Source organism: Kitasatospora sp. NPDC004272 (genome assembly GCF_053603035.1).
On the sequence record NZ_JBSGET010000021.1, the window covers coordinates 1 to 56,335 of the forward strand.

51 protein-coding genes, 1 tRNA gene and 1 pseudogene (1 of these 53 cut by a window edge) are annotated in these 56,335 nt (G+C 74.0%); 28 read left to right on the forward strand and 25 right to left on the reverse strand.

Annotated features, from left to right (window positions below; all coding sequences use genetic code 11):
- Positions 1-55: 55 nt before the first annotated feature.
- Positions 56-2,806, reverse strand: coding sequence for a pyruvate dehydrogenase (acetyl-transferring), homodimeric type (aceE, locus tag ACWEO5_RS09440; protein WP_452161692.1), 2,751 nt, complete (start codon positions 2,804-2,806; stop codon positions 56-58).
- Between the two features lie 469 nt (positions 2,807-3,275).
- Here aceE and ACWEO5_RS09445 point away from each other — a divergent pair, with 469 nt between their 5' ends.
- The 3 genes from ACWEO5_RS09445 to ACWEO5_RS09455 all read left to right on the forward strand — a co-directional run bounded on the left by ACWEO5_RS09445 (position 3,276) and on the right by ACWEO5_RS09455 (position 5,096).
- Positions 3,276-3,713: a DUF3052 domain-containing protein gene (locus ACWEO5_RS09445; protein ID WP_452161694.1), complete on the forward strand. Its 438-nt coding sequence runs from the start codon at positions 3,276-3,278 to the stop codon at positions 3,711-3,713.
- A 208-nt stretch (positions 3,714-3,921) separates the two neighbouring features.
- The gene (locus tag ACWEO5_RS09450) at positions 3,922-4,380 is read left to right on the forward strand and encodes a peroxiredoxin (protein ID WP_344556961.1); all 459 of its coding nucleotides are present in this window, start codon (positions 3,922-3,924) and stop codon (positions 4,378-4,380) included.
- A gap of 140 nt (positions 4,381-4,520) precedes the next feature.
- A complete protein-coding gene (locus tag ACWEO5_RS09455) occupies positions 4,521-5,096 on the forward strand; it encodes a TerD family protein (protein ID WP_344557046.1) in 576 nt (191 codons plus the stop codon).
- A gap of 57 nt (positions 5,097-5,153) precedes the next feature.
- Here the strand turns inward: ACWEO5_RS09455 and ACWEO5_RS09460 are convergent, their stop codons facing one another.
- Positions 5,154-7,553: a protein kinase domain-containing protein gene (locus tag ACWEO5_RS09460; RefSeq protein WP_452161696.1), complete on the reverse strand. Its 2,400-nt coding sequence runs from the start codon at positions 7,551-7,553 to the stop codon at positions 5,154-5,156.
- Between the two features lie 393 nt (positions 7,554-7,946).
- On the opposite strand from ACWEO5_RS09460, the gene ACWEO5_RS09465 reads away from it, so the two are divergent.
- Both ACWEO5_RS09465 and ACWEO5_RS09470 read left to right on the forward strand, forming a co-directional pair.
- Positions 7,947-8,522, forward strand: coding sequence for a TerD family protein (locus ACWEO5_RS09465; RefSeq protein WP_344555639.1), 576 nt, complete (start codon positions 7,947-7,949; stop codon positions 8,520-8,522).
- 60 nt (positions 8,523-8,582) lie between these two features.
- A complete protein-coding gene (locus ACWEO5_RS09470) occupies positions 8,583-9,668 on the forward strand; it encodes a DUF475 domain-containing protein (RefSeq protein ID WP_344555641.1) in 1,086 nt (361 codons plus the stop codon).
- Between the two features lie 106 nt (positions 9,669-9,774).
- Here ACWEO5_RS09470 and ACWEO5_RS09475 read toward each other — a convergent pair whose 3' ends face one another.
- Complete coding sequence (locus ACWEO5_RS09475; protein WP_452161699.1) at positions 9,775-10,908, reverse strand: DUF2637 domain-containing protein; 1,134 nt, start codon at positions 10,906-10,908, stop codon at positions 9,775-9,777.
- Between the two features lie 217 nt (positions 10,909-11,125).
- On the opposite strand from ACWEO5_RS09475, the gene ACWEO5_RS09480 reads away from it, so the two are divergent.
- Positions 11,126-11,869, forward strand: coding sequence for a TerD family protein (locus ACWEO5_RS09480; RefSeq protein WP_344555833.1), 744 nt, complete (start codon positions 11,126-11,128; stop codon positions 11,867-11,869).
- Positions 11,870-11,918: 49 nt separating this feature from the next.
- On the opposite strand, the gene ACWEO5_RS09485 is transcribed toward ACWEO5_RS09480, so the two are convergent.
- A complete protein-coding gene (locus ACWEO5_RS09485; protein ID WP_452161701.1) occupies positions 11,919-13,025 on the reverse strand; it encodes a TerD family protein in 1,107 nt (368 codons plus the stop codon).
- A gap of 318 nt (positions 13,026-13,343) precedes the next feature.
- On the opposite strand from ACWEO5_RS09485, the gene ACWEO5_RS09490 reads away from it, so the two are divergent.
- From ACWEO5_RS09490 to ACWEO5_RS09500, 3 genes and pseudogenes are all read left to right on the forward strand, one after another.
- Positions 13,344-14,516, forward strand: coding sequence for an HpcH/HpaI aldolase/citrate lyase family protein (locus ACWEO5_RS09490; protein ID WP_452161703.1), 1,173 nt, complete (start codon positions 13,344-13,346; stop codon positions 14,514-14,516).
- Positions 14,517-14,821: 305 nt separating this feature from the next.
- Positions 14,822-17,334 (forward strand): annotated as a pseudogene (locus ACWEO5_RS09495) (phosphoribosyltransferase).
- 31 nt (positions 17,335-17,365) lie between these two features.
- Positions 17,366-18,184, forward strand: coding sequence for an HAD family hydrolase (locus ACWEO5_RS09500; RefSeq protein WP_452161705.1), 819 nt, complete (start codon positions 17,366-17,368; stop codon positions 18,182-18,184).
- Between the two features lie 220 nt (positions 18,185-18,404).
- Here the strand turns inward: ACWEO5_RS09500 and ACWEO5_RS09505 are convergent, their stop codons facing one another.
- Together ACWEO5_RS09505 and ACWEO5_RS09510 are read right to left on the reverse strand one after the other, a co-directional pair.
- Positions 18,405-18,620 (reverse strand): FmdB family zinc ribbon protein, encoded by a 216-nt coding sequence (locus ACWEO5_RS09505; RefSeq protein WP_452161707.1) that lies wholly within the window; start codon positions 18,618-18,620, stop codon positions 18,405-18,407.
- 25 nt (positions 18,621-18,645) lie between these two features.
- A complete protein-coding gene (locus ACWEO5_RS09510) occupies positions 18,646-19,953 on the reverse strand; it encodes a hypothetical protein (RefSeq protein WP_452161709.1) in 1,308 nt (435 codons plus the stop codon).
- Positions 19,954-20,072: 119 nt separating this feature from the next.
- Between ACWEO5_RS09510 and ACWEO5_RS09515 the strand changes: the two genes are divergently transcribed.
- Positions 20,073-20,144: transfer RNA gene (locus ACWEO5_RS09515), tRNA-Val, on the forward strand.
- A 100-nt stretch (positions 20,145-20,244) separates the two neighbouring features.
- Here the strand turns inward: ACWEO5_RS09515 and ACWEO5_RS09520 are convergent.
- Positions 20,245-21,351 (reverse strand): NAD(P)/FAD-dependent oxidoreductase, encoded by a 1,107-nt coding sequence (locus ACWEO5_RS09520; RefSeq protein ID WP_452161711.1) that lies wholly within the window; start codon positions 21,349-21,351, stop codon positions 20,245-20,247.
- 75 nt (positions 21,352-21,426) lie between these two features.
- Between ACWEO5_RS09520 and ACWEO5_RS09525 the strand changes: the two genes are divergently transcribed.
- Positions 21,427-22,125 (forward strand): TetR/AcrR family transcriptional regulator, encoded by a 699-nt coding sequence (locus ACWEO5_RS09525; RefSeq protein ID WP_452161713.1) that lies wholly within the window; start codon positions 21,427-21,429, stop codon positions 22,123-22,125.
- A 90-nt stretch (positions 22,126-22,215) separates the two neighbouring features.
- On the opposite strand, the gene ACWEO5_RS09530 is transcribed toward ACWEO5_RS09525, so the two are convergent.
- A complete protein-coding gene (locus tag ACWEO5_RS09530; protein ID WP_452161715.1) occupies positions 22,216-23,562 on the reverse strand; it encodes an acyltransferase in 1,347 nt (448 codons plus the stop codon).
- Between the two features lie 324 nt (positions 23,563-23,886).
- On the opposite strand from ACWEO5_RS09530, the gene ACWEO5_RS09535 reads away from it, so the two are divergent.
- Positions 23,887-25,446: an APC family permease gene (locus tag ACWEO5_RS09535; RefSeq protein WP_452161717.1), complete on the forward strand. Its 1,560-nt coding sequence runs from the start codon at positions 23,887-23,889 to the stop codon at positions 25,444-25,446.
- Positions 25,447-25,533: 87 nt separating this feature from the next.
- Here the strand turns inward: ACWEO5_RS09535 and ACWEO5_RS09540 are convergent, their stop codons facing one another.
- Positions 25,534-26,184: an NAD(P)-dependent oxidoreductase gene (locus ACWEO5_RS09540; protein WP_452161719.1), complete on the reverse strand. Its 651-nt coding sequence runs from the start codon at positions 26,182-26,184 to the stop codon at positions 25,534-25,536.
- A gap of 278 nt (positions 26,185-26,462) precedes the next feature.
- Between ACWEO5_RS09540 and gcl the strand changes: the two genes are divergently transcribed.
- Positions 26,463-28,244, forward strand: coding sequence for a glyoxylate carboligase (gene gcl / locus ACWEO5_RS09545; RefSeq protein WP_452161721.1), 1,782 nt, complete (start codon positions 26,463-26,465; stop codon positions 28,242-28,244).
- A 151-nt stretch (positions 28,245-28,395) separates the two neighbouring features.
- Positions 28,396-29,214: a S1 family peptidase gene (locus ACWEO5_RS09550; protein WP_452161723.1), complete on the forward strand. Its 819-nt coding sequence runs from the start codon at positions 28,396-28,398 to the stop codon at positions 29,212-29,214.
- Positions 29,215-29,220: 6 nt separating this feature from the next.
- Here ACWEO5_RS09550 and ACWEO5_RS09555 read toward each other — a convergent pair whose 3' ends face one another.
- From ACWEO5_RS09555 to ACWEO5_RS09575, 5 genes are all read right to left on the reverse strand, one after another.
- A complete protein-coding gene (locus ACWEO5_RS09555; protein ID WP_452161725.1) occupies positions 29,221-30,459 on the reverse strand; it encodes an ATP-binding protein in 1,239 nt (412 codons plus the stop codon).
- The gene (cseB, locus tag ACWEO5_RS09560) at positions 30,456-31,187 is read right to left on the reverse strand and encodes a two-component system response regulator CseB (RefSeq protein WP_344555806.1); all 732 of its coding nucleotides are present in this window, start codon (positions 31,185-31,187) and stop codon (positions 30,456-30,458) included. The genes ACWEO5_RS09555 and cseB overlap by 4 nt, the downstream gene beginning before the upstream one ends.
- Entirely contained in the window at positions 31,184-31,993 is an 810-nt protein-coding gene (locus tag ACWEO5_RS09565) for a hypothetical protein (protein ID WP_452161727.1), read from the reverse strand. The genes cseB and ACWEO5_RS09565 overlap by 4 nt, the downstream gene beginning before the upstream one ends.
- 126 nt (positions 31,994-32,119) lie before the next feature.
- Positions 32,120-32,707 (reverse strand): sortase domain-containing protein, encoded by a 588-nt coding sequence (locus ACWEO5_RS09570; RefSeq protein WP_452161729.1) that lies wholly within the window; start codon positions 32,705-32,707, stop codon positions 32,120-32,122.
- Positions 32,708-32,750: 43 nt separating this feature from the next.
- Entirely contained in the window at positions 32,751-33,128 is a 378-nt protein-coding gene (locus tag ACWEO5_RS09575) for a hypothetical protein (protein WP_452161731.1), read from the reverse strand.
- Positions 33,129-33,583: 455 nt separating this feature from the next.
- Here ACWEO5_RS09575 and ACWEO5_RS09580 point away from each other — a divergent pair, with 455 nt between their 5' ends.
- Positions 33,584-34,069: a hypothetical protein gene (locus tag ACWEO5_RS09580; protein ID WP_344555812.1), complete on the forward strand. Its 486-nt coding sequence runs from the start codon at positions 33,584-33,586 to the stop codon at positions 34,067-34,069.
- Here ACWEO5_RS09580 and ACWEO5_RS09585 read toward each other — a convergent pair.
- Together ACWEO5_RS09585 and ACWEO5_RS09590 are read right to left on the reverse strand one after the other, a co-directional pair.
- Positions 34,038-34,274: a DUF2277 domain-containing protein gene (locus ACWEO5_RS09585; protein ID WP_452161733.1), complete on the reverse strand. Its 237-nt coding sequence runs from the start codon at positions 34,272-34,274 to the stop codon at positions 34,038-34,040. The genes ACWEO5_RS09580 and ACWEO5_RS09585 overlap by 32 nt on opposite strands.
- A 35-nt stretch (positions 34,275-34,309) precedes the next feature.
- A complete protein-coding gene (locus tag ACWEO5_RS09590) occupies positions 34,310-34,654 on the reverse strand; it encodes an Lrp/AsnC ligand binding domain-containing protein (RefSeq protein ID WP_452161807.1) in 345 nt (114 codons plus the stop codon).
- Between ACWEO5_RS09590 and ACWEO5_RS09595 the strand changes: the two genes are divergently transcribed.
- Positions 34,583-35,377: a DUF1963 domain-containing protein gene (locus ACWEO5_RS09595; protein WP_452161735.1), complete on the forward strand. Its 795-nt coding sequence runs from the start codon at positions 34,583-34,585 to the stop codon at positions 35,375-35,377. The two genes, ACWEO5_RS09590 and ACWEO5_RS09595, sit on opposite strands and share 72 nt — an antisense overlap.
- Before the next feature lie 7 nt (positions 35,378-35,384).
- Here the strand turns inward: ACWEO5_RS09595 and ACWEO5_RS09600 are convergent, their stop codons facing one another.
- Positions 35,385-36,044, reverse strand: a complete 660-nt coding sequence (locus ACWEO5_RS09600; protein ID WP_452161737.1) for a 4'-phosphopantetheinyl transferase family protein — start codon at positions 36,042-36,044, stop codon at positions 35,385-35,387.
- 174 nt (positions 36,045-36,218) lie between these two features.
- Here ACWEO5_RS09600 and ACWEO5_RS09605 point away from each other — a divergent pair, with 174 nt between their 5' ends.
- Positions 36,219-37,622 carry a choice-of-anchor A family protein gene (locus ACWEO5_RS09605; RefSeq protein WP_452161739.1) on the forward strand — a complete coding sequence of 468 codons (1,404 nt, stop codon included), beginning with the start codon at positions 36,219-36,221 and terminating at the stop codon, positions 37,620-37,622.
- Positions 37,623-37,689: 67 nt separating this feature from the next.
- On the opposite strand, the gene kynU is transcribed toward ACWEO5_RS09605, so the two are convergent.
- On the reverse strand, positions 37,690-38,919 hold the full coding sequence (gene kynU, locus ACWEO5_RS09610; protein ID WP_452161741.1) for a kynureninase: 1,230 nt from the start codon (positions 38,917-38,919) through the stop codon (positions 37,690-37,692).
- A 116-nt stretch (positions 38,920-39,035) separates the two neighbouring features.
- Positions 39,036-39,863 (reverse strand): tryptophan 2,3-dioxygenase, encoded by an 828-nt coding sequence (locus ACWEO5_RS09615; protein WP_344555828.1) that lies wholly within the window; start codon positions 39,861-39,863, stop codon positions 39,036-39,038.
- A 165-nt stretch (positions 39,864-40,028) separates the two neighbouring features.
- Here ACWEO5_RS09615 and ACWEO5_RS09620 point away from each other — a divergent pair, with 165 nt between their 5' ends.
- On the forward strand, positions 40,029-40,460 hold the full coding sequence (locus ACWEO5_RS09620) for an Lrp/AsnC family transcriptional regulator (protein ID WP_452161743.1): 432 nt from the start codon (positions 40,029-40,031) through the stop codon (positions 40,458-40,460).
- A 406-nt stretch (positions 40,461-40,866) separates the two neighbouring features.
- On the opposite strand, the gene ACWEO5_RS09625 is transcribed toward ACWEO5_RS09620, so the two are convergent.
- Together ACWEO5_RS09625 and ACWEO5_RS09630 are read right to left on the reverse strand one after the other, a co-directional pair.
- The gene (locus ACWEO5_RS09625; protein WP_452161745.1) at positions 40,867-41,505 is read right to left on the reverse strand and encodes a MarC family protein; all 639 of its coding nucleotides are present in this window, start codon (positions 41,503-41,505) and stop codon (positions 40,867-40,869) included.
- A gap of 17 nt (positions 41,506-41,522) precedes the next feature.
- Entirely contained in the window at positions 41,523-41,840 is a 318-nt protein-coding gene (locus ACWEO5_RS09630) for a barstar family protein (protein ID WP_452161747.1), read from the reverse strand.
- A 114-nt stretch (positions 41,841-41,954) separates the two neighbouring features.
- Between ACWEO5_RS09630 and ACWEO5_RS09635 the strand changes: the two genes are divergently transcribed.
- From ACWEO5_RS09635 to ACWEO5_RS09645, 3 genes are all read left to right on the forward strand, one after another.
- Positions 41,955-42,518 carry a DoxX family protein gene (locus ACWEO5_RS09635; protein WP_344556414.1) on the forward strand — a complete coding sequence of 188 codons (564 nt, stop codon included), beginning with the start codon at positions 41,955-41,957 and terminating at the stop codon, positions 42,516-42,518.
- 94 nt (positions 42,519-42,612) lie between these two features.
- Positions 42,613-43,134, forward strand: coding sequence for a hypothetical protein (locus tag ACWEO5_RS09640; protein WP_452161749.1), 522 nt, complete (start codon positions 42,613-42,615; stop codon positions 43,132-43,134).
- A gap of 266 nt (positions 43,135-43,400) precedes the next feature.
- Positions 43,401-45,218: a glycosyl hydrolase family 18 protein gene (locus ACWEO5_RS09645; protein WP_452161751.1), complete on the forward strand. Its 1,818-nt coding sequence runs from the start codon at positions 43,401-43,403 to the stop codon at positions 45,216-45,218.
- 133 nt (positions 45,219-45,351) lie between these two features.
- Here the strand turns inward: ACWEO5_RS09645 and ACWEO5_RS09650 are convergent, their stop codons facing one another.
- Positions 45,352-45,915 (reverse strand): MarR family winged helix-turn-helix transcriptional regulator, encoded by a 564-nt coding sequence (locus tag ACWEO5_RS09650; protein ID WP_452161753.1) that lies wholly within the window; start codon positions 45,913-45,915, stop codon positions 45,352-45,354.
- A gap of 141 nt (positions 45,916-46,056) precedes the next feature.
- On the opposite strand from ACWEO5_RS09650, the gene ACWEO5_RS09655 reads away from it, so the two are divergent.
- The gene (locus ACWEO5_RS09655; RefSeq protein ID WP_452161755.1) at positions 46,057-47,358 is read left to right on the forward strand and encodes an MFS transporter; all 1,302 of its coding nucleotides are present in this window, start codon (positions 46,057-46,059) and stop codon (positions 47,356-47,358) included.
- Positions 47,359-47,630: 272 nt separating this feature from the next.
- Here the strand turns inward: ACWEO5_RS09655 and ACWEO5_RS09660 are convergent, their stop codons facing one another.
- Positions 47,631-48,638, reverse strand: a complete 1,008-nt coding sequence (locus ACWEO5_RS09660) for a DNA polymerase III subunit beta family protein (protein ID WP_452161757.1) — start codon at positions 48,636-48,638, stop codon at positions 47,631-47,633.
- A gap of 169 nt (positions 48,639-48,807) precedes the next feature.
- Between ACWEO5_RS09660 and ACWEO5_RS09665 the strand changes: the two genes are divergently transcribed.
- The 3 genes from ACWEO5_RS09665 (at position 48,808) to ACWEO5_RS09675 (ending at position 52,010) form a co-directional block, all read left to right on the forward strand.
- Positions 48,808-50,358, forward strand: a complete 1,551-nt coding sequence (locus ACWEO5_RS09665) for a dolichyl-phosphate-mannose--protein mannosyltransferase (RefSeq protein ID WP_452161759.1) — start codon at positions 48,808-48,810, stop codon at positions 50,356-50,358.
- A gap of 4 nt (positions 50,359-50,362) precedes the next feature.
- Positions 50,363-51,202, forward strand: coding sequence for an ABC transporter permease (locus tag ACWEO5_RS09670; RefSeq protein WP_452161761.1), 840 nt, complete (start codon positions 50,363-50,365; stop codon positions 51,200-51,202).
- A 220-nt stretch (positions 51,203-51,422) separates the two neighbouring features.
- Positions 51,423-52,010: a TMEM165/GDT1 family protein gene (locus ACWEO5_RS09675; protein ID WP_452161763.1), complete on the forward strand. Its 588-nt coding sequence runs from the start codon at positions 51,423-51,425 to the stop codon at positions 52,008-52,010.
- A gap of 45 nt (positions 52,011-52,055) precedes the next feature.
- Here ACWEO5_RS09675 and ACWEO5_RS09680 read toward each other — a convergent pair whose 3' ends face one another.
- Complete coding sequence (locus tag ACWEO5_RS09680; protein WP_452161765.1) at positions 52,056-53,516, reverse strand: hypothetical protein; 1,461 nt, start codon at positions 53,514-53,516, stop codon at positions 52,056-52,058.
- 183 nt (positions 53,517-53,699) lie between these two features.
- The gene (locus ACWEO5_RS09685; protein WP_452161767.1) at positions 53,700-54,701 is read right to left on the reverse strand and encodes an AraC family transcriptional regulator; all 1,002 of its coding nucleotides are present in this window, start codon (positions 54,699-54,701) and stop codon (positions 53,700-53,702) included.
- A 99-nt stretch (positions 54,702-54,800) separates the two neighbouring features.
- Here ACWEO5_RS09685 and ACWEO5_RS09690 point away from each other — a divergent pair, with 99 nt between their 5' ends.
- From ACWEO5_RS09690 to ACWEO5_RS09700, 3 genes are all read left to right on the forward strand, one after another.
- A complete protein-coding gene (locus tag ACWEO5_RS09690; protein WP_452161769.1) occupies positions 54,801-55,316 on the forward strand; it encodes an anthrone oxygenase family protein in 516 nt (171 codons plus the stop codon).
- A gap of 174 nt (positions 55,317-55,490) precedes the next feature.
- The gene (locus tag ACWEO5_RS09695) at positions 55,491-55,832 is read left to right on the forward strand and encodes a hypothetical protein (RefSeq protein ID WP_452161809.1); all 342 of its coding nucleotides are present in this window, start codon (positions 55,491-55,493) and stop codon (positions 55,830-55,832) included.
- A 234-nt stretch (positions 55,833-56,066) separates the two neighbouring features.
- Positions 56,067-56,335, forward strand: the 5' portion of a protein-coding gene (locus ACWEO5_RS09700; protein ID WP_452161771.1) for a transposase family protein. The gene runs 178 nt beyond the window's last position; only the first 269 of its 447 coding nucleotides appear in the window; its start codon is at positions 56,067-56,069; its stop codon lies off the right edge, out of view.

Genomic DNA, 56,335 nt, shown 5'->3' on the forward strand with positions numbered 1-56,335 from the left:
CGCCCGGGGAGGGAAACCCCCTCCCCGGGCGGACCTTTCGGCCAGCGGCTAGCGCTTAGGCGTCGCCGCCCGCGGCACCGGGGTCGGCCGCCGCCACGTCGAGCAGCTGGTAGCGGTCGATCGCGTCCTTCAGCGCCGAGCGGTCGATCTTGCCCTGCTTGGCCAGCTCGGTGAGCGTGCCCAGGACGATCGACTGCGCGTCGATGTGGAAGAAGCGACGGGCCGCGCCGCGGGTGTCGGCGAAGCCGAAGCCGTCGGCGCCCAGGGACTGGTACTGGCCGGGGACCCAGCGGGAGATCTGGTCCGGGACGGCGCGCATCCAGTCGGAGACGGCCACGAACGGACCCTCGGCCCCGGAGAGCTTGGTGGTCACGTACGGGACGCGCTGCGGCTCCTCGGGGTGCAGCAGGTTGAACTCCTCCGCCTCGACGGCGTCGCGGCGCAGCTCGTTCCAGGAGGTCGCCGACCAGACGTCCGCCTTGACGTTCCACTCCTCGGCGAGGATGCGCTGGGCCTCCAGGGCCCACGGCACGGCCACGCCGGAGGCGAGGATCTGCGCCGGGACCTGGCCGGCCTCGGCGCCCTTGAGCCGGTAGAGGCCCTTGAGGATGCCCTCGACGTCGACGCCCTCCGGCTCGGCCGGCATCTTGATCGGCTCGTTGTAGACCGTCATGTAGTAGAAGACGTCCTCGCCGTGCGGGTGCTCGGCGGAGGAGCCGTACATGCGGCGCAGGCCGTCCTGGACGATGTGCGCGATCTCGTACCCGTAGGCCGGGTCGTAGGCGACCACGCCGGGGTTGGTGGAGGCCAGCAGGTGCGAGTGGCCGTCGGCGTGCTGCAGGCCCTCACCGGTCAGGGTGGTGCGGCCGGCGGTGGCGCCGATGACGAAGCCGCGGGCCAGCTGGTCGGCCATCTGCCAGAACTGGTCGCCGGTGCGCTGGAACCCGAACATCGAGTAGAAGACGTACACCGGGATCAGCGGCTCGCCGTGCGTCGCGTACGAGGAGCCGGCGGCGATCAGCGAGGCGGTGCAGCCGGCCTCGGAGATGCCGTCGTGCAGCATCTGGCCGGACGGGGACTCCTTGTACGCCAGCAGCAGCTCGCGGTCGACCGACTCGTAGGTCTGGCCGAGCGGGTTGTAGATCTTGGCGGACGGGAAGAGCGAGTCCATGCCGAAGGTGCGGTACTCGTCGGGCGCGATCGGCACGAAGCGGTTGCCGATGCCCTTGTCGCGCATCAGGTCCTTGAGCACCCGGACGAACGCCATGGTGGTGGCGATGGTCTGGTTGCCGGAGCCCTTCTTGACCGCCTTGTACGCGTCGTCGCCCGGCAGTTCGAGCTTGCGCGGGCGCACCTTGCGGGTGGGCACGTAGCCGCCGAGCTCCTGCCGGCGGTCGTGCATGTACTGGATCTCCTCCGAGTTGCGACCCGGGTGGTAGTAGGGCGGGTAGCCCTCGTCCAGCTGCTTGTCGGTGATCGGCAGGTGCAGCCGGTCGCGGAAGCGCTTCAGGTCCTCGACCGTCAGCTTCTTCATCTGGTGGGTGGCGTTGCGGCCCTCGAAGTTGGGGCCCAGCGTCCAGCCCTTGACGGTCTGCGCCAGGATGACGGTCGGCTGGCCCTTGTGCTCGCGGGCGGCCTTGAACGCGGCGTAGACCTTGCGGTGGTCGTGGCCGCCGCGGCCCAGGTGCTGGATCTGGTGGTCGCTCATGTTCTCGACCATCGCGCGCAGGCGCAGGTCGCCGCCGAAGAAGTGCTCGCGGATGTACGAGCCGGTCTCGGTGGCGTAGGTCTGGAACTGGCCGTCCGGGGTGGTGTTCAGCTTGTTGACCAGGACGCCGTCGCGGTCCTGCGCCAGCAGCGGGTCCCAGCTGCGGTCCCAGACCAGCTTGATGACGTTCCAGCCGGCGCCGCGGAACTGCGACTCCAGCTCCTGGATGATCTTGCCGTTGCCGCGGACCGGGCCGTCGAGGCGCTGCAGGTTGCAGTTCACCACGAAGGTCAGGTTGTCCAGGCCCTCGCGGGCCGCCAGCGAGAGCTGGCCGAGCGACTCGGGCTCGTCCATCTCGCCGTCGCCGAGGAAGGCGTACACCTGCGAGTCGGAGGTGTCCTTGATGCCGCGGTGCTCCAGGTAGCGGTTCATCCGGGCCTGGTAGATCGCGCCGAGCGGGCCGAGGCCCATCGAGACGGTCGGGAACTCCCAGAAGTCCGGCATCAACCGCGGGTGCGGGTAGCTGGAGAGGCCGTACGGCGCCTTGGACTTCTCCTGGCGGAACGCGTCGAGCTGCTGCTCGGTCAGTCGGTCCAGCAGGAAGGCGCGGGCGTAGATGCCCGGCGAGGCGTGGCCCTGGAAGAAGACCTGGTCGCCGGACTCGCCATCGGCGTCCTTGCCGCGGAAGAAGTAGTTGAAGCCCACGTCGTACAGGGACGCGGAGGAGGCGAAGGTGGCGATGTGGCCGCCGACGCCGATGCCGGGCCGCTGGGCGCGGGAGACCATGACGGCCGCGTTCCAGCGCGTCGCGTTGAGGATCTTGCGCTCGATCTCCTCGTTGCCGGGGAAGAACGGCTCGTCCTTGGTGGCGATGGTGTTGACGTAGTCCGTGCTGCGCATCTCGGGCACGGCTACGCGCTTCTCGCGGGCGCGCTCGATCAGCCGCAGCATCAGGTAGCGGGCGCGCTCGCGCCCCCGCTCGTCGATGGCAGCGTCAAGCGACTCCAGCCACTCCGCGGTCTCCTCGGGATCGAAGTCCGGGACCTGGCTCGGGAGGCCGCCAATGATGATCGGGTTGCGATCGGATCCGGAAGCCACGCTGTTCCTTCACTGTCGGTCGAAACTGAGTTGTCGCGCCGCCTCCATCGTGCTACCGCGTTCGGAGATCCGTCATCTCTACCGATCGGTAACCGTTCCGCCTGGTGGACGGTACGGTTCAGGAGGTGGTCCGACCTGGGACCCCGGCCGGACGATGGCGGCCGGTCGGGATGAGGGCCAACAGGAGACTTTACGCCCGCACCCTGCCCGGACCCGAATGCCGTTCGTATCTCGGGCAGGCGTGCGGGGGGTGAACCGGTCGGAAGCGGGTACGAGACGAAGCATCCTTGTCGGTACGGACACGGACATATGGGTGTGTTCACCACCACAGTGGGCGGCGTGTCGCCCGGCGACACGTCAACCTTTGGGTGGGATCGGGGGTCGGGTACTTGCGCGAACCGCCGCTCCCGTGTGGACTACGGCCACAGCCCCGGCATGGATGCCGGGCCGAATACTGGAGGTTATTCCCGTGAGCGCGACCGCGGACCCCGCGGACAAGTCCAACCCGGCTCTCCGCCTCGGCTTCGAACAGGGCCAGATCATCCAGGAGCTCGGGTACGACGAAGACAGTGACCAGGACCTCCGCGAGGGGATCGAGGAGATCACTGGCACCGAACTCGTCGACGAGGACTACGACGACGTCGCCGACGGCGTCCTGCTGTGGCACCGCGACGAGGACGGGGATCTCACCGACGCCCTGGTCGACGCCCTGGAGTACCTGGCGGAGGGCGGCCTGATCTGGCTGCTCACCCCGAAGACCGGCCGTGACGGGCACGTCGAGGCGCACGAGATCGCCGACGCGGCCAAGACCGCCGGCCTCTCGCAGACCAGCTCGGTGGCGATCGCCAAGGACTGGGCGGGCACCCGCCTGGCCACCCCGAAGGCGTCGAAGGCCGGCAAGCGCTGACCTTCGGAGCGGCCCCCGCGGCGGGCCCCGCCGGCGAGCACCCGGGATCCGGGACGCGCCGGCGGGGCCCGTCGGCGTTCCGGCGTGTTCACCCAGGGCGAACGGGGGGCCCGGACGGCCGGTCCGGCTCACCCGAACGGTCGAACGGGGGCGGACGAGTGGGAGGATCTTCCCGACCGCACCATCGCATCGGCAGGAAGGTCCCCCCATGACCGTCGAGATCGGCACCCAGGCCCCGGACTTCGAGCTGAAGAACCAGCACGGCGAGTCGGTGAAGCTGTCCGACTTCCGCGGCGAGAAGAACGTCGTCCTGGTCTTCTACCCGTTCGCCTTCACCGGCGTCTGCACCGGCGAGGTCTGCGAGATCCAGAAGGAGCTGCCGCGCCTGCAGAACGACGAGGTGCAGGTGCTCGCGGTCTCCAACGACTCGCCGTTCTCGCTGCGGGTGTTCGGCGACCAGCAGGGCCTGGAGTACCCGCTGCTGTCGGACTTCTGGCCGCACGGCGAGGTCTCCCGCGCCTACGGCGTCTTCAACGAGGAGAAGGGCTGCGCGGTGCGCGGCACCTTCGTCATCGACAAGGAGGGCACCGTCCGCTGGAGCATCGTCAACGGCCTCCCGGACGCCCGCGACACCCAGGAGTACCTGGCCGCCCTCGGCGCGCTCTGACCCTCCCGCCGGCGGCCCTCCCGGCCCGGTGCGGCGGAACTTTCCGCCGGGCGCCGGGCCGAGTCGCGGGGGCGGCCCGGGAACCCCGCACTACGATCGGGCCGTTGACGGAACGGGAACCCGACTTCTTGGAGGACCACGTGGGTGTCAGCCTCAGCAAGGGCGGCAACGTCTCGCTCACCAAGGAGGCGCCCGGCCTGACCGCCGTGGTCGTCGGCCTCGGGTGGGACGTGCGCAGCACCACCGGCACGGACTTCGACCTGGACGCCAGCGCGCTGCTCTGCACCGAGCAGGGCCGGGTCCGCTCCGACGCCGACTTCATCTTCTTCAACAACCTGAAGAGCGCCGACGGCTCGGTCGAGCACACCGGCGACAACCTCACCGGCGAGGGCGAGGGCGACGACGAGCAGATCAAGGTGAACCTGGCCGGCGTCCCGGCCGACGTCGCCAAGATCGCCTTTCCGGTGTCGATCTACGACGCGGAGAACCGGCAGCAGAGCTTCGGCCAGGTCCGCAACGCGTTCATCCGGGTGGTCAACCAGGCCGGCGGCGCCGAGATCGCCCGGTACGACCTCTCCGAGGACGCCTCGACCGAGACCGCGATGGTCTTCGGCGAGCTGTACCGCAACGGCGACGAGTGGAAGTTCCGCGCGATCGGCCAGGGCTACGCCTCCGGCCTGCGCGGCATCGCCCAGGACTTCGGCGTGAACGTCTGACCGGAGACCGACCGCGCTGCGGGCCGGGGCCGTCCACGGCCCCGGCCCGGCGCGTTCCTAGACGGTCGGCAGCGCCATCACCTGGTTGCCCTGGACGGCGATCAGCAGGTCCTCGCCGCCGGCCAGGTGCCAGGGCAGCTCGGCCCCGGCGTTGGTCTGGAACACCCAGCGGATCTTGTGGTTCACCACGTCGACGGCGTAGATCCCGTGCTCGGGGCTGGGCACGAACAGGGTCTCCTTGACCAGCACCGGGCTGGCGTCCATCGACACCTCCACCGGCAGCTCCAGGTGCCACAGCTCGGTGCCGTCGGCGGCGTTGAAGGCCACCACCCGGGTCGCCGCGGCCGGGGTGTAGGTGGTGCCCTGGTAGGTCAGCGTCATGCCGCCGAGCACCGAGTACACGACGTGGTCGCCCGCCGCGGGCGGCGAGTACCACATGTGGGTCGCGCGGTCCGAGGTCTTCGTCCAGACCTGCTTGCCGTCGGAGACCCGCACGCCCTGGATGCCGTTCGGGTCGACCGAGCAGAACACCAGGCCGTCCTGGAGCACCGGCTGGTACTCCGAGCGGGAGTTGGTGGCGGCGAACCAGGTCTGGGTGCCGTCGGCCAGCGACCGGGCGACCAGGTTCTCCTTGCTGTCGGTGTAGAGCAGGGCGTCCGCGGTCAGGTCGGAGCTGACCGTGTAGTCGGCGGTCTGCTGGCGGTGCTGGTTCCACAGCATCGAGCCGTCCTTGCGGGACAGCGCCATGATGCCCTTGCCGGTCTTGGCGCCCAGGTCGGGCATGCCCTTGTCGTCCATCTGCAGGTACGAGCACATCGCGTACACGGCGCGGTCGTCGGCGTTCAGCACCATGTCCGAGGCGATCTGGGTGCCGTTCGGCTTCCCGCGCTCGGCCTGGTACTTCCACAGCACGGTGCCGGTGGCGGCGTCCACCGTGATCAGGTCGGAGACGGTGCCGTAGCTGATCGTGCCGCCCGCGCAGGCCATGTTGTAGGCCATCGCGTCCTTGGTGATCCACTTCTCCTTGCCGTCGGCCAGGCTCACCGCGACCAGGTCGGCGCTGCCCAGGTGCAGCAGCCCGGGGGAGAAGGCCATGCCGAGGCTGCCGGCGTTGTTCCCCGCGGTCCGGTACGTCCACAGCGGGGCCGGGGGCATGCCGGGGGCGCGGCTGGGCGCGGCGCTCGACGCGGCGGCGGTCGGGCTGCCGGTGGGGCCGCCGGTCGACGGGGCCGGCGGCGGGGCCGGGTCCTTCTTCGTGCCGCCGCCCAGCGCCCAGGCGGTCAGCCCGCCCGCGCCGGCCAGCACCACCGCGCCGCCGCCGAACAGCAGCGCCCGGCGGGACGGCCGGGGGCCCGCGGCGGCCGGGGCGGCGCCGATCGGCGCGGTGGGGTGCCCGGCCAGCGCCACGGCCTCGGTCGCCGGGTGGGCGGGCGCCGGGGCGGCGCCGTCGGCGCGCAGCCGGACGGTGCCGGGGTCGACGGCGGACACCTCGGTGGGCGTCGGGGCGGCCGGGGCGGCGGCCAGCCGCGGGTCGGCGGGGCGGACCGGGGCCTCCAGGTCCATCACCTCGGCGGCGTGGGTGGCGATGTCCGAGGCCAGCGAGACCGGCAGCCAGCCGGAGCGGGCCGGGGCGACCGCCTCGCCCAGCAGCGCGCCGAGCTCGGCGGGCGCCGGGCGGGCGGCCGGGTCCTTGGCCAGGCAGGCGGTGACCGCGGGCCGCAGCTGCTCGGGCAGCCCGGAGAGGTCGGGCTCGTCGTGCACCACCCGGTACAGCAGCGAGGCCGCGGACGGGGCGCCGCCGTCCTCGACGTGGTCGAACGGGCCGTGGCCGGTGGCGGCGAAGACCAGCACCGAGCCGAGCGAGAACACGTCGCCGGCCGGGCCGAGGCGGCGCCCGGCGGCCTGCTCGGGGCTCATGAAGCCGGGCGAACCGACCACCACGCCGGTGGAGGTCATCTTGTCGCCGTCCAGCGCCCGGGCGATGCCGAAGTCGATCACCCGCGGCCCGTCGGCGGCCAGCAGCACGTTGGACGGCTTGAGGTCGCGGTGCACCAGGCCCGCGGCGTGGATCGCCGCCAGGGCCTGGGCCAGGCCGGTGCCGAGGGTGCGCACCGTCTCCACCGGCAGCGGCCCGTGGCCGCGCACCGCGTCGTCCAGCGCCGGGCCCAGCACGTACGCGGTGGCCAGCCAGGGCGACTCGCCGTCCCGGTCGGCGTCCACCACCGGTGCGGTGAAGGTGCCGCCGACGGACTGCGCGGCGGACACCTCGCGGCGGAACCGTTCGCGGAAGTCGGCGTCCCCGGCCAGGTCGGCGCGGACCACCTTGACCGCGACCGTGCGGCCGCCGGCGGACCGGGCCAGGTACACCCGGCCCATGCCGCCGACGCCGAGTCTGGCCAGCAGGTGGTAGGGGCCGACCGCTTCGGGGTCGGTCCGGTCGAGCGGTTCGAACGGCATCGCTACCGTGCTCCCTCTGTTCGTCCGTGTACGTGGTGCCGTGCGATGGTTCGTCCGGCGGTCCCGGCAGCGTACCGGCCGGGTTCCGGCCACCCCCCGGCCGGTCCGCGCCGGGCCGGCCGGGGGCTGCTGCTTGATAGATTCGGCCACGATCCGCACCCCGGCCGGGGTGCGCGCGGGGCGGTCCGAGGCCGCCGGGCGGGGGCACCGGCCGGATCCGGAGGCGGAGTTCAGGAAGTTCAGTCGGGTGTGCAGCACTGCACGGCCGCTCGGGGGCGTAGATCTCTTGGGGTGCGTCCGCCGGGCGCGTCCCGCCGGCCCTCCCGGGCGGCCGGCGGCAGTCCACCGAAGCACACCCCGGGAGCCCCGGAGACGGGAGCTGGGAGGAAGTCGATGTCCGTCACCCTCGCCAAGGGCGGGAACGTCTCGCTGACCAAGGCCGCGCCGAACCTGACGCAGGTCCAGATCGGCCTGGGCTGGGACGCCCGATCGACCACCGGCGCGCCCTTCGACCTGGACGCCAGCGCACTGCTGTGCACCGGCGGCCGGGTCACCGGCGACGAGTACTTCGTGTTCTACAACAACCTGCGCAGCCCCGAGGGTTCGGTCGAGCACCAGGGCGACAACCTCACCGGTGACGGCGACGGCGACGACGAGGTGGTGCAGGTGCACCTCGACCTGGTGCCGGTGCAGATCGACAAGGTCGTCTTCGCCGTCTCCATCTACGACGCCGACGCCCGCCTGCAGAGCTTCGGCCAGGTCTCCAACGCCTACATCCGGGTGGTCAACCTCGCCGACGGCAGCGAGATCGCCCGGTACGACCTCTCCGAGGACGCGTCCAGCGAGACCGCCATGATCTTCGGCGAGCTGTACCGCTACCAGGGCGAGTGGAAGTTCCGGGCCGTCGGCCAGGGCTACGCCTCCGGCCTGCGCGGCATCGCGCTCGACTTCGGCGTCAACGTCCAGTAACCGCACCACACCCAAGTCCGGAACGGGTCGATTCCGGCAGCCAGAAAGGTAGCTGACCCCGTGTTCCTCCGTACGTTCGGATGGTCCTTCGCCATCACGATCGCCGGCCTGATCGCCGCCGGCCTGATCTGGGGGGCCGAAGGATTCGGCGTCGTCCTGATCCTCTCGATCCTTGAGATCTCCCTGTCCTTCGACAACGCCGTCGTCAACGCCACCGTCCTCAAGCGGATGAACGCCTTCTGGCAGAAGCTGTTCCTGACGGTCGGTGTGCTGATCGCGGTCTTCGGCATGCGGCTGGTCTTCCCGCTGCTGGTCGTCGGCCTCACCGCGCACCTCAACCCGGGCACCGTCATCGAGCTGGCGCTCGACTCCGGCAAGACGCACGACGGCCACACCTACGCCGAGTACCTGGAGCTGGCCAACCCGGCCATCGCGGCCTTCGGCGGCGTCTTCCTGCTGATGATCTTCCTCGACTTCATCTTCGAGGAGAAGGACTTCAACTGGCTGCGCTGGCTGGAGAAGCCGCTGGAGAAGATCGGCAAGCTGGACGCGCTCTCCTCGGTCGTCGCCCTGGTGGTGCTCGCCCTGTCCTCCCGCTTCTTCGCCGGTGACCGCGCCGAGACGGTGCTGCTGGCCGGCGTCTGCGGCCTCGCCACCTACCTCGCGGTCAACGGCCTGTCCGCGGTCTTCGAGTCCGGACTGGAGGCCCAGGAGGAGGCCGAGGAGGAGGCCGAGCGCACCGGCAAGTCGATCGTCCAGGTCGGCGGCAAGGCCGCGTTCTTCCTCTTCATCTACCTGGAGGTCCTCGACGCGTCGTTCTCCTTCGACGGCGTGGTCGGCGCCTTCGCCATCTCCCAGGACATCTTCCAGATCACCCTGGGCCTCGGCATCGGCGCCATGTACATCCGGTCGCTGACCGTCTTCCTGGTCCGCAAGGGCACCCTGGACGACTACGTGTACCTGGAGCACGGCGCGCACTACGCGATCGGCGCGCTGGCGCTGATCCTGCTCGCCTCGATCAAGTACCACATCCCGGAGATCGTCACCGGCCTGATCGGCGTCGCCTTCATCGGCGCCGCCCTGGCCTCCTCGATGGTCCGCAACAAGCGCCAGCAGGCGCTGGAGGGCGCGGGCGCGGAGGGCTAGCGCAGCGCCCGCGACACGCCGAGAGCCGCGTCCGACGAGGGAAGTTCCTCGCCGGACGCGGCTCTCGGCGTACGGGGGGTGCCGCGGGTGCTACGGGTGCTGCGGGTCAGCCGAGCTGCTGCTCGATCGCCCGGAGCTTGCGCTCCAGCGAGTCCAGCTTCGGCATCGACAGGGTGTCCTCGTCCATCGTCAGGTCGACGCTGGAGGAGTACGGGGAGCTGTACGAGGAGGAGCTGCTCGACGAGTAGCTGCTGCCGGTGCTGCTGCTGGTGGACTCGACGGCGGCGCGGGGGCGGCGACCGGCGTTCAGGGCGGCGGGCTCCAGGGCGGAGGCGCTCACCCGGTCGAGGGTGGTTTCCTCGGGGGCTAGGGCAGGCTCCGCTGCGGACGGGCCGTCGCTGCCGGCCGCGGCCAGCGCGGGCACCTCGCGGGCGTGCCGGGCCCGGCCCAGCACGCCGCCCTGGCGGGCGATCGCCTTCAGCTCGGCCCGCTCGCGGCGGTCGGCGCTGCGGGCGCGCAGCTTCGCGTCCATCTTCGCCTGCCGCTCCTCGCGGACCTCCTCGACGGCCTCGTCCAGGCTGCGCACGTTCTCCAGCAGCATCAGCGACCAGGCCGCGTAGGTCTCGCGCGGGGCGCGCAGCCAGCGGACCACCCGGATCTGCGGCAGCGGGCGGGGCACCAGGCCCTGCTCGCGCAGCGCCGCCCGGCGGGTCTGCTTGAGCGCCCGGTCGAACAGCACGGCCGCCGAGATCGACATGCCGGCGAAGAACTGCGGGGCGCCGTCGTGCGCGCCGCCGCGCGGCGCGTGCACCCAGTTGAACCAGGCCGAGGCGACCGCGAACAGCCACACCAGCATGCGGGAGCCGAGCGCGGCGTCACCGTGGCTGGCCTCGCGGACGGCGAGCACCGAGCAGAACATGGCCGCGCCGTCCAGGCCGAACGGGACCAGGTACTCCCAGCCGCCGGACAGGTTCAGGTTCTGCTGGCCGAAACCGACCAGGCCGTGGAACGACAGCGCGGCGGCCACACCGGCGCAGCAGAACAGCAGCACGTACGAGGCGCCGCCGTAGATGGCCTCCTTGCGACGGCGGCGCTCCTCGCTGCGCTCCCACGAGTCGCCGGACGCCGAGTCCGTCGGCTTGTTGTTCTTGAAGCGCAGGAAGGCCACCAGGATGGCGGTGAACAGCAGGGCTGCACCGCCTACCACGGCCCAGACCAGCTGTATGGAGGAGAGGTTCATCGCGGGGAGGGCCTCGGCTTTCCGCAGGGCAGGGGGAAGAGAGGTGACGCACGGTACACCTGTGCGGAGAGACGATATCGCGTCCGGGGAGCGGGCATCGTACGGGAGTGACGAACCCTCTGCCAGCGCAGCGCGCGGGAGGGTTGACGTTGACTCAGGGCCCTCCGGGTGGGTATTGGAGAGGCGAGGACGTTAGCCGGTGCTGGGGGAGGACACGATGGTCTCGGTGTGGGAGTTCCTGAAGGGGGACCGCGGCGACAGCTTCGACACCGGAGGGCAGTTCAAGGTCACACTGACCAAGTCCCAGCCGCAGCACGCCATCACCGGCTCCGCGGCCACCACCGGCTACCTGTACATCAACCTGCACTGGTCGACCCTCACCGTCGACCGCCCCAGCGTGGGCGGCGCGCTGCGCCGCTTCTTCGACCCGCGGATCCTGCGCCCGCTGGCCACGGCCGACACCGGGTCCGCGCCGGTCGGCGTCGACCTCGACCTGGCCTGCATGTACGAACTCGCCGACGGCACCCGGGGCGTGGTGCAGCCGCTCGGCCGGCTCTTCGGCGACCTCAACAAGCCGCCGTACATCAAGCTCTCCGGCGACGACGTGTCCGGCGCGCCCTCCGGCGAGACCATGCACATCAACCTGGAGAAGAAGGACCAGTTCAAGCGGCTGCTGATCTTCGTCTACATCTACGACGACACCCCCGCCTTCGACCGCACCCACGCGGTGCTCACCATCGTCCCGCAGAGCGGCCCGCGGATCGAGATCAAGCTCGACGAGCGCGCCCCGGCGGCCCGTTCGTGCGCGGTGGTGCTGATCGAGAACGACGGCGAGGGCAAGCTGACGATCCGCCGCGAGGTGCGGTACGTGCACGGGTTCCAGTCCGACCTGGACCGGCTGTACGGCTTCGGCATGCAGTGGGAGCGCGGCTACAAGACCCCCTCCGGGTCCGGCAACTGACGTCCGGGGGAGGGGGCTCGCGGGGGCGGGGGCGGGGGTCCGCGGTCCGCTAGCGGGGCTGGAACTGCGGGCCCTGCGGCGGCAGCGCGAACGGCGGGCCGGACTGCTGCTGCGGCGGCTGTTGCGGCTGCGGGTAGCCGTACCCCTGGGGCTGGGGCTGGGGCTGGACCGGAGGCTGCTGCGGGTAGCCGTACCCCTGGGCGGCGGCGGGCTGCGGGTAGCCGTAGCCGCCGGGCTGGGGCTGCGGCTGGGCCGGGGGCTGCTGGGGGTAGCCGTAGCCCGGCTGCGGTTGCGGCTGGGGGTAGCCGTAGCCGCCCTGGTGCACGGTCGGCGGCAGCGCGGGCGGGGGCGGCGGGGCGGTGACCGGCGCGGCCGACGGCTGGGCGGGCTGGGCCGGGTGGGCGGGCCGGGGTTCGGGGGCGGGCTGCTCGGCGGCCGGGGCGGACGACAGCGGCGCGGCCGGGGCGATCGTCCAGTCGTCCTCGTCGACCGGGGACGGCGCGGGCGGCGACTGCTGCGGCTCGGGCCGCGGTTGCGGCTGCGGGGCCTGGGCGGGGACGCGCGGGTCCCCGCTGTGGTCGGTCAGGTCGACCGCGGAACCGTCCGCGTCTCCGTCGTCCTCGACCGCGATGCCGAAGTCGGTGGCCAGCGCGACCAGCCCGTCCAGGTAGCCCTGGCCGACCGCGCGGAACTTCCAGCCGCCGGACCGGCGGTAGAGCTCGGCGGCGACCAGCGCGGTCACCTGCTCGCCCTCGTCGACCGCGAACTCGGCCAGCGCGGGCGTCCCGGCGGGCGCGGTCGCGTCGAACAGCAGCACCCGCAGGTCGGGCACCGCGGGGAAGGCGCCGCCCTCGGCGGAACCGGCCAGCACCACCCGGTCCACCTCGGACGGCAGTTGCTCCAGGTCGATCTCCAGCCCGTCCAGCACCGTCCCGTCCGCGACCTGCTTGGGCAGGTGGCGGACCAGGCCGGACGGGTGCCGGGGCTGGTTGTAGAACACGAAGTCCGAGTCGTCGCGGACCTTGCCCCCGGCGGTCAGCAGCAGGGCCGAGGCGTCCACGTCCGGGATGCCCGGGGTGTCCGTCCACCGCAGGACGGCACGGACGGCGGCGGCCGTCAGCGGGATGTTGGCGCCCTTCGCCATCACGTGCGTCATGGCGCACCATCCTGCCGCCTGCCGGGGGCCCGGGACAACGCGGGGCGCGGCATCGGCGCGCCCCGTCGGCGGATCGCCGCGCGGGCGTTCGCGGCGCGGTCGGTGACGGGGCTGACAATCTTGCGAGAATTCGATGTTTCGAACTCTTTCGCCGAGGTCATACGGCCGTACGATAAGCGGCCAACGGCCCCGGTGCTCCCACCCGCGACGGCGTCGGTGCTCCCCGCGAACTTTCCGGCCGCGCCGTCCGTCCCAAGGAGGGAGACGTCAGCCGTTCCCGCCGACGGCGGGCCCACCAGACCACAGCGGGAGAGCACCTTGCGCCACTTCGGGCATCTCGCGGACGACGTCCGCAGCCGGCTCTTTCACGAGCAGCCCGCCCCCTTCGACCGCGACAGCGAGGCGTCCGTCCTCGCCACCGCGCTCGGCGCCACGCTCTACAGCCCCGCCACCCGGCCCGCCCTGGCCTGCGATGTCCGCAAGCAGGCCGCCCGCGGCGTGGTCTCCATGGTGCTCTGCCTGGAGGACGCGATCGCCGACCACGAGGTGGACGACGCCGAGCACAACCTCGTCGAGCAGCTCACCGCGCTCGCCGCGGAGGGCGCCGACGCCGAACTGCCCCTGCTGTTCGTCCGGGTCCGGGCCGCCGAGCAGATCACCGACCTGACCGAGCGCCTCGGCCCCGCGCTGCGCCTGCTCAGCGGCTTCGTGGTGCCCAAGTTCACCGAGGACAGCGGCCTGCCCTACCTGGAGGCGCTGACCGGCGCCGAGGAGCGCAGCGGGCAGCGGCTGTTCGTCATGCCGGTGCTCGAATCGCCCGAACTCGCCCACCTGGAGAGCCGCCGCGAGCAGCTGCACGGCATCGCCCGGCTGCTCGACAAGCACCGCGAACGCGTCCTCGCCGTCCGGCTCGGCGTCACCGACCTGTGCTCCGCGTACGGGCTGCGCCGCTCGCCCGACCTGACCGCCTACGACGTCGCCCTGGTGGCCGGCGTGATCGGCGACGTGGTCAACGTGCTCGGCCGGGCCGACGGCACCGGGCACACCGTCACCGGGCCGGTCTGGGAGTACTTCCCGCTCCAGGAACGGATGTTCAAGCCCCAGCTGCGCCGCACCCCGTTCGCCGAGGTCATCCCGCCCGCCGACCGGGTCCGCCAGCGGCTGATCGAGCACGACCTGGACGGGCTGATCCGGGAGATCGAACTCGACCGGGCCAACGGGCTGCTCGGCAAGACCTGCATCCACCCCAGCCACGTCGCCGCCGTGCACGCGCTGTCCGTGGTCACCCACGAGGAACTCTGCGACGCGCAGGACATCCTGCAGCAGCACCGCGGCGGCGGCGGGGTCAGCCGCTCCGCGTACACCAACAAGATGAACGAGGCCAAGCCGCACCGGGCCTGGGCCGAGCGGGTGCTGCTGCGCGCCGAGGTGTTCGGCGTCGCCCGGCCCGAGGTCACCTTCGCGGAGCTGCTGTCGGCCTGCATCGGCTGAACGGCCGCTGCAGGCCGGGCCGCTGACGGAGGGTCAACCGATCGGCTGACGGGAGGGTCGGCCGGTCGGCGTCGATCCCCTGGCCGGTCGGCGCCCACGTCCTGGCCGGTCGGCCGATCCACGCTCCCCGGCGGGACCCGTAGGCTCGATGACGAACCGCGAACCGTGCGGGCGTGCGTCCGCGTCCGTCCCACTGGCACCACCCGTCCTTCCCGTCACCGTCCGTACCGCCCCGTCCTGCCCTGCCCCGTCCCGCCCTGCACCGCACCGTCCCGCACTGCCTCGCTCGTCGAGAGGAGCCCCCGATGACCGCCGACACCACCGCCCCCGGGCCCGTCGGGGCCGACCCCTGGACCGGCCAGTGGGTCACCGACCGGCTCGGCCTGCGCCTCACCGGCGGGCCCGAGCTGACCGGACTGATCGGCCTCGCCCTGCGGGTCAACCCGAAACGCGCCCACCTGCTGGTCTCCCGGGTGCTGGGCAAGCACGTCCCGCAGCGGCCCGCGACGGTGCACGGCGCCGGGCTCGACCTCGGCCGCCGGGTCGCCGAACTGCTCGGTCCCGAGGACGCCGCCCGCGCCGTCGTGCTCGGCTACGCCGAGACCGCCACCGCCCTCGGCCACAGCGTCGCCGACGGGCTCGACGCCCCCTACCTGCACTCCACCCGGCGGCCCGTCCCCGGCGTCGCTCCGCTCGGCGGCTTCGAGGAGGAGCACTCGCACGCCACCAGCCACCTGCTGCTCCCCGAGGACCCGCTGCTGCTGGCCGGGGACGGCCCGCTGGTGCTGGTCGACGACGAGTTCTCCACCGGCACCACCGTCATCAACACCATCCGCGCCCTGCACGCCGCCCACCCCCGCGAGCGCTACGTCGCCGTCGCCCTGGTCGACCTGCGCACCCCGGCCGACCGCGAGCGCCTGCGCGCCGCCGCCGCCGGACTCGGCGCCCGCCTCGACCTGGTCGCCACCGCCGCCGGCGGCGTCGAGCTCCCCGACGGCGTCCTGGACCGGGCCCGCGAGCTGATCGCGGCCGCCCCCGCCCCGCCACCCCCCAGCGGCCCGCCCGGCGAACTCACCCGGCTCGACCTGCCCTGGCCCGCCGACCTGCCCGACGGCGGCCGGCACGGCTTCACCCCCGCTCACCGCCGCCGCCTCGACGCGGCCCTGCCCGCCCTCGGCGCCCACCTCGCCGCCGCCGTCGGCCCCCGCCCCGGCCGGGTCCTGGTGCTCGGCTGCGAGGAGCTGATGTACGCCCCGCTGCGGCTCGCCGAAGCCCTCCAGCACGCCCTCCCCGACGCCGAGGTGCGCTTCTCCACCACCACCCGCTCCCCGGTCTTCGCCCTCGACGACCCCGGCTACGCCATCCGCACCCGGCTCGCCTTCACCGCCCACGACGACCCCGCCGACCGCTCCACCGAGCGCTACGCCTACAACGTCGCCCCCGGCACCGACCCGGCCCGCCGCTTCGACACCGTCGTCCTGGTCGTCGACGACCCCGCCGACACCCCCGCCCTGCACCACGGCCCCGACGCCCTGCTGCCCGCCCTGCGCACCGCCACCGACCGGGTGGTGCTCGCCGTTCTCCCGTCGTACCGCCCCGCGCCACCCGCCGGACGCCCCGCTGCCCGAGCATGACCCCGTACCCGTCGGAGGCACCCAGCATGACCGCCCGCACCGCCCCGCCCGCCGCCCGCCCGCTGCACGGCCCGGCCTTCTCCAGCTACCCGGCCGCCGACGTCACCTGGCTGCTCAAGGACCTCTCCGACGTCCACCTCGAAGCGCCCACCGAGGAGCGCGAGGAGGCCGTGCAGTCCGGCGGCGCCCACTACGCCGAGTCGCTACCCGTCGAGTACCAGCCCAGCGCCGCCTACCAGCAGCTCTTCCACACCGCCCTGGACGCCTCCGCGACCCGGCTGGCCACCGCCGTCGGCACCGTCGCCGAGACGCTGCTGCGCGAACGCGGCCCGCACCTGGTGCTCGCCTCGCTGGCCCGGGCCGGCACCCCCGTCGGCGTCCTGATCCGCCGCTGGCTCGCCCACGCCCACGGCCTCGACGTGCCGCACTACACCGTCTCCATCGTCCGCGGCCGCGGCATCGACCAGGTCGCCCTGCGCCACCTCGCCGCCCACCACCGCGCCGCCGACGTGGTCTTCGTCGACGGCTGGACGGGCAAGGGCGCCATCACCCGCGAACTCGAACAGGCCCTGGCCGGCACCGGCTTCGACCCCGAGCTCGCCGTCCTCGCCGACCCCGGCGGCTGCGTGCGCACCTACGGCACCCGGGACGACTTCCTGATCCCCTCCGCCTGCCTCAACTCCACCGTCTCCGGCCTGGTCTCCCGCACCGTGCTGCGCGCCGACCTGACCGGGCCGGACGAGTTCCACGGCGCCAAGTTCTACCGCGAACTCGCCGGGGCCGACGTCTCCCGCCACTTCGTCGACACCGTCGCCGCCGCCTTCCCGGCCGTCGCCGACGCCGTCGCCGCCGAGACCGCCCGGCTCGCCGCCGTCGACCGCACCCCCACCTGGGAGGGTTGGGCCGCCGTCGAGCGGATCAGCGCCGAGTACGGCATCGACAGCGTCAACCTGGTCAAGCCCGGCGTCGGCGAGACCACCCGCGTCCTGCTGCGCCGCGTCCCCTGGCGGATCCTGGCCCGCCGCGGCGCCGGGGCCGACCTCGACCACGTCCGGCTGCTGGCCGAGCAGCGCGGCGTCCCGGTCGAGGAGACCGACGACCTGCCGTACACCTGCGTCGGCCTGATCCACCCGCGCTACACCCGCGGCGCCACCGGCGCGGACGGCACCGCCGTCCACACCTGACCCCCGCCCCCGAACGAAGGAGACCCCGCCCGTGCCGCAGTTCCTGGTCGCCAGCGACCTCGACCGCACCCTCGTCTACTCCAACCGCGCCCTCGGCCTGGACGTGCCCGACCGGCTCGCCCCGCGGCTGCTCGCGGTGGAGGTGCACGACGGCAAGGCGCTCTCCTTCATGACCGAGCAGGCGGCCGCCCTGCTCGCCGAGATCGCGGCCCTCGCCCCGGTCGTCCCCGTCACCACCCGCACCCGCGCCCAGTACGAGCGGATCCACCTCCCCGGCCCCACCGCGGACTGGATCCCCCCGTACGCGGTCTGCGCCAACGGCGGCCACCTGCTGGTCGACGGCCTCCCCGACCGGGACTGGCAGCACGAGGTCCGCACCCGCCTCGACGAGGGCAGCGCCCCGCTCGCCCAGGTCGTCGAGCACCTCGCGCTGACCGCCGACCCGGAGTGGACCCACAAGCGGCGCGTCGCCGACGAGCTCTTCGCCTACCTGGTCGTCGAGCGCGCCGAACTCCCGCCCGGCTGGATCGACGACCTCACCGCCTGGTGCGCCGAGCGCGGCTGGACGGTCTCCCTCCAGGGCCGCAAGGTCTACGCCGTCCCCGCCCCGCTCTCCAAGGGCGCCGCGCTGGACGAGGTGCGGCGGCGCACCGGCGCCACGACCGTCCTGGCGGCCGGCGACTCCCTGCTCGACGCCGAACTCCTGCTCGCCGCGGACCTGGGCTGGCGCCCGGGCCACGGCGAACTCGCCGAGACCGGCTGGACGGCGCCGGGCGTCACCGCGCTCACCGAGACCGGTGTCGGCGCGGGGGAGGAGATCCTCCGGCAGGTGCTCAAGCACGTCGGCTAGCGCCGGGCCCGCAAGGGCGCGCGCGCATGCGGGGTCCGGGGAACGGCGGGTCCGCGCTGCCGGCGGTGCACTGCCGCCCGGTGCGTCTGCTTCCGGTTCTGTTCACGGCACGCAGCAGCACGGACCTTCGATGGGCTCCGGCCGCCGGCAGCATCGACCCGCCGTTCCCCGGGCCCCTGACGGGGCCGATGCGTTCCCCGGAGCCGGTTCTCTCCGCTCGTCAGCCGCAGCAGCCGCCGCCGCAGCAGCCGCCTCCGCCCCCGCCGGCGGGGGCCGACGCGGCGGCGCCCACGCCGGTGACGGCGACGGTGGACAGCAGCTTGACGGTGTCCGGGTGGCCCTCGGGGCAGGTGGCCGGGTCGTTGGCCCGGGCCATCGGGCGGTTGAGTTCGAAGGTGGCTCCGCAGGAGCGGCAGCGGAAGTCGTAGCGAGGCATACCGAGCAGGGTACCGACGGCCGGTTCAGTGGCCGCGGATCAGCGAGACCACTTCGGCCGCGGTCTCCCGGACGGCGGCCAGCTCGGTCAGGAAGTGCCAGTAGTCGGGGTGCCGGCCGGACTCCTCCAGCGCGGCCACCGCCCGGTCCAGCCGCCCCACCGCGGCGTCCAGCGGCCCGGCGTGGCGGGGGTCGGGGGCCTGCCGGCCGGCCATCGCGAGGCGCTGGGCGTCGCGCAGCGCGAACCGGGCCCGCTCGATCTCCCGGTTCGGGTCGTGCTGCACCTCGTTGAGCTGCTGGAGCCGGTCGTTGACCGCGGTGACCGCGCCCCCGGCGGTGTCGAGCAGGGCGCGCACGGTGCCGATCGCCGCCGTCGCGTCCGCCCAGCGCTGCTCGTCGCGGGCCCGACCGGCCTCGGTCAGCTTGCCGCGGGCGGTGCGCACGGCGTCCGCGGTCTGCGCGGGCACCCGCTGGAGGTCCTGCCAGCAGGCCGTGGAGAACCGGCGGCGCAGTTCGCTGAGCGCCGGGTCCACGGTGTGGGCCCGGTTCTCCAGGGCGTCGATGCGGGTGCGCAGCGAGGCCACCCGGCGGTCGATCTCGGCGGCCCGCTCCGGGAGCTGGGCGGCCTCGGCGCGGACCGCCTCGGCCCGCCGGGCGACGTCCTCGGCGCGCTGCAGGGTGGCGGGCACGCCGTGCTGGGAGACGCCCTGGTTCAGCCTGGTCAGTTCGGGCGCGAGCTCGGCCAGCCGGGTCGCCAGGTCGTCCGCGCGCAGGCCCGCGCCGCGGACCTGCTCCAGGGCGGTGGTCGCCGCGAGCAGCGCCTGCCGGGCCCGTTCGACGGCGGGGGTGACCCGGATCAGCTGGGCCTCGGCGTGGTCCACGATCGGCTGCAGGCGGCTGACGAAGGAGCCCAACTCGGCGCGCTTGGCGTCGAGTTCGCGCTTGGCCTGGTCGAGCTGCTGCCGGGCCCGGGCGACGGCCCCCGGGTCGGCCTCGGCGGACTCCAGGTCGACGGAGTCCAGCGCGCCCAGGTAGGCGACGGTGACCTGGTCGATCCGGGCGGTCAACTCGGCGAATTCCTGCTCCACCCGGCGGGCGGTGGCGGGCTCGCCCGCGGACTTCACGGTCTCCACCGCGAGCAGCGCGTCCCGCTGGGCCGAGTCCAGCTCGTAGAACGACTCCTGGGCGGCCTCCCGGGCCGCCCTGGCGTCGGCGCGGGCGCCGTCCCGACGGCCGCCGCCCCACCAGCCGCCCCGACCACCGCCACTGCTCACCGCGCGCTCCCTGCTCCGTGTCCGTCCTGCCGCTTCCTTCCTGCCATTCTTGCCGATCACCCGCCCCGCCCGGCACCCCCCGTCCCGTCCGCCCTCCGGAAGGGGGCGGCGAAGCACTCCGCGGACCAGGTAGTCTGTCCACTCGTCGTGTGACCGGCCGCGCCGGCCCACTTCGGCGGGGGCGCATAGCTCAGCGGTAGAGCGCCGCCCTTACAAGGCGGATGTCGGCGGTTCGAAACCGTCTGCGCCCACAGCGAAGAAGCAGCTCGGAGGCCGCCCCACTGTTCCGTGGGGCGGCCTCCGGGCTTGCGGCGCGCGGGTGGGAGCCGTTGTTCCCGGCGGGGGCCGGGGTCAGGGGGCGGCGGGTGCCCCGGCGGAGAAGAGGTCCTGGTAGCGGCCGGTGAGCAGGTCGCCGCCCTTGTACCGGGCGGTGGCCGCCGCGTCCAGCACCACCGGGCCGTCCGGTCCCGGGACCTGGGAGGCGCCGCCCGCCGAGCCCAGCGGGACGATGATCGCCGCGGGGCCGGGGCGGTGGGCGGTGTCCGCGGGCCGGCCCGCGGACAGGGCCCGGATGTTGGCGGCGGCCACCACCGCGTGGTCCGTGGCCGCCTTGGAGCGCTTGGGCTCGGGCAGCGCCGTGATGTCGCCGATCGCGAACACCCGTGCGGAGCCCCGGAGTCGGAGCCGGTCGTCCACCTCGACGAAGCCGTCGGGGCGGGCCGCTCCGGCCAGTGCGCCCAGCAGGGCGACGCTGTTGGGGCGGACCCCGTGGCACCGGAACCAGATGTCGGCGGCGATCTGCTCGCCCGACTCGGTGGACACGGTGAACGGGGCGTCCAGGCCCGGTTCGGTCGGCGGCGGACCGGTCAGCGGGCTGCCGAGCACCAGTCGCACCCCCAGGACGTCCAACTGCTCGCGCAGGGCGGCGCGCAGCCCGGGCAGGAACTGCCCGCCGAGGATGTCCCCGGCGCTGTCGAGCACGGTCACCCGCTTGTCCGGCCACTGCTCGACGATCTCCCCGGCGAACTCCAGGCCCACCGGGCCGCCGCCGATCAGCAGCACCCGCTGCGCCCGGGCGAGCCGGGCCCTGGTGTCGGCCTGCCGCAGCAGTGCCTCGGCGGTGTCGTCGACCCCGGACTTGGCGGGGAAGGGGTAGCTGGAGCCGCTCGCCAGGACGGTGAAGTCGGCGTCGATCCTGCTGCCGTCGGCGAGCGTCACGCCGTCCTCGTCCACCGAGGCGGCGCGCCCCCGGACGAAGCGGCCGCGGGTGAGCAGCCGGTCGAACCCGTAGTACATCCGCTCCGCCCAGGGGGCGCTGACCAGGCCGCGGAGCGCGGCGACGGCGTGCTCGAAGGAGTCCTTGGGGTCGATGAGCACCACCTCGAAGTCCGGGTCCAGGGCCTTGGCCAGGGCCGCTCCGCCGTAGCCGCCGCCGATGACCGCGACTGTCCTTCCCATGCGCGTCCTCCCGCTCTCGTCTCGTGCTCGTGGTCGCACCCTCACCGCGAAGTAAAGTACAACGTGCATGGTAAATTGAGCAACGGAACGCAGCGAGCACTGGAGGACCCCCTGAGCGCCACGGACGTCACCGGCAACCGGAAACCCGCGCGGACCGGCGGGCGGGCGGGCAAGCGCCTGGCCATCGTCGAGGGCGCCCGGGCCGTGTTCGGGCGCGAGGGGTACTCGCGCACCAGCATCGAGGCGATCGCCGCCGAGGCGTGCGTCTCCACCCGCACCATCTACAACCACTTCGAGAGCAAGGAGCACCTGTTCTCCGAGGTGGTCCGGATCTCGGCCGGCCAGGTCGCCGAAGCCTTCGTGGAGACGGCCGAGCGGCAGGTCGGGGGCGTGGACCCGAGGGCCGACCTGATCGCCCTGGGCGAGGCGTTCGTGTCCCACCGGACCAGGTTCCCCGAGCACTTCGCGATGATCAGGCAGATCAAGGCCGAAGCCCAGCACTTCCCCGCGGCCGTCATCGACGCCTGGCAGCAGGCCGGCCCCTCCCGGGTCCAGCGGGAGCTGGCGCGCCGGTTGCAGGCGCTGGCCGAAGCCGGACCGCTGCGGCTGGACGACCCGGCCCGCGCCGCCCGCCACTTCATCGCCCTGGTCAGCGCGGAGATCACCATCCGTCCCTACAACGCCCCCGCGCCGAGCGCCGCCGAGGTGCTGGAGTCGGTCACCTCCGGGGTGGACGCCTTCCTCCACGGCTACGCACGGCGGGCGGACGGCTGACGCGGCGTGCGCGGAGCCGGGCGCGAGGGCCGGGCGTGGGGCGGGGCCGGGCGCGAGGCCGGGAGCGGGGGCCGGGCGCGGGCGGCCGGCTCAGAGCAGCTTGCGCGGGGCGACGGCCGGGGCGGGGTCGCCGGGGCGGCGGTGCGGGTGGAGCAGGGCGGCCGCGCCGCGGAGCCTGGCGGCGGCGCGGGTGGGGAGGACCAGGGTGTAGAGGTGGCCCTCGCCGCGGGGTCCCTCCACCAGCCAGGAGGTCCAGGGGAGTTGGAGGGTGGCGGCGGGGCTGAAGGCGATCGGGCGGCGTCCGGCGAGCGGGAGGTCCTGCAGGCCCAGCCGGCACCAGCTGGAGACGGTGAGGGTGCGGCGGGCCGGGTCGAAGCCGGCCGGGACGCACTCGGCGGCACGGTCGCGGCCGACGGTTTCGAGGAAGCGCAGGTTGCTCCGGACGCCGAGGTGCTTCTCGGTGAACTCCTCGACGGCGGTGCGCAGTTCGGCGGCGTACGCGGCGGGTCCGGTGCCGGGCCGGTAGGGCAGCCGGATCTCGCCGAGCAGGTTGCCCGGGGTGCCGTCGGGCAGTCCGAGGACGCGGCGGAGGTTGACCGGCACGGTGAGGGTCTGTTCCTCGTCGCCCGCGCCGTCGACCTCGCGCAGCACGTGCAGCAGGTGGGCGCAGAGCGCGTCGTTGGCGGACAGCCGGCGGCCGGTCGCGGCGCTGTGCGCGGCGCGCAGCCGTTCGGTCTCGGCGGGGGAGAACCAGACCTGGACGGTGCGGTTGGCGAGGGCGGCCCCGGTGACGGTGCGGCGCAGGGCGGCGCGTTCGGCGGGGTCGGGCAGCCGCAGGCCGGGGGTGCCGCAGTCCTCGGCGGGGAGGTGGGCGTCGAGCTGTCCGTCCCGGTCGGCGGCGCGGTGGACCTCGGGCAGGTCGGTGCCCTCGGTGCAGGCGGACCAGGTGCGCAGCAGCAGGGCGAAGGTCTGCATGTCGCCGACGGCGTGGTGCCAGGAGAGGCCGAGCGCGCAGGTGCCGTCGGTGAGCCGGTTGAGCCGGACGGTGAGCAGCGGCAGCGGTTCGCGGCGGGCCTCGGTGGCGCGGACGTGGTCGACCAGGCCGCCGGCGGGCAGCACCATCCGGTCGAGCGCCTCGGTGAGGGTGTAGGGGGCGTCGGCGACGGTGAAGGGGACGCCGGCGTCGTCGGTGTCGATCCAGAGGTCCCCGGCCGGGTCGGTGCGCAGCCGCCCGGCGAACTCGGGCAGGTGGCCGAGGGCGCGGGCGAGTCCGGCGGCGAGGGCGTCGGGGTCGAGCGGGCCGTCGTGGAAGAGCACCACGGAGACCGGCAGGTCGGCGAGCAGCAGGTCGCCGACGGAGCAGCGGACCGGGCCCGGGCCCGGGCGGCCGGCCCGGACGGTGCGGACCTCGGTGTCGGACGTCAGCGTGCCGGTCATCCCGGTTCCCTCCCCTGATCCCTGAAATGACGGGGGAACGATAGGGGCCCGCGGGCGGGGGACACCAGGGGTGTCCGAACGAACGGTTCCGCTTCGCACGGGTATGTGGTGTTTCTCATACCGATGCCCGAAAAGGCGGGAACGGGGTGAGCTGCGGTTTTCGTCCCCGGCCGAGCGGCGTCCCGATGGCTGGAAATGAAGGCAATCGACGCTAATAGATCATGCAATCAACGGAAACTGACCCTATCATCTGAGTGAAGTGAAGGTGATCGACCGGCTTCGGCCTCGGCCCGCTGCGGAAACAGTGGGGGTTACGGTTCCGGAATGGTTCAGCTCCACAACCGCCCGGGCGTCGACGAAGCCCCCGGAGTCCAAGCCTCGGGGGGCGTCCGCTCCAAGGGCCTCAACAGCAACTCGGTGGGCCTGCTCGGCAACGCGGTGATCGGCGTGTCCACCGTCGCCCCGGTGTACTGCCTGACCACCACCCTGGGCACCACGGTGGCCGCCGTCGGCCTGCGGATGCCGGCCCTGTTCCTGGCCGGCTTCCTGCCGATGATGCTGGTGGCCTTCGCCTACCGGGAACTGAACAAGGCGATCCCGGACAGCGGCACCTCGTTCACCTGGACGGTCAAGGCGTTCGGCCCCAAGGTCGGCTGGATGTGCGGCTGGGGCCTGGTGATCGCGACGATCATCGTGCTCTCCAACCTGGCGGGCGTCGCCACCGAGTACCTGTACCTGCTGCTCGGCGAGATCACCCGCAGCGACTCGGTCGCGGCGCTGAACGGCAACAGGCTGGTCCACGTGGTCACCTGCCTGGCGCTGATCGCGGTCGCCACCCTGATCAGCTACCGCGGCATGACCGCCACCAAGGGCGTCCAGTACGCCCTGGTCGGGCTGCAGTTGGCCGTGCTGGGCCTGTTCGGCGTGATGGCGATCGCCAAGTCCGCCGGCCACGGCGCGGCCGGTTCGCTGCACTTCTCCTGGAGCTGGCTCGACCCGTTCCGGGCCAGCTCCTTCACCTCGTTCGTGGCGGGCCTGTCGCTCTCGCTGTTCATGTACTGGGGCTGGGACGCCTGCCTGAGCGCCAACGAGGAGACCGGCGGCAGCGAGAAGACCCCGGGTCGGGCCGCGATGCTGGCGATGGCGGTGCTGGTCGGCTCCTACCTGTTCACCGCCGTCGCGGTGCAGATGTACGCGGGCGTCGGCACCACCGGCACCGGCCTGGGCAACCCGGAGACCTCCTCCAACGTGCTGGCCGTGCTGGCCGGCCCGGTGATGGGCACCGGCCTGGGCGTGCTGCTGTTCGTCGCGGTGCTGGCCTCCGCCTCGGCGAGCCTGCAGACCACCTTCATCCCGGTCAGCCGCACCGTGCTGGCGATGAGCGTGTACGAGGCGCTGCCCGCCTCCTTCACCGCCGTCAACGAGCGCTACCGGACCCCGGGGCGGGCGATCGTCACCGCGGGCGTCGGCACCGGCGCGTTCTACACCGTGATGACCCTGGTCAGCTCGCACGTGCTGGCCGACACCATCGCCGCGCTGACCCTGATGATCTGCTTCTACTACTCGCTGACCGCGTTCGCCTGCGCCTGGTACTTCCGGCGCGACTTCCGCGCCTCGGTCCGCGACGCGCTGCTCAAGTGCGTGTTCCCGCTGATCGGCGGGCTCACCCTGGCCGCGATCTTCGGCAAGTCGCTGGTCGACATGGCCGACCCCGCCTACGGCAGCGGCAGTTCGGTGTTCGGCGTCGGCTCGGTGTTCGTGGTCGGGGCCGGCCTGCTGGCCCTCGGCCTGGTGGTGATGGCCGTGATGACGCGCCGCAGCCCGGCGTTCTTCCGCGGCGAAGTGCTCACCCGGGACACCCCCGCCCTGGTCATCCCCGACTGAGCCGGGGAGCGCGCGAAGGGCCCCGAACCGCGCGGTTCGGGGCCCTTCGACGGGTCCGGACGGGCGTCGCGGCGCGCGACGGACGTCTCAGTACGCGACGGTGAAGCGCTCGCCGAGGTGCTTCGGCTCCTCGACCTCGTCCAGCAGCGCCACCGCGTAGTCCTCGGTGGAGATCCGGCTCTCGCCGTCCGCGCCGATCAGCAGGTCCTCCAGGCCCTCGCGGTAGGAGCCGGTGCGCTCGCCGGGGGCGATGGTGCCCGCCGGGGAGAGGTTGGTCCAGCGCAGGTCGGTGACGGTGCGCAGGTAGTCCAGCGCGTCGCCGTGCGCGTGCATGATCTGCAGCAGGAACTCCGGCAGGCCCGGGGTGTCCCAGACCTGCTTGCCGTCGGGGGTGCGCAGCGAGCCCGCGCCGCCGACGGTGAGCAGCCGCGGCGCGTCGGCGCCCAGCGTGCGCAGGCCCGCCACCAGCGACTCGAAGGACGGCGCGATCAGCGCCTGGTGGCCCGGCCCGTCGCCGCCGCCGACCGCGCTGACCACCACGTCCGCGCCCTTGGCGCTGTCGGCCACCGAGGCCGGGTCCAGCACGTCGCCGGTCACGACGGTCAGCGCCGGGTGCGCGACGGGGAGCTTGGCGGGGTCGCGGACCACGGCGGTCACGGTGTGGCCGCGGCGCAGCGCCTCGTCCAGCACGCGGGAGCCGATGGTGCCGGTGGCGCCGTACAGGGTGATGGTGCTCATCGTGGACGTGTCTCCTCTGGTGGGTTCAGCCGCTTGGCGTTTTCCGTCGTCGGATCGACCGTACGGGTGCCCGGGCCAGCTGGGCGAGGTGCCGGGCCGACAGCTCCTGGTGAAAAACGGACACCGGTCGGGGCGGGGAGAGCGGCCCGGGGGCGCGGCTCTGCAACGTTCTGTTGAAACGCACCTTGACGGCCCCGGTGCGGCCGCCTTAGCTTGCTTTCGCATTCCAAAACTATTCTTCCGCATCGCGGAAGTAGCGTCGACGGCAGGAGTAGCCGATGCCCCGCATGACAGCCGCCCGCGCGGCCGTGGAGATCCTCAAGCTCGAAGGCGTCGAGGTGGCGTTCGGCGTGCCCGGCGCCGCGATCAACCCCTTCTACGCCGCGCTCAAGGCGTCCGGCGGGATCCGGCACACCCTGGCCCGGCACGTCGAGGGCGCTTCGCACATGGCCGAGGGCTACACCCGGGCGAGGGCGGGCAACATCGGCGTCTGCGTCGGCACCTCGGGGCCGGCCGGCACCGACATGATCACCGGCCTGTACTCGGCGATCGCCGACTCGATCCCGATCCTGTGCATCACCGGCCAGGCCCCCGTCGCCCGGCTGCACAAGGAGGACTTCCAGGCCGTCGACATCGCCTCGATCGCCAGGCCGGTCACCAAGGCCGCCACCACCGTGCTGGAGGCCGCGCAGGTCCCCGGCGTGTTCCAGCAGGCGTTCCACCTGATGCGCTCCGGCCGGCCCGGCCCGGTGCTGATCGACCTGCCGATCGACGTGCAGCTCACCGAGATCGAGTTCGACCCCGAGGCGTACCAGCCGCTGGCGGTCCACAGGCCCGCCGCCAACCGGATCCAGATCGAGAAGGCGATCGCGCTGCTCCAGGAGTCCGAGCGGCCGCTGATCGTGGCCGGCGGCGGCGTCATCAACGCGGACGCCGCCGAACTGCTGCTGGAGTTCGCCGAGTTGACCGGCGTCCCGGTCGTCCCGACGCTGATGGGCTGGGGCGTCGTCCCGGACGACCACGGGCTCAACGCGGGCATGGTCGGCCTGCAGACCTCGCACCGCTACGGCAACGAGAACTTCCTCGCCTCCGACTTCGTCCTCGGCATCGGCAACCGCTGGGCCAACCGCCACACCGGCGGCCTGGACGTCTACACCGCGGGCCGGAAGTTCGTCCACATCGACGTGGAGCCCACCCAGATCGGCCGGATCTTCGCCCCCGACCTGGGCATCGCCTCCGACGCGGGGGCCGCGCTGGTGCTGCTGCTGGAGGTGGCCCGCGAACTCGCCGCCGCCGGACGGCTGAAGGACCGCCGGGAGTGGGCCGCGAGCACCCAGGAGCGGCGGGCCGCGCTCCAGCGCAAGACCCACTTCGACGAGGTGCCGCTCAAGCCGCAGCGGGTCTACGAGGAGATGAACCGCGCCTTCGGCCCGGAGACCCGGTACGTCACCACCATCGGCCTCTCGCAGATCGCCGGCGCCCAACTGCTGCACGTCCACAAGCCCCGGCACTGGATCAACTGCGGCCAGGCCGGCCCGCTCGGCTGGACGATCCCGGCCGCCCTCGGGGTGGCCACCGCCGACCCCCAGGGGCAGGTGGTGGCGCTCTCCGGCGACTACGACTTCCAGTTCATGATCGAGGAGCTGGCGGTCGGCGCGCAGCACCGGATCCCCTACGTCCACGTGCTGGTCAACAACTCCTACCTCGGGCTCATCCGGCAGGCGCAGCGCAACTTCGACATCGACTTCCAGGTGAAGCTGGAGTTCGAGAACGTCAACGCCCCCGAGCTGGGCGTCTACGGCGTCGACCACGTCCGGGTCGCCGAGGGCCTGGGCTGCAAGGCGATCCGGGTCACCCGCCCCGAGGAACTGCTGCCCGCGTTCGAGCAGGCCAAGAAGCTGGCCGCCGAGTTCCGCGTCCCGGTGGTGGTCGAGGCGATCCTGGAGCGGGTCACCAACATCTCGATGGCCGCCGCGGACATCGACAAGGTCGTGGAGTGGGAGGAGCTCGCCACCGGCCCGGAGGACGCCCCGACCGCGATCCGGCCCCTGGCGGTCTGACCGCGGGGGCGGCCGGCGGCCCTGCGGGGCGGGCGGGTTGACGGTGCGTCGGGGACGGTGGGGCTCTTGACACAATGTCATGGGCGCGCCAACTTAGGGGAACCCCCGTAGGACCCCCGTGGTACCCCCACACCCCCCGAGAGGCACCCTCATGAAGAAGCCGCTCACCGGTGCGCTCTGCGCGCTGACCCTCGCCGGGGCCACCGCCCTGGCCACCGCCGCCCCCGCCTCCGCCGCTACCGTGACCTTCGCGGGCACGGTCGCGCTCAGCAACTGCTCCGGATCGCTGGTGCGGATGCCCACCTCGGTGGACAGCGACCCCGGACTGATCCTCACCAACGGCCACTGCCTGGAGAGCGGCATGCCCGCCGCCGGACAGGTCGTCACCGACCAGGCGTCCAACCGCAGTTTCACCCTGCTCAGCTCCACCGGCGGCAGCCTCGGCACGGTCCGCGCCAACCGGGTCCTCTACTCGACGATGACCGACACCGACGTCACCCTCTACCGGCTGAGCACCAGCTACGCGACGATCAAGAGCCGCTACGGGATATCCCCGCTGACCGTGTCCACCGCCCACCCGGTGGCCGGCAGCGCGATCAAGGTGGTCTCCGGCTACTGGAAGAAGACCTACTCCTGCAGCGTCGACGGCTTCGCCTACCGGCTCAAGGAGGGCGGCTGGACCTTCAAGGACTCGGTCCGCTACACCTCCGGCTGCGACATCATCGGCGGCACCTCCGGCTCCCCGGTGATCGACGTCAACACCGGCCAGGTCGTCGCGGTGAACAACACGATCAACGAGGACGGCCAGGTCTGTACGTTGAACAATCCCTGTGAGGTCGACCAGAACGGCACCGTCACCATCCACCCCGGCATCGGCTACGCCCAGGAGACCTACACCATCCCGAACTGCTTCGGGCCGGGCAACGCGCTCGACCTGACCCGGACGGGCTGCGTGCTGCCCCGCCCGTGAGCGGGCTCAGGCCCCCGGGTCCGCCCGGGGGCCGGGCAGGACCAGCCGGGCCAGCGCGCCGCCGTCCGGATGGTCGGACAGCCGCAGCTCGGCGCCGATCGCCCGGGCGTGCCCCTGCGCGATGGTCAGGCCCAGGCCGTGGCCGCCGCCGCGCTCCCGGGCGCCGGTGCGGAACCGGCGCGGCCCCTCGCGCAGGACCTCCTCGGGGAAGCCCGGCCCGTGGTCGCGCACGGTCACGGTGCCCCCCTCGACCGTCACCACGACCGGCGGCCGACCGTGCCGCTGGGCGTTGGCCAGCAGGTTGGCGAGCACCCGGTCCAACCGGCGCGGATCGGTGCTGACCACCGCGTCGGCGACGACCCGCAGCTCGACCCCGCCGCCGACCGCCCCGCCGCCGGCCGCCAGGACCCGGGCCAGCAGCGGCCCGAGCGGCAGGTCCGCCAGCTCCGGGGCGTCGGCCCCGGAGTCCAGCCGGGACACCTCCAGCAGGTCCTCCGTCAGGTCGCGCAGCGCCCGCACCCGGTCGCGGACCAGCTCGGTCGGGCGGCCGGGCGGCAGCAGCTCGGACGCGGTCAGCAGACCGGTCAGCGGTGTGCGCAGCTCGTGCGCCACGTCCGCGGTGAAGCGCTGCTCGCCCACCAGCCGGCTGCGCAGCGCCGCCGACATCGAGTCGACCGCGGCGGCCAGTTCGGCCACCTCGTCGCGGGCCCGGCCGAGCGGCCCGATCCGGGCGTCCAGGTCGCCCCGGGCGATGGTGCGGGCGGTCCGGGCCGCGGTCCGCAGCCGGCTGCTGATCCGGTCGGCGGCCAGCACCCCGGCGAGCACCGTGACCAGCACCGACAGGGCGGCGCCGACCGCCACCGCGCGGTCCAGCTCGGCGATCGCCCGGGCGTCCTCGGCGTAGTCGATCCGCACCGACAGCACCCGCCCGTCCGCGCCGGCCGCCGCCCACATCGCGGGGCCGGCCGGGCCCGGGCCGAGCGCCGAACCCTGCCGGCCCCGCAGGGCCAACTGCCTTAGCTCCGGCGGCAGTTCCGGGTCGCCTTCGGCGGCGTGCCAGCCTGCGACCAGCTCCCCGGTCCCGTCGTACCCGGTCAGCACCGCGTCCAGGGCGGTCAGCGCGGACTTGCGGGCCTGGTCGGTGTGCTGGCGCACCGAAGCCTGGTGGACCAGCAGCCCCACCGCGAGCGCGACCAGGCAGGAGACCAGCGCGATCACGGCGGCGATCTGGCGGCGCAGCGTCACGGCGTCCGCCGCAGCTTGTAGCCGAAGCCCCGGACGGTCTCGATCCGGGCGGCGCCGATCTTCGCCCGCAGCCGCTGGACGTGCACGTCCACCACCCGGCTGTCGGCGCCCCAGGAGTAGTCCCAGACCCGCTCCAGCAGGGTCTGGCGTTCCAGCACCACGCCCGGCGAGGCGGTGAACTCCAGCAGCAGCCGCAGCTCGGTCGGGGTCAGCGGTACCGGCCGGCCGGCCACCCTGACCTCCATGGCGTCGGTGTCCACCTCCAGGCCGTCGATCACCCGGACCGCGGGCCCCGGGCCCGGCACCGCGGCCGGGGCGGCGGCGGTCGCGGCGGCGGCCGGTCCGAAACCGGTGCGCCGCAGCACGGTGCGGATCCGGGCGACCAGCACGGCGATCTCGAACGGCTTGACCACGTAGTCGTCGGCGCCCGCCTCCAGGCCGGAGACCACGTCGACCGGCTCGGTGCGGGCCGACATCATCAGGATCGGCAGCTGGCTCTCCTCGCGGATCCGCCGGCACAGCCCGACCCCGTCGAGCAGCGGCAGCATCACGTCGAGCAGCAGCAGGTCCGGCGGCGCGGCGCGGAACCGCTCCAGGCCCTCCAGGCCGTCCCCCGCGGTCTCCACCGGGAAGCCGTAGCGCTCCAGGGCGAGTTGGGTGGTCTCGCGGATCACCTCGTCGTCCTCGACCAGCAGGATCCGCGGGGTGCCGGGCACGGGGGCGCTCACCGGTCCTCCCGGGTGGCGGGGCTGAAGGAGGCGCTCGGGGCGAGCGTCGGGACGGCACTCGGTACGGGCGCCGGCTCGGGCGCGGCGGACGGCGTGCGGGTCGGCGCCAGCAGGACCACCGACCCGCAGGGGTCCGCGGCCGGGCAGTCGGAGCTGTCCGCGTCCGGCCCGGTGACCGCGACCCGCCGGTCGACGAGCACCGGCAGCTCGCCGTTCCAGCGGTAGGTGCGGCTGGTCTCCACGGACGGGCTGAAGCTCTCGCGCACGATCAGGTCCGTTCCGACGGTCTCGGCGGCGAAGTCCGGCTGCACCGCCACGGCCAGCACCGGCAGCACCTCGCGGCCGCGCAGGGCGTAGACGTGCAGCACCGCCCGCGGGGCGTCCGGGCCGGTGCCGGAGAGCACGGCGGTCAGCAGTTCGGGGCTGCCGTCCCCGTCGAGGTCCCGGTACTGGGCGGGGCGGACCTCGCAGCCCGGGCACCCGCCCGCCAGGCCCCGGCGCTCGTCCCCGGTGAGGCCGGCGTCCGCCGCGAGCACCGTGCGGGCGTCGACCCCGGTGAGCGTGTCGAGCGCCAGCCCGGGCAGCGGGGCGGGCCGCTCCAGTTCGACCGGCGCGGGCGGCGGCGCCGCGGGCGCCGACCCGGCGGTCGGCCACAGCGGCTGCGCGCTCGGGTGCGAGCGGACCGGCCGGGCCGCCCCGGCGTCCTCCAGCTCGCCGGGGGCCCGGCAGCCGGTGACCGCGAGGACGATCGGCAGGCCGAGCAGGGCGCACCTGACCAGGGCGGTGCGGAGGGGCCGGATCCTCACGTCGGACGGTGCCTTTCGGTCGGCGGGCGGGGTACGGGGTGCGGCCAGTCTGCACCACCGGCGGCGGCCGCCCGCCGCCCCGGGGGACGGCGGCCGGCCGGTCGGTCGCAGTCCCGGCCGGCGCGCTCACGGCAGCGGGTCGGCGAAGACGACGATGTTGTCGGAGTAGTGGCCGTCACCGCCGAGCGTGCCGCCGCAGGTGACCAGCCGCAGCTGCGGGCCCGCGGCCGCGCCGTACACCAGCTCGGTCGGGAACGCGTCCTTGGCGTACTGGTGCAGCTCGCGCACCAGGTAGGCGCGGGTGCCGCCGTCCTGCTGCCGGACCTCGATCCGATCGCCCGGCCGCAGCCCCGGCACCCCGTGGAACACCGCCGGGCCCCTGCGGGTGTCGTAGTGCCCGAGCAGCACGGTCGGCCCCTCCCCGGCGCGGAACCAGCCGACCTGCCCCGGCCGGTCGAGCGGCGGCACCTCCACGGTGCCGTCCGGATTGAGCCCGACCCCCAGCACCGGGGCGTCCACCCCGATCCGGGGAACCACCACCCGCACCGGCGGGGAGAACACCGGAGCCGCGACGGACGACGCAACCCCCGGCGCCGGGGCCACCGGGGACGGGACGCCGACGGGGGCCGCCGCGACGACCCGCACCGGCGCGGGCGCGGAACCGCGGGAGGCCGCCACCGTCACCCCGCCGGCCAGCAGCAGCCCGACCGCCAAGGCCGGCGCCCACCAGCGGCGCCGGCCACGGCGGCCCTCCGGGCTAGGCCCGGGAGTCGGCACGGCGCCGGAGGACGAGCAGCCCGATCCCGGCCGCACCGGCCGCAGCGAGCCCGACCCCGACCACCAGCCCGGTCACCGAACCGCCGTCGACCGCCGCCTCACCGGTCTGCGCACCACCCCTGGGCAGGCCGCCGTTCTTCGGGTCGACCGCCGGCTTCGGCGCCAACGACGGCGTGGCAGCGCCCGGGACGGGCGACGCAACGGCCGAGACACTCGCGGACGGGGCGGCGGTCGGGGACGCGGACGGGGCGGCGGTGTCCGCGAACGCGACGGCGCCCGGCAGCACGAACGCACCGACGGCGAGAGCCGGAACCAGCGCGAGCCGCGCCACCCGGCGGACGGAAGCGGTACCTGACATCGGGATCCTCCGATCGTTCGTCGCCCGCGACCGGGACGGCCCCGGGTCGACGACGCCCACGCTAGGAAGCCCGCCGCACGACCGGCCGCCGGCGGGGTAACGGCCACCGCCCGGCTCTGTAACAGTCCGCGGGAGGAGCGCATTCAGGGGCTCGGCAGTGCGCGGACCGCCAGGGGCTCGGGGAACGGCGAGGCCAGGTCTGCTGACGGTTCACTGCCGGAGCGCGCGTCTGCTGCCGGTTCCCTTGAAGACACGCAGCAGCACGGACCTTCGATGGGCTCCGGCCGTCAGCAGCACGGACTCGCCGTTCCCCGAGCCCCTGAATGCGCGCTCTGCCGAGCCCCTGAGCGCGCGCGCTGCCGAGCCCCTGACCGGGCTCTGCCCGGGCCCCCGGATAAGCGCTGCTAGCGTGGCGGGCGTCGAGGTTCCGTTGTGGTGGAAGGGTCGCGCCGGCGATGGCCAAGTTCCTGCTGAGTCTGCACCTGCTGGTCGTGGCGCTGTGCATCGGTCCGGTCGCGGTGGCGGTGAGCATGTTCCCGCGCAAGGCGAAGGCCGCCCTCGCGGCGGGCCCGGAGCAGCCGGCCGCGCAGGTCTCGGTGCGGCTGCTGCACCGGATCAGCAACGTGTACGCGCTGATCGGTCTCGGCATCCCGCTGCTGGGCATCGGCACCGCGCAGGCGATGGGCGTGCTGGGCAACGCCTGGCTGATCACCTCGATCGTGCTGACGGCCGTCGCGGCGGGCGTGCTGCTGCTGGTGGTGCTGCCCGGTCAGCAGGCGACCGTCGACGCGCTGGACGCGACCGAGGACAAGGACGCCGAAACGGCGCGCGCCACCGGCAAGTTGAAGGCGCTGCCGATGACGGCGGGCGTGTTCAACCTGCTGTGGGCGGTCGTCCTGGTGCTGATGGTCATCCGGCCGGGGTCGACGAACGGGGCGTGACCCCGCGCACCTCGACCGCGGCGAGCAGTCGGGCGGTGGCGGCGGCGACCGCGGCCACCGCCGCGTCGAACGCCTCGCGGTTGTGGGCGGCGGGCACCCGGAACCCGGAGACCTTGCGGACGTACTGCAGCGCCGCCGCGTGCACGTCCTCGGGGGTGGCGTCGGGCGTCATCGGCGGGCGGAGCGTCTTGATGCTTCGGCACATGCCTCCAGTCTGCCGCGCCGCACCGACAGTCCGGCTCAGCCCGGGAGCTTGCGCAGCCGGGTCCCGGCCCGTTCGACGGCGCGGGCCACCACCGCGGTCTCCACCCGGCGGACCCCCAGCGGGCCCAGCACCTCGGTCTGGAACCGGTAGAGGGCCGGGTGGTCGGGGCAGAACACGGCGGCCATCAGGTTGGTCGGCCCGCTGGTGGCCAGCACCCCGTGCACCTGCGGGTGCCGGGCCAGCGCCTCGCCGGTCGCGGCGAGCCGTCCGGGCCCGAACCGTCGGTGGGTGCTGGGAGGATGCGGGGCATGGAGTTTCGTGATGCGGAGGAGCTGCGGCGGGTCTGCGCCGAGCGGTTGGGGGAGGGCCCCGGGGCGCAGTTCGCGGAGCTGGCGCGGCGCGGGTTCCGGCTGGAGGCCGCCACGGCGGACGCGCCGCCGACCGGCCGGTGCCGGCTCGGCGGGGCGGCGCTGCTCGAACCGGGCACGCCCTGGCCGGAGTTGGAGGGCGTGCCGCTGTCCCTGCACGCGGTCCTGGACACCGACGCGCTCGCGCCCTGGCTCGGCGCCGAACTGCCGCTCCGGCCGGGCCTGTTGAACTTCTTCTACCTCGATCCGGAGATCCCCTACGAGGAGTACCGCCGGCTCGACAGGTCCACCGCCCCGGACTTCCGGGTGCTCGCCGCCGATCCCGGGCGGGCGGTCGAGGTGCCCGCGCCCGCCCCGGCCCGGAGCTACCCGGCCCGGCCGGTCCACGCGGTCGGGTCGGTGATGCTGCCGGACTGCTGGGACGTCGACGACGACTTCGCGTACGACCGGGACCGGCGCTGGGGCGCGGCGGAGGTGGTCCTCGACCGGCTGGAGGACTTCGACGGGAACACCGCCGGGCGGCACTGCGCGTTCGGCTGGCCGGACACCTCGTACAGCACCGCGGTGACCCGCCGGGACGCCGACGGGCCCCTGGTCCACCTGCTCCAGCTCGCCGCCGACGAGGAGCTCGGCTGGGCCTGGGGCGACGACGGGTCGATCTACTTCGGCATCCCGCCGGCCGCCTTCGCGGCGGGCGACTTCGCCCGGGCCGAGTGGGAGGGGCGCTGCGGCTGAACCGCCCTCAGAGCTCCCGCAGTCGCACCGGCACCGTCGCGGCGGCGGTGAACACGGCGGCTGTGGTGGTGAGTTCGAGGTAGTGCAGGTCGCCGTCCCGGTGGGCGGTGGGCGGGTCGAGCGGGAGGTGCGAGAGGTCGAGCTCGCCGAGGGTGTCGAGGGTGGCGCGGCCGAGCTTGATCAGCGCCTCCTTGCGCACCCACAGCCGGAGGAAGGCGGCGGCGGGGTCGGGGTGGCCCTGGACCAGCGCGGCCTCGGCGGGGGCGAGGACGTGCTGGAGGGTGGCCGGGGCGCTGTCGCGCCGGCCGAGGTACTCGACGTCGACGCCGACCGGGACGGGGCCGGCCGCGGCGGCGATCACGCCGTGGGTGTGCGACAGGCTCAGGTGGGTGCCGGGGCGGTCGGTGAGGTACGGGCGGCCGTGGACGGTGCTGCCGCAGCCGGGACACTGCTGGCCGAAGGCGATCGCGGCGGGCTCGGTGCCCAGGTGCGCGGCGGCGCAGTACCGGACCAGCAGGTGGGCCGCGAGGTAGTCGTCGCGGTCGCCGTCCCGCCGGAACCGCTGCAGGCGTTCGCGTTCGAACCCGGTGAGCCACCGCTCGTCGGCGTCCGGGCGGGCGAGCACCTCGGCGGTGGTGGCGAGCATGGCGAACGGGGGGTTCGGCACGGGTCTCCCTTCCCGGGGCCGGCGGGGGTCGCCGGCGGTTTCATCGACGCAGGATCAAAATAGTCCGTTCGAATGATTTTTCGGCGGGTCGGTGTCCCGCTGTTCGAGACGGCGGGAGCGCTTCCCCTTTGCTGACCAGGTCTGCTGTCTGCTGACCAACCGTCAACGAGAGGGGTGTCCGTGCGACACGGCGTCCGTGGCAAGAACCCGCTGCTCCGCCTCGCGGCGGTGACGGCGCTCGTCGCCGCTCCACTGATCACACTGGCCGCGTCCGGAGAGGCCGCCCAGATGCTCCCGCCGCTGGGCCCGTGCTCGGGCCCCAACTGCCCGAGCCAGTGGGACCCGCCGCACACCGGACCTTTCGTCGGCGAGGACGCCACGCTCAACGTCTTCGTGGGCGGCGACTACCTGGTGCGGCAGAACGCGGCCGAGGCCGAGGGCAAGATCGCGATCCTCGGCAAGCTCGACATCGCGAAGGCCAACGGCGGCGCCTTCAACATGGGCGTGGTGGGCGCCGGCTCGATGGTCACCCCGCCGAACGCCACGGACCACGTCACGGTGGGCAGCTCGGTCTTCATGGAGAACAACCCGGCCAAGGACAACCCGAGCAAGCTGTTCATCGGCGGCACGGACTTCTTCGCCAACCCGCCGACGGCCCGCTGGGGCAACCTGGTGTACGGCACCACGCTGACCGGGGTCTACGACATCACCCCGCAGGGCCAGGCGATCCAGAACCCGGCGGCGATCGACGAGTTCAAGCCGCTGCGGCCGATCATCGAGCACCACTCCGCCTGCATGTGGGCCCAGGCGTCGACCGGCACCGTCACCACGGTGGGCGGGGTGCTGACGTTCACGGGTGACGGCACCAGCGCCCGCCAGGTGTTCAACTACGACGGGAACATCGGCGACATCTCGACCAACACCTTCCAGAACTTCGCGTTCGCGAACATCCCGCCCGGTGCCACGGTGATCGTCAACATGACGGGCGAGAACGTGTCGATCTACACCAAGAGCGGCACCGGCGAGGCCGACGACCCGCTGGTGGCGCTGCGGCCGAACCTGATCTGGAACTTCCCGCTGGCGAGCAGCGTGACGGTGGCGGGCGACGCCCAGTGGCAGGGCTCGATCATGACGGGCCAGGAGTCGAGCAACACCACGATCTCCAACCCGGGCACCAACGGCCGGGTGTACCTGGCGGGCAACCTGCTGCAGCAGGGCAGCGCTGGGACCGAGATCCACAACTACCCGTTCGACGGCGACCTGCCGGTCTGCGGTCCCAGCCCCTCCCCGTCGCCGAGCCCGTCCCCCTCCCCGTCGCCGAGCCCGTCTCCGTCGCCCTCGCCGTCGGACAGCGAGAGCCCCAGCCCGTCGCCCAGCCAGAGCACCAGCCCCGTGCCGTCGCCGAGCCCGAGCACCCCCGAGCCGACCGGCTCCCGTCCGCCGCACCCGCACCCGCTGCCGGACACCGGCGGCGGTGACCTGGTCGCCCCCGCGGCCGGGGCCGCCGCGGTGCTGCTGGGCCTGGGCGGCGGCGTGCTCGCGCTGGCCCGCCGCGCCCGCCGGGGCCGCCACGGCTGAGAACGCTGGTGAGTGACGGACGGCCGGGGCCCGCGGGCCCCGGCCGTTCCCGTGCGCCGGCGGGCCGTCAGGTGACCTCGCCGCGGCGGGCGAAGCGCTCGGCGCGCCACTCGCCGCTCGCCAGCACCTCGCGCAGGGCGGTGGCCGCGTCGTGCACGTCGGTGCGGGAGAGGTAGAGCGGGGTGAAGCCGAAGCGCATCAGGTCGGGGGCGCGGAAGTCGCCGATCACGCCGCGGGCGATCAGCGCCTGGACCACCGCGTAGCCGTCCGGGTGCCGCAGCGCGACCTGGCTGCCGCGCCGGGCGTGCTCCCGCGGGGTGACCGGTTCGACCTCCAGGTCGGCGGTCGACTCCAGGAACAGGTCGGACAGTTCGAGGCTCTTGGCGCGCACGGCGGCCGGGTCGGCCAGCTCCCAGACCTCCAGCGCGGCCTCCAGCGCGGCCAGGCCGAGGATCGGCGGGGTGCCGGTGAGGAACCGGGTGACGCCCCCGGCGGGCCGGTAGCCGGGCTCGAAGTCGAACTGCCGGGCGTGCCCGAACCAGCCGGTCAACGGCTGTGCGGCGTCGGCCTGGTGGCGGGCGGCGGCGTACAGGAAGGCGGGCGCGCCCGGGCCGCCGTTGAGGTACTTGTAGCCGCAGCCGACGGCGAAGTCGACGCCCGCCGCGTCCAGTTCGATCGGCAGCGCGCCCGCGGTGTGGCACAGGTCCCAGACGGCCAGCGCCCCGGCGGCGTGGATCCGCTCGGTGACGGCCGCCATGTCCAGCAGTTCGCCGGTGCGGTAGTCGACGTGCGAGAGCAGCACCACGGCGGCCTCGGAGTCCAGCACGGCGTCCAACCGGGCGGCGGAGTCCAGCAGGACGGTCCGGCTGCCCGGGTGCAGGGCGCCCAGGCCCTCGGCGACGTACCGGTCGGTGGGGAAGGCGTGCCGCTCGACGAGCAGCGCCGGGCGGCCGGGGCGCAGCCGCAGGGCCGCGCCGAGCACCTTGAACAGGTTGACCGAGGTGGAGTCGCAGACCACCACCTGGCCGGGCGCGGCGCCCAGCAGGTGCGCGCCGAGCCGGTCGCCGAGCCGCCCGGGCTGGTGGAACCAGCCGGCCTCGTTCCAGGACCGGATCAACCCGGTGCCCCACTCGCCCGCCACCACCTTCGCCAGGTGGCCGGGGGTGCGGCGGGGCAGCGCGCCCAGCGAGTTGCCGTCGAGGTAGAGCACCCCGGCGGGCAGGTCGAACTCGGCGCGCAGGGCGTGCAGCGGGTCGGCGGCGTCGCGGGCCGCGCACTGCTCACGGGTGGGGGTCACGGCATCGCTCCCGGAGGGTTCGGAGATCGTCGCGGTCGGCGGTCGGCGGTCGGCGGTCGGCGGTCGGCGGTCGGCGGTCGGGGCCGTGCGAGGGCCGGCCCGGCGGCCGGCGCGGTTCAGAGGTCGTTGCGGACGGCCCACAGCTCGGGGAAGACGTCCTGGTCGGCGGACTGCTTGAGCCAGCTCAGGCCGCTGGAGCCGCCGGTGCCGGGTTTGCCGCCCATGGTGCGCTTGACCGCGGAGTAGTGCCGCTGGCGCCAGCGGGTGACCCGCTCGGCGGTGTCCAGCAGGGCCTCGCCGAGCCGGACCAGGTCGGCCAGCGCCGGATCGGTGTAGACGGCCCGCCAGGCGGCCTCCACGGCCGCGTCGTGGCGGTGCCGGGAGGTGACCGGCCGCCCGGGTACCGCCAGGCCGCGCCGGGCCAGCACGGCCAGCGCCTCGTCGTACAGGCCGGGGGTGCGCAGCGCGGCGAACAGCGCGTCGTACTCGGCGGGGGAGTCCCGGTACATCTCCAGCAGGCCCTCGCTGCGGTTGCCGAGCAGGAACTCCAGCAGCAGGAAGGCCGAGGACTGGAAGCCGGACGCCTCGCCGAGCGCCGGGCGGAAGGCGCTGAACTCGGCGGGCGTCATGGTGGCCAGCAGGTCCCAGGAGCCGATCAGCACGTCCTGGGTGTGCTGCCCGCGGCGCAGCGCGGCCAGCGCGGCGTCCAGGTCGTCGGCGCGCAGCGCGGCGCGGGCGGCGTCCCAGTCGCGGTGCAGCAGGTCGAAGAGCAGCTCCATCACCTGGGTGGTGACGATGAACGAGTACTCGGCGGGCTCCGCGCTGCGCGGCCGCTGGAGCGCGTGCAACTCGGCCAGGCGCACGTACCGGGCGTAGGGGGTGGACGCGCCGGGGTCCTGCTCGGGGCCGAACCGCAGGTGGGGACGGTGGGTCTGGCCGGTCATGGCCGGTACCTCCTCGGATCCGCCCGCCCGGGGTGCGGCGGGCGCCACCCATTGTGCGGCGCGGGGCGCTGCTCTTGAATGGGCGTCGTAGCCCGGATGGGGGCACCCGCCTTCCGTTCGTGAGGCGTTCGGCCCCGATCGCCTGACGAACGTGAAGGAGCCGCCGTGGACGCGGTGGACCGCCTGCTGCTGGCCGAACTCCAGGCCGACGCGCGGCTGTCGTACAACGAGCTGTCGCGCCGGGTGAACCTCTCCCCGCCGGCCGTCGCCGAACGGGTGCGCCGACTGGAGGCGGACGGGGTGATCACCGGCTACCACGCGCACCTGGCCCCCGCGAAGGCCGGGGCGGCGGTGATGGCCCTGGTCACGGTGGAGTGCTACGGGGTGCGCTGCCTGCTGCGCGACCCGGAGGTGGCGTGCTGGCCGGAGGTGTTCCAACTGCACCGGGTGACCGGCGGGGCGTGCTGCGTGCTGCTGGTCGGGGTCCCGGACATGCCCGCCTTCGAGCGGCTGACCGACCGGCTCGGCGGCTACGGGCAGCCGACCAGCTCGATGATCCTGTCCAGCCCGGTGCCGTGGCGCCCGCTCAGCCCCTGAGCCGGGGCGGGCATCGAGGGCACGGGGGAGGGCGGTGGGCGGGGGTAGGTCGCCTGGCGGCGGGCCGGGGGTGGTGGGGGAGGGCGCCTGGCGGCGGGCCGGGGAGGGGTCGGGGGATGGCTGTGGCGCCCGCTCAGCCCCTGAGTCGGGGCGGGCGTGGAGGGCACGGGGCAGGGTGGTAGGCGGGGGGAGGTCGCCTGGCGGCGGGCCGGGGAGGGGTCGGGGGATGGCTGTGGCGGCTGCTCAGTGCCTGGGCCGGGGCGGGCGTGGAGGGCACGGGGGGCGGGTGGTGGGTGGGGGAGGTCGCCTGGCGGCGGGCCGGGGAGGGTTTGGGGGGATGGTTGTGGCGGCTGCTCAGTGCCTGGGCCGGGGCGGGTGTGGAGGGCGTGCGGCAGGGCGGCGGGGGTCAGTAGCCGTTCTGGGACTCGGCCAGGTGGACGCCCAGGCTCTCCAGGCCGTACAGGAACATCTCGACGCCGACCGCGGCCAGGAGCAGGCCCAGCAGGCGGGACAGCACCTCCAGGGAGGTGCGCCGGCTGGCCCGTAGCAGGGGGGCGAGCAGCAGCACGCACAGGCAGTCCACCGCGATCACCGCGACGTACATGGCGGCGACCGTGGAGTGCCAGCCCAGGGTGTCCCGGGTCAGCGACTCGACCAGCAGGGCGGTGATGGCCAGCGGGCTGGCCACGTACGGCAGCAGCAGTTCGCGGATGCCGTCGGCGAGCGGGTTGGCAAGGTGGGCGTCCTCCTTGGAACCGCCGAGGTGGACGCCCAGGACCAGGGCGACCGCGTAGATGAAGAAGATCACCCCGCCGGCGAGCTGCAGCGACTGGTCGGAGATGTGGAACAGCGCGGCCATGAAGTCCGCGCTGTAGGCCAGCACCAGGCCGACCACGGCCGCGACCAGCGAGGAGACCAGGGTGAGCTTGCGCAGTTCGGCCGGGGTGCGGGTCTGGCTGAGCTGCGCGAAGGCGAGCAGCACCTTCGGCGGGCCGACCACGGCGAAGAAGGTGACGAAGACGGTGCTCAGGGTGATCGCCGACATGCGCCCATGATGGGCCGTCAGCGCAGCCGAACCGTGACGCCACCCTGGCGCAGCACGTCGAGGACCGCGTCGAAGTAGGAGACCTCCCGCCCGTCCGGCCCGGTCACCCGGCGGGTGAGCGCCCGGGCGGAGTCCGTCGCCCGCCGCCAGACCAGCACGAACGGCGGCTCGGGGCCGAAGCCGCCGCGCAGGCAGTCGGCCAGCGCGTCCAGGTTGCCGCCGTAGTAGCGGTCGGGGGCGGCCACGGCGCGGCCCAGCTCGGTCCAGAGCGCGGGCTCGTCGGTGATCCGCTCGCCGGGCAGGACGTACTCGGGCGGCTGGGGCGGGGTCGGCACGGGGGACTCCTGTCGGTGGGTGCGCGTCGCCCGGATGGCTCCGCCGGGTCGAACGGGGCCGGTGCGCGCGTTGGGATGGCCCTAACTCTTCTCTTCCACACCAGGGGCCACATCATGACCTGTCTGCACCGCAAGGATCTCGGGCTGCTGGCGCTGCGCGCCGCCGTCGGCGGCGTCCTGTTCGCGCACGGGACGCAGAAGCTGTTCGGCTGGTTCGGCGGCGCCGGGCCGGAGGGCACCGCGCAGGCCATGGAGCACATGGGCTTCGTCCCGGGCGAGCGCAGCGCGTACGCGGCCGGGCTGGGCGAGGCGGGCGGCGGCGCGCTGCTCGCGGTCGGCCTGGCCACCCCCGCGGCCGGGTCGATCATCGCCGGGACGATGGCGGGCGCGATCTCGGTGCACGCCCCGGCGGGCTTCTTCGCGCACGGCGGCGGCTACGAGTACCCGGCCCTGCTGGGTGCCTGCGGGCTGGCCCTGGGCGTGGCCGGGGCGGGCCGCTACTCGCTGGACGCCGCGCTGCGCCACCGGCTGGCCCGCCCCTGGGTGGGGGCGCTGGCGTTCGCGGCCAGCGCGGTGGGCGCGGCGGCGGTGCTGACCAGCCGCCAGGACGAGGTGCGCCGCCGGGAGGCCCGGGCCGCGGACGACGCGGCCCGCGAGGAGGGCAGCGGGCTCTCCTGACCGGCCGGGCCCCCCGACCCGCCGGCCCCCGGCCGGCCGGGCCTCCTGAACCCCCGTACGCCCGCCGGGCGTTCGCAACCGAAGGGATCATCCGTTGACGAAGCGATCGATGCGGACCGCCGCCGGGTGGACGGCGGCCGTTCTGCTGGGCGGCGCGGTGCTGGCCGGCTGCTCCTCGGACGGTTCGCCGTCCCCGGCGGCGTCCTCGGCGCTGGAGGGCGCCAAGTCGGCGGTGGCCTCGGCGGCCTCCTCGGCCACCGCCGCGATCGGCTCGGCGGCCGCTTCGCTGGGCGCCTCGGCGCAGGCCGCCGCCTCCTCGGCGCTGGCGAGCGTCAAGGGCGGGCTGGACGCCAAGGACGACGTGGCGCTGGGGACGGCCACCACCGGCTCGGACGGGAAGCTGTCGGTTCCGCTGACGGTCACCAACCACGGTTCCGACTCCGGCAAGTACACGATTCAGGTCAACTTCGAGGACGGGTCGGGAAACCTGCTCGACGCGGTGGTGGTGAACGTCCCGGAGGTGGCCGCGGGCGCGTCCGCGCAGGCCACGGCGGAGAGCAACCGTTCGTTGGAAGGCAGTGTGACGCCCGTGGTGGCGAATGCGCTGCGGTACTGACCGGACACCGAACCTTAAGCGTGGCGTAAGCGTCAGATCCCGCTCTTGACGGCCGAGTTGGTCTAGTCCATTTTACTTGGCAGGTGCAGGGAGCCCCTGGGCCGGCGCCGGTGGTTTAGACCACCGGCGCCGGTTCGGCTTACCCGCACCCGGTGTTTGTGCAGGCCAAAGCTCGATTCCCCTGTCATGCCCAGGCCGTGTGACCCCACCTCGCACGGTTCGTGCCCGGTCTTGACAGGACCCCCACAACCAGGAGTCACGCAGCCATGCTTCGTTCCGTTTCCCCCCAGTCGCCTTCGCGGCGGCGGCCGAAGAGCTGGGCCGCGCTCGCGGCCGGCACCGCGGCCTCCCTGCTGCTCGGCGGCACCCTGGCGCTGACCGGCGGGACCGCCCAGGCGGCCCCGACCAACTCGACCGGCGCCGCGGCCACCAGCGGCGGCATCAAGGTCGCGTACTTCGACCAGTGGTCGATCTACTCGAACGCGTACTACCTCAAGACGATGCAGGACACGGGCGCCGCCGGGAAGCTCGACTACATCATCTACGACTTCGCGAACATCAACCCGACCACCCTGTCCTGTTTCGAGGCCAACAAGGCCGCGTCGCAGAACGAGGACGACCCCAACGCGGGTGACGGCGCGGGCGACTCGTTCGCCGACTACCAGAAGAGCTTCGGCGCCGACATCTCGGTCGACGGCGTGGGCGACACCTGGAACCAGCCGATCGTCGGCAACTTCAACCAGCTGAAGAAGCTGAAGGCGAAGAACCCGAACCTCAAGGTCCTGATGTCGATCGGCGGCTGGACCTACTCGAAGTACTTCTCCGACGCCGCGGCCACCGACGCTTCCCGCAAGAAGCTGGTGTCCTCCTGCATCGACATGTTCATCAAGGGCAACCTGCCCTCCGAGGGCGGCTACGGCGGCCCGGGCACCGCCGCCGGCATCTTCGACGGCTTCGACCTGGACTGGGAGTACCCGGGCGGCAACGGCCACACCGGCAACCACGCCTCCCCCAACGACAAGCAGAACTTCACCGCGCTGCTCGCCGAGTTCCGCAGCCAGCTGGACGCCCAGGGCAAGACCGACGGCAAGACCTACGGCCTCGCGGCCGCGGTCGGCGCCGGCCAGGACAAGATCAAGCAGGTCGAGACCGACAAGATCGGCCAGTACCTGACCTTCCTGGACATCATGACGTACGACATGCACGGCGGTTGGGAGGCCCAGGGCCCGACCAACCACCAGGCCCCGATCTACACCAACCCGAACGACCCGATGAACCCCGTCCCGGGCGGCAACGGCAAGTACTCGGTGGACGCGGCGGTCAAGGCCTACACCGTGGGTGACCCGCAGTACGGCATCCCCGGCGGCTTCCCGGCGAAGAAGATCAACGTCGGCATCCCGTTCTACTACCGCGGCTGGACCGGCGTCTCGGCCGGCACCACCCACGGCCTGTTCCAGAAGGCGTCCGCCCCGGCCCCCGGCGGCACCTACTCCGGCGGCGTGGCCGGCATCAAGATGTACAAGGAGCTGAACGGCTTCGTCGACAACCCGGCGTACACCTACTGGGACGACATCGCCAAGACCGCGTACTTCTACGACGGCACCACCTTCTGGTCCGGCGAGAACGCCCAGTCCATCCAGGCCAAGCTCGACTACGCGCACTGCAACGGCCTCGGCGGCTCGTTCATGTTCTCCATGTACGACCTGGGCACCCAGACCGCGCTGTTCGACAAGACGGTGAGCGCCACCAACGGCTCCGCCGCCTCCTGCCCGGCCGCCCCGACCGGCTCGGCCACCCCGTCGGCCTCGGCCTCCGCCTCGCAGTCGGCCAGCCCGTCCGCGTCGGCCTCCGCCTCCGCCTCGGCGTCCGCGTCGACCTCGGCCTCGGCCTCCGCCTCCGCGTCCTCCTCCGCCTCGACCGGCGCCTGCGCCGGTGCCCCGAGCTGGAGCGCCGCGACCGTCTACGCGACCCCGACCAAGGTCTCCTGGAAGGGCCACTACTACACCAACAAGTGGTGGACCACCAACGAGGACCCGAGCCTGAGCGGCGCCTGGGGCGTCTGGACCGACAACGGCGCCTGCTGATCACCTGATCACCCGGCACCGCTGATCGACTGATCAACCCCGCGAGGGGCGCGAGGAGAGAGATCTCCCCGCGCCCCTCGTTCGCTTTTCCCGGGCAGTGCGGGCGCTACGGCCGGTGCGGCCGGTCAGCAGGTCAGCAGGTCAGGTCGTCGGTGCGGCCGAGCGCGTCCGGCTGGGTCTCCTCGATCCGGCGCAGCATCCGGGTCAGCGTGGCGGCCAGCTCGGGGCGGGCCCCGGCCGCCACGTCCTGGAGCAGGTCGGCCTCGAAGACGGCGGCCATCCGCATCAGCTCCAGCCACTTGCCGCGGCCCTCGGCGGTCAGTTCGATGATCACCCGGACCCGGTTGGCCTCGTCGCGCTCCCGGGTGACCAGGCCCTCGGCGACCATCCGGTCGATCCGGTGGGTCATCGCGGCCGGGGTCAGGCCGAGCCGCTTGGCCAGCTCGCCCGGGCCCAGCTGGTAGGGGGCGCCGGCGAACACCAGGGCCTTGAGCACCTCCCACTCGGCGGAGGTGATGCCGAGGGTGGCCAGCTGGCGGCCGTACGCCACGTTCATCCGGCGGGCGAGCCGGGACAGGGTGGAGACGATGGTCTCCACCTGCGGGTCCACGGTGGGGAATTCCCGCTGGTAGACGGCCACCTGCTCGGCGATGCCGAGCTCGGCGGCGGTCGGGGGCTCCGCTCTGCGTGCGCTCATGCGCTCATTGTTCCACGCAGGGTGCAGCTGTTAAGCCTTTGACGCCTTAAGCTTCGGATGGTAAGACTTTAGGTCTGAAATCTTACGGAGTAAAGGACGGGCCGAGGGGTCCGGCCCGACGCAGGTGAAGAGGGGTGTGCAGTGAAGGAGTGGGGCGGCCGACTGCGCCGCGTCCAGATCGGCAACGCGCTCAGCGCGTTCGGCAGCGGGTTCACCCTGCCGTACATGTTCGTGTACGTGGACCAGGTGCGCGGCCTCGGCTCCGCGGCGGCGGGCGCGGTGTTCACCGTGTTCGCGCTCGCCGCGCTGGCCGTGCTGCCGTTCACCGGCCGCGGCATCGACCGGTACGGGCCGCGCCCGGTGCTGCTGGTCGGCACCGTGCTGGCCGCCGTCGGCGCGTTCGCCTTCGGGCAGGCCGCGAGCACGCCCGGGCTGCTGCTCTCCTCCTTCCTGTTCGGCGCGGGCGTCACCACCTGCCAGCCCGCGCTCGCCACGATGATCGTCCGCTGCACCGGGCGCACCGAGCGCTCCCGCGCCTTCGCGCTCCAGTTCACCCTGGTCAACCTCGGCATGGGCATCGGCGCCCTGGTCGGCGGCCAGATCGTCGACACCGCCGACCCGGCCAGCCTGACCAGGCTGTTCACCATCGAGGCGGTGACCTTCCTCGGCCTGGCCGCCGTCACCGGCAGCGCGAAGATGCCTCCGGCGGTCGTCGAACCGGAGCCGGCCGGGGCGGCGGGCAGCAGCGCTGCGGCCGGCGGCCCGGCGAAGGGCGGCGGGCTGCGGGCGATGGTCGCCGACAAGGCGATGCTGCGGCTGTGCGTCCTCGCCGGACTGATCTTCTTCACCTGCTACGGGCAGTTCGAGTCCGGCGTCGCCGCGTTCGCCACCGACACCGTCGGCACCGCGCCCTCCACCCTCGGCCTCGCCATCGGCGCCAACGCGCTCACCATCGTGCTGCTGCAGATGTTCGTCGTCCGGATCACCGAGCGCCGCCGCCGCACCACCGCGATGGCCGCCGCCGGCGCGGTCTGGCTGGCCGCCTGGGGCATGGCCGTGGTCGCCGGGCTGATCCGCACCGAGACGATGGCCGCGACGGTCGCGATCGTCGCCGTCTACGCCCTGTTCGGCGTCGGCGAGTCGCTGCTCGCCCCCACCATGGGCCCGATCGTCGCCGACCTCGCCCCCAGCCGGCTGCTCGGCACCTACAACGCCGGGTACGCCCTGGTGAAGCAGATCGCCGTCGCCGTCGGCCCCGCCGTCGGCGTCCTCCTGGTCGGCTCCGGGACGTGGCCGCTGTACCTCGCCGCGATGGCGCTGTGCACGCTGCTGATCGTCGCCCTCGCCGTCCGCCTGCGCGAGCACCTCACGCCCGCGCAGGACAACGTCCGGGTGCTGGCCGTGCAGCAGCACGAACTGCGCGAGCTCCAGACGGCGGCCTGAACAGGTAGGAGGGCAGCCGTCGGGACCCGGGGGAACTGTCGACGGACGAGCATGCACCACCAGGGGCCCGGGGAACGGCGGGGCCGTGCTGCTGAGTGGCCGGAGCCCATCGGAGTGTCCGTGCTGCTGCGTGTCTTCAACGGAACCGGAAGCCGACGCGCGCTCCGGCAGTGAACCCGCAGCAGACTGGTCCTCGCCGTTCCCCGGGCCCCTGGGTGCGCGCTCTGCCGGGCTCCTGGGGGCGCGCCCTGCCGGGCTCCTGGGGGCGCCTCCTAGCGGGCGATCGGCATCAGGAGGGAGAAGGTGTCGGCGCGGGCGGGGAAGCGGATGGCGAGGGGGGCGATCGGGCCGCCGAGTTCGAGGACGAGTTGCTCGGCGGTGCCGGCGGCTTCGAGGAGGTACTCGCGGTTGACGTGGACCAGCAGGTCGGTGGTGGTGGCGGAGAGGGCGTCGGCCGGGGTGGCGGTCAGGACGGTGGCGGGGGTGCCGTCGGCGGTCTCCTCGGGGAGGGCGCGGAGTTGGGCGGCGGTCAGGGTGATGCGGTGGGTGGGCTCCAGGCGGAGCAGGCGGCGGTAGTCGGGGAAGTCGGCTTCGGCGGGTTCGCCGGAGAGGGTGCGGCCGGCCGCGCGGATGGTGAAGTGGGCGCCGTCGAAGGTGAGTTCGGCCTCCTCGGCGTCGGCGAGCAGGGCCCGGGCGGCGTCCGCGAGGGCGGTGGGGAGCAGGGCGGAGGCGGGCGGGCCGTCCAGGGCGGCGGGGCAGTCGGCGACGGCCAGCCGGTAGCGGTCGGTGGCGACCAGGTGGAGCGCGCCGTCCTCCGCGTCCAGGAAGACGCCGGCGACGGCGGGCAGCGCGGCGTCGGCCGGGGCGGCGAAGCGCACCGCGTCCAGGGCGGCGGCCAGGGCGGGGGCGGGGACGGTCAGGCGGGTCTGCGGCACGGGGTGCTCCCGGGAGTCGATCAGGTCACGGACGGCGGAGAGCTCCCGGCGGGCGTCGGTCAGGCCGTCCTCCAGGCGGCGCAGGTGCGCGTCCAGCTCGGCCCTGGCCTCGGCCGGGGTGCCGGTCAGCACCCGGGTGATCCCGGCCAGCGGCAGGCCGACCCGGCGCAGCCGGGCCAGCAGGCGGGCGTCCGGCAGCTGCTCGTCGGCGTACCAGCGGTACCCGGTGTGCGGGTCGACGGCGGCGGGGGCGAAGACGCCCGCGCCGTCGTAGAACCGCAGGGCGCTGACGCCCAGGCCGCTGGCCCGGGCCATTTCGCCGATGCTGCGCATGGTGCTCTCCACGTGGTTGACCCTGGTCCCTCGACCTGGTCGAGGGTCAACCGTAACGGCGCGCGGCGCGCGGGGGAGAATGCTCCGGGCACCCTGGTCCGCCACCCGCGAGGGCTCGCGGCCGCAGGCTAGGATGCGGACATTGCGGACAAGTCGTCAACTGTGGTCGAACGGGGAGGGTATGGCGCTGGCGGTGACGGAGCGGCGGCAGCAGCGGGAACGGGAGACGGTGCGCGCCGCGCCGGCGGAGGACAGGTACCGGTGGTGGGGCCCGCTGGCGGTGGCCGTCTTCGCCGGAGTGCTGCGGCTGTGGAACCTGGGGTACCCGCACGCCTTCGTCTTCGACGAGACGTACTACCCCAAGGACGCCTGGGCGCTGTGGCACACGGGCTACGAGACGGCCTGGCCGGACAACGCGAACCAGCTGATCCTGGGCGATCCCCAGGTGATCCCGACGGGCAAGGCCGCCGCGTTCATCGCGCACCCCCCGCTCGGCAAGTGGATCATCGGCCTGGGCACCCACTTCTGGGGCCTGCACCCCTTCGGCTGGCGGATCGCCGTCGCCGTGCTCGGCACGCTCAGCGTGCTGATGGTGGCCCGGATCGGGCGGCGGCTGTTCCGCTCCACCCTGATCGGCTGCGTCGCCGGGCTGCTGATGGCCGTCGACGGCCTGCAGTTCGTGATGAGCCGGGTCGGCCTGCTGGACGGCGTCTCCGCGTTCCTGGTGCTCGGCGCGTTCGGCGCCCTGCTGGTCGACCGCGACCGCACCCGGGACCTGCTGCGCGCCGCCCGGGCCGAGGGCGGCCGGGCCGCCGACGAGGTCCGGTTCGGCCTGCGCCCCTGGCGGCTGGCCGCCGGCGTGCTGCTCGGCGCGGCCTGCGCCGTCAAGTGGACCGGCGCGCCCGCGCTCGCCGTGTTCACCGTCCTCGTCCTGCTCTGGGACCAGGCCGGGCGGCGCGCCGCCGGGGCCCGGCACCCCTGGCGGTCGATGCTCCGGCGCGACCTGTGGCCCGCCGCCGTGTCGATGCCGCTGGCCGGGCTGCTCACCTACGTGCTGTCCTGGACCGGCTGGCTGGCCACCGACGGCGGCTACGACCGGCACTGGGCGGACGGGCGCTCCGGGGCCTTCAGCTGGGTGCCGGCGCCGCTGCGCAGCCTGTGGCACTACCACTCCGAGATCTGGCACTTCAACACCAACCTGCACGACCCGCACACCTACCAGTCGAACCCGTGGAGCTGGCTGGTCCAGGGCCGCCCGGTCTCGATGTACTGGGAGCAGGTGCCGGCCGGCCAGAAGGGCTGCACCGCGTCCGGCGGCTGCGCCAGCCAGATCCTCGCGCTCGGCACCCCCGTCCTGTGGTGGGCGGCCTGCTTCGCGCTGGCGTACGCGCTCTACCGCTGGTTCTTCCGGCGGGACTGGCGCTCCGGCGCGCTCCTGGCCGCCGTCGCCGCCGTCTACCTGCCCTGGTTCCGCTACCAGGAGCGCACCGTCTTCTCCTTCTACATGGTGGTGCTGGTGCCGTTCCTGTGCCTGGCCGTCGCGCAGATGCTCGGCGCGATGCTCGGCCCGGAGGGCAGCACGCCCAGCCGCCGCCGGTGGGGCGCGGCCGGGGCCGGGCTGATCGTGGTCGCCGTCATCGGGTGCTTCGCGTTCTTCTACCCGCTGTACACGGCGGAGGTGATCCCGATGTCCGACTGGCACACCCGGATGTGGTTCACCAGCTGGATCTGACGCCTTGGCGTTCCGCCACGTCGCCGCAGGCGGCGCCCAACTCCTGCCGGTCACCCCGGCGTTGGGCGCCGCCTGCGCCGTGCTGCTGGCCGTCGCCGCGCTGGTCGCCGGCCGGGGCGGCCTCGGGCACGGCCGGGCGGTGCTGCGGGCCGGGCTGCGGGCGGCCGTCCAACTGGCCCTGGTCGCCCTGGTGATCGCCTGGGTGGTGCGCTCGCTGTGGACGTCCGCGCTGTTCGTGCTGCTGATGTTCGCCGTCGCGGTGCGCACCGCCGGGGGGCGGATCGGCGAGGGCGGGCGGCGGGAGGGGGAGAGCGGGCGGCGCGGAGCCGGGCTGCGCGGCGCCGCCGGGCGGTGGGAGTGGGCCTGGGCCGCGGTGCCGATCGCCGCCGGGGTGCTGCCCGTCCTGCTGCTGCTCGCCGCGACCGGGCTGCTGCCCGCCAAGGGCATCACCGTGATCCCGGTGGCCGGGATCCTGATCGGCGGGGCGCTCACCGCGACCTCGCTGGCCGGACGCCGGGCGCTGGACGAACTGCGGCTGCGGCACGGCGAGGTGGAGGCCGCGCTCGCGCTGGGCTTCGAGGACCGCGACGCCCGGCTGGAGGTCTGCCGGACCGCCGCCGCGACCTCGCTCGTCCCCGCCCTCGACCAGACCCGCACGGTCGGCCTGGTCACCCTGCCCGGCGCGTTCGTCGGCATGCTGCTCGGCGGGGCGACGCCCGTGCAGGCCGGGGCGGTGCAACTGTTCGTGCTGGTCGCGCTGCTCGCGGTGGAGGCGGTCGCGGTGACGGCGGTGCTGGAGCTGGTCGGCCGGGGCCTGGTCGGGGCGGCCGCCGGCGTCCGGTAGGCTCTGCCCGTTGTTGAAGGGGAGTAGCCCTCCACCGGACCGTCGACATACTGGCCCGTCCCTCGTGGACAGCCCGGCGCCCGGGGCACCCTGCGGGGTGTCGGCGAGACCTTCGGCCGCAGTGCTGTGACCATGAACCAGTGCTGCCGGGCCGAGGCGTCCCCTGCTGCGGGTGGCTCCGGGCGCGGCGGCCCCGAGACGGAGAGAACCCCCGCCACCGATGAACAGTCTGACCATCGCCGCGCTGACGTTCGGCATCATCTTCCTCGCCGAACTCCCGGACAAGACCGCCCTGGCCAGCCTGGTCCTCGGCACCAAGTACCGGGCCGGCTACGTCTTCGCGGGCATCGCCGCCGCGTTCGCCCTCCAGGTCGGCCTGGCGCTGGCCGCCGGCAGCCTGCTCGCCCTGCTGCCGCAGCGCTGGGTCGAGGGCATCACCGGCCTGCTGTTCCTCGGCGGCGCCGCCATGCTGCTGTGGCACAAGGAGGACGAGGACGACGGCGCCGAGGGCAAGGAGCCCGCGAACCACTCCTTCTGGAAGGTGGCCGGCACCAGCTTCGTCATCGTCGCGGTCGCCGAGTTCGGCGACCTCACCCAGATCATGACCGCCAACCTCGCCGCCAAGTACAGCGACCCGCTGGCCGTCGGCCTGGGCGCCTGGCTGGCGCTGTGCGCGGTCGGCGGCGTCGCCATCGTCGGCGGGCAGAAGCTGCTCCAGCACGTGCCGATGAAGGTCATCGTGCGGGTCGCCGCGCTGGCGATGATCGCGCTGGCGGCGTGGAGCCTGTTCAAGGCGGTCACCGGCTGACGCCGGGTCACCTCCGCTTCTGCGCGGGAACTCGGGCGCGCGGGGTCAGCAGTTGCGGCCCTGCGGCGTCTGGGCCAGGGCGGCCTGGGTGGCCGCGTCGTAGACCCCGTCCTGGTACTGCCGGGGCTTCCCGTCGCCGAACAGGTCGCGCTGGACGCCCGACAGGACCTGCCGCGTCCAGTCGCCGAAGCCCGGCTGGTTGCTGCGGGTGCGGTCCATGGTGAGCGCGCCGATCTGGTTGCACCGGTAGGCCATCAGCGCCTGCTGCATCTGCGTCACCTCCGGGCCGGTGTCGCCGAACTTCAGCACCTTGCCGGTGGTCGGCGGGGGCGGCGTGCTCTCGGTGGTCGGGGCGGCCGGGGTGCTCGGTGCGGGCGGGGCCTCGGTGGTCGGGGCGGCGGCGGCCTTGGTGGTGGTCGTCTGGGTCGGGCGGGCCGTGCTGCGGGTCGGCGAGGCGCTCTCCTCCGGCTCGGCCGGGGCGGAGGTCCCGGCGGCCGGGGAGGGGTCGGCGGGGGTCGGCGTCACCTCGGCCGGGGAGGTCACCGCCGGGCCGCTCGGCGCGGGCAGCGCGTCGTCCACCTTCGCCGGACCGCCGGAGGACAGCAGCATCGCCAGGGCCACGCCCAGCGCGGTCACGCCGACCGCACCGCCCGCGATCACCAGTCGGCGGCGGTCGGCGCTCTGCCGCCGCTGCTCGCGCCGGTCGGCCCGGCTGACCGGGTCGTCAGCGCCGTCCTCGCGGAAGGTGAACATGCCGAGGTCGGTGCCGGGCGTCCCGGACCACTCCTCCTCGCCGGGCCCGTCCTCGCCGTACTGCGCGTCGTGGCCGCCGAGTTCGAGCAGCTGGGTCGCCTCGGCCCCGGAGGGCGGCGGCGCCGACGGGTACCCGGCCGGGGCGGGCTGCGGCGGCACCGGGCCCAGGGTGAGCGGCATGGTCTGCTCGACGGCCGGCAGCGGCTCCTGGGCCGGCCCCGGCGGCGGGATCGGCACGAAACGGCCCGGTGCGCCCTGGGGTCCGCCCGGCGGGGCCTGGGGCGGGGCCTGCGGCGGGACGGGCGGCAGCAGTTGGGTCGCGGTGGCGTCCGGGTGCGGCTGCCCGGCGGGTCCGGCGGGCGGCGGCGGGCCGAACGGGCTGGCGGACTGCGGGACGTGCGGGGCCCGGGGCGGGGGCGGCGGGGGTGCGGTGGGCGGCCCGGTGATCGGCTGCACGGCGGGGGGCCGCGCGGCGGTCGTCGGCACGGACACCGGGGGGACGGCGATCGGCGCGGCGGCTGCCGGGGGTGCGGTGACCGGCTGCACCGGGGACGGGCCGACCCGGGTGGCGAACGGGTCGACCGCCGGGTCACCGGCCTCCACCACGGGCGTTCCGGCCACGTACGGCCGGACCAGCGGCGGGCCCTCCAGGTGGGGGAGGACCGCAGTCTCCTCGGTCGCGGAGACGGCGTCGCAGGCGCAGCCGCCGGCCGTGCGTGCGGTACCGCAGCGGGGGCAAGGCTCTGCCGGCATGGGCCGGTCCTCCTCGGGTCGGAATCGAACGGGGGTGATTATGCAGGAGCAATCCCCGGGGCGACAGGGACGCCCGGGCCCTGACCCGCTTCCCGTCCGGTTCGGCACCGTTTGGGACGGTTACCGGTGGCCATCCGGCCCGCTTTCCCGCAGGTCGCCCCGGACCGGAGCCCGGCCGTCCGCTCAGTCGTCAAGGGCGCCGGCGTCCGCTCCGGTGTCCGGGGTGCAGGCGTCCGCTCCGGTGTCCGGGGTGCCGCCCTGTTCGCGGAACCGCTGCGGGCTGATCCCCCGGACCCGCTTGAACGCGGCGCTCAGCGCGAACCCGCTGCCGTAGCCGACCCGGCGGGCGACGGCGGCCAGGGTGGCGTCCGGCTCGGTCAGCAGGTCGGCGGCCCGGGCCAGGCGCCACCCGGTCAGGTAGGCCATCGGGGGCTCGCCGACCAGGTCGGTGAAGCGCTTGGCCAGCGCGGCCCGGGAGGCCCCGCACTCCGCCGCCAGCTCCCGCACCGTCCAGGCCCGGGCCGGGTCGGTGTGCAGCAGGCCCAGGGCGCGACTCACCAGCGGGTCGGCGTGCGCCCGGTACCAGGCCGGGGCCCGGCCCTCGTCCCGGGCGAACCAGCAGCGCAGCGCGGAGATCAGCAGCAGGTCCAGCAGCCGGTCGAGCACCGCCTCCTGGCCCGGCTCGTCCCGGCCGATCTCCGCCTCCAGCAGCGCCACCAGCGGCGAGCGCCACTCCCCGGCGTCCAGCCGCAGCACCGGCGGCAGCGCCCGCAGCAGCCGTCCGCTGACCTCGCCGTGCAGCTGGTAGGTGCCGCTGAGCAGCACCGTCGCCGCGTCCCGGCCGGTGCCCCAGGTGCGCACGCCCTGGTCGAGCTCCTCGCACATCCGCTCGCCGTCGACGGTGGTCGACACCTGCCCCGGGTGGATCACCACCTGCGGGGCCGTCCCCGGCGCGTCCGCGACGGTGTACGGCTCCGGGCCGCGGACGATCACCAGGTCGCCGGGGTGCAGCGGCACCGGCTCCGCGCCGTCCGGGACGACCCAGCCCGTGCCGCGGACCGTGGTCAGCACCGTCAGCGGCGCCCGGTCCTCGATCCGCAGCGACCACGGCGGGTCGAACACCGAGCGCAGCAGGAACGCCCCGCTCGCCCGGGGGCCGGCCAGCAGGGCGGTGAGCGCGTCCATGCCCGCCAGGGTAGGCCCTTCGCGGGGGTGGACGCAGGCGCATGCGGGCGAGCGCCCGGGCCATGGTTCCGGCTCCGCCGGGCGGGTTGACTGAAGGTCATGACGACACGAACGGGGGCCCCGCACATGGCAGTTCTTCGCACGGTGACGCTGGTCGGCGCGGTCCTCCTGAGCGGGCTCGGCGCCGGGCTCTTCTACTCCTACGCCTGCTCGGTGATGCCGGGCCTGGCCAGGGTCGACGACCGGGTCTTCGTCGAGACCATGCAGCGGATCAACACGGCCATCCTGAACGGCTGGTTCATGCTCAGCTTCCTCGGCGCGCTGGTGCTGATCGCCGCCGCGGGCCTGCTCCAGTGGCGCGGCGGCAACCGCACCGCCCTGCTGTGGATCGTCGCCGCCGCCGTCCTCCACCTGACCATGCTGGTGATCACCGGCGCGGTCAACGTCCCGCTCAACGATCAGCTCGCCGCCGCCGGCGACCCCCGCACCCTCGCCGACCCGGCCGCCGTCCGCGCCGCGTTCGAGTCCACCTGGGTCCGCTGGAACCTGGTCCGGGCCGTCACCTCCACCGCCGCGTTCGGCTGCCTGATCGGCGCCCTGACCCGCGCGGCCTGACCGCCACGCCGGGGCCGTGAGGCCGGATGGCGCCAGCGTGGTGAAGACGGGTACGGGTACGGGTACGCACCCGTACCCGCAGGACGTCGCCGACCTCGACGCCGAGATCGATCGGCGTCTGGAGCGGGCCACCGCCCAGTGACCGACGTACACATCGTCTTCGACGACACCGCCATGGTCGCCGTGAGCCGCGGCAACCTCATCGCCTCCCGCCTCGTCCACCGCGCCCACGCCGAGGGCGGCTGGTACCTCTACGCACCCGCCTGCGCCCTCGTCGAAGCCGACCGCGAACGCCCCGGCACCGCCGAGCACCTCGCCGCCCTGCCCGCCTTCACCGTCCTCGGCCTCGATCTGCCCGCAGTCCTCGCCCTTGCCGCGGACGCCACCTGGGCCCAGGCGCACACCCGCTACGCCGCCGTACCCACCCCCGAACGCCCGGTCGGTGCAGTCGTCGCCACTTCCGACCCGCAGCGGTGGAAGGGCGAGCCGGTGCGGATCATCGACCTCACCCCGTAGCCACCGGGACGGGGTGACCGGGGTCGTCCAGCCAGACGCGCCGGGCGCCGTCCGGGGTGACGGTCAGGCCGAAGCGGTCGACGCCCGGGCGACCGTGGGCGTCCCACCAGCACCAGGCGGCCGCCGCCTCACTCCAGAGACGGCGGGGGCCGGACTGCACCACCGCGAACACGGGGCGATCTGGGGCCGGATGTTCGGGTGCTATGCCGCTTCCAGCGGGCTCTGGTCGCGCTGGTGTACCCGCGCAAGCACGACACCCCCGCCGAGCGCGACCGCGTCGGAGACGGCCGCGCCGACTACTCGGGCAAGCACCGCCGCCACGGCGTCAACCACCAGGTCGTCACCGGCCCGACAGGCAAGCCCGTGTGGATCCCCCGCGCCCTGCCGGGCCGCGCCCACCGCACCGTCAAGACCTGTATCCGGCTACGCATCCCGGCCCCGGCCGGTATGGCCTACACCGGCGCGGGTGGCACCTTCGCCGTGCCGACCAGAAGCACTGCCCG

Coding starts and splice junctions, on each gene's coding strand:
- ACWEO5_RS09680 (WP_452161765.1), bottom strand. CDS start 53,516: ATGCCGGCAGAGCCTTGCCCCCGCTGCGGTACCGCACGCACGGCCGGC.
- ACWEO5_RS09575 (WP_452161731.1), bottom strand. CDS start 33,128: ATGTCAGGTACCGCTTCCGTCCGCCGGGTGGCGCGGCTCGCGCTGGTT.
- ACWEO5_RS09580 (WP_344555812.1), top strand. CDS start 33,584: ATGGCCAAGTTCCTGCTGAGTCTGCACCTGCTGGTCGTGGCGCTGTGC.
- ACWEO5_RS09585 (WP_452161733.1), bottom strand. CDS start 34,274: ATGTGCCGAAGCATCAAGACGCTCCGCCCGCCGATGACGCCCGACGCC.
- ACWEO5_RS09505 (WP_452161707.1), bottom strand. CDS start 18,620: ATGCCTCGCTACGACTTCCGCTGCCGCTCCTGCGGAGCCACCTTCGAA.
- ACWEO5_RS09665 (WP_452161759.1), top strand. CDS start 48,808: ATGGCGCTGGCGGTGACGGAGCGGCGGCAGCAGCGGGAACGGGAGACG.
- ACWEO5_RS09520 (WP_452161711.1), bottom strand. CDS start 21,351: ATGGGAAGGACAGTCGCGGTCATCGGCGGCGGCTACGGCGGAGCGGCC.
- ACWEO5_RS09685 (WP_452161767.1), bottom strand. CDS start 54,701: ATGGACGCGCTCACCGCCCTGCTGGCCGGCCCCCGGGCGAGCGGGGCG.
- ACWEO5_RS09695 (WP_452161809.1), top strand. CDS start 55,491: ATGGTCGCCGTGAGCCGCGGCAACCTCATCGCCTCCCGCCTCGTCCAC.
- ACWEO5_RS09460 (WP_452161696.1), bottom strand. CDS start 7,553: ATGCCGTTCGAACCGCTCGACCGGACCGACCCCGAAGCGGTCGGCCCC.
- ACWEO5_RS09540 (WP_452161719.1), bottom strand. CDS start 26,184: ATGAGCACCATCACCCTGTACGGCGCCACCGGCACCATCGGCTCCCGC.
- ACWEO5_RS09625 (WP_452161745.1), bottom strand. CDS start 41,505: ATGTCGGCGATCACCCTGAGCACCGTCTTCGTCACCTTCTTCGCCGTG.
- ACWEO5_RS09635 (WP_344556414.1), top strand. CDS start 41,955: ATGACCTGTCTGCACCGCAAGGATCTCGGGCTGCTGGCGCTGCGCGCC.
- ACWEO5_RS09615 (WP_344555828.1), bottom strand. CDS start 39,863: ATGACCGGCCAGACCCACCGTCCCCACCTGCGGTTCGGCCCCGAGCAG.
- ACWEO5_RS09480 (WP_344555833.1), top strand. CDS start 11,126: ATGGTCTCGGTGTGGGAGTTCCTGAAGGGGGACCGCGGCGACAGCTTC.
- gcl (WP_452161721.1), top strand. CDS start 26,463: ATGCCCCGCATGACAGCCGCCCGCGCGGCCGTGGAGATCCTCAAGCTC.
- ACWEO5_RS09550 (WP_452161723.1), top strand. CDS start 28,396: ATGAAGAAGCCGCTCACCGGTGCGCTCTGCGCGCTGACCCTCGCCGGG.
- ACWEO5_RS09535 (WP_452161717.1), top strand. CDS start 23,887: ATGGTTCAGCTCCACAACCGCCCGGGCGTCGACGAAGCCCCCGGAGTC.
- ACWEO5_RS09485 (WP_452161701.1), bottom strand. CDS start 13,025: ATGACGCACGTGATGGCGAAGGGCGCCAACATCCCGCTGACGGCCGCC.
- ACWEO5_RS09530 (WP_452161715.1), bottom strand. CDS start 23,562: ATGACCGGCACGCTGACGTCCGACACCGAGGTCCGCACCGTCCGGGCC.
- ACWEO5_RS09645 (WP_452161751.1), top strand. CDS start 43,401: ATGCTTCGTTCCGTTTCCCCCCAGTCGCCTTCGCGGCGGCGGCCGAAG.
- ACWEO5_RS09450 (WP_344556961.1), top strand. CDS start 3,922: ATGACCGTCGAGATCGGCACCCAGGCCCCGGACTTCGAGCTGAAGAAC.
- ACWEO5_RS09465 (WP_344555639.1), top strand. CDS start 7,947: ATGTCCGTCACCCTCGCCAAGGGCGGGAACGTCTCGCTGACCAAGGCC.
- ACWEO5_RS09475 (WP_452161699.1), bottom strand. CDS start 10,908: ATGAACCTCTCCTCCATACAGCTGGTCTGGGCCGTGGTAGGCGGTGCA.
- ACWEO5_RS09675 (WP_452161763.1), top strand. CDS start 51,423: ATGAACAGTCTGACCATCGCCGCGCTGACGTTCGGCATCATCTTCCTC.
- ACWEO5_RS09595 (WP_452161735.1), top strand. CDS start 34,583: ATGGAGTTTCGTGATGCGGAGGAGCTGCGGCGGGTCTGCGCCGAGCGG.
- ACWEO5_RS09650 (WP_452161753.1), bottom strand. CDS start 45,915: ATGAGCGCACGCAGAGCGGAGCCCCCGACCGCCGCCGAGCTCGGCATC.
- ACWEO5_RS09690 (WP_452161769.1), top strand. CDS start 54,801: ATGACGACACGAACGGGGGCCCCGCACATGGCAGTTCTTCGCACGGTG.